Origin of the sequence: Nostoc sp. UIC 10630 (genome assembly GCF_010747425.1) — a bacterium.
Taxonomy (GTDB): domain Bacteria; phylum Cyanobacteriota; class Cyanobacteriia; order Cyanobacteriales; family Nostocaceae; genus Nostoc.
In genome coordinates this window covers 1-57671 of record NZ_JAAGOG010000014.1, presented here as the reverse complement: position 1 = coordinate 57671, position 57671 = coordinate 1, and the positions used below count along the sequence as shown (strand labels likewise).

At 42.5% G+C, this 57671-nt stretch carries 47 protein-coding genes (1 of these 47 running past the window's edge); 20 read left to right on the top strand and 27 right to left on the bottom strand.

Translation table 11 applies throughout. From position 1 onward, the window contains the following. On the top strand, nt 1-546 hold the 3' portion of the coding sequence (locus G1O98_RS06115; protein ID WP_012407592.1) for a response regulator transcription factor. 132 nt of this gene lie to the left of the window's left edge; only the last 546 of its 678 coding nucleotides appear in the window; its start codon lies beyond the left edge, outside the window; the stop codon is at nt 544-546. A 77-nt stretch (nt 547-623) separates the two neighbouring features. Here G1O98_RS06115 and G1O98_RS06110 read toward each other — a convergent pair whose 3' ends face one another. Next, the gene (locus tag G1O98_RS06110) at nt 624-932 is read right to left on the bottom strand and encodes an NIL domain-containing protein (RefSeq protein WP_114085535.1); all 309 of its coding nucleotides are present in this window, start codon (nt 930-932) and stop codon (nt 624-626) included. 522 nt (nt 933-1454) lie between these two features. On the opposite strand from G1O98_RS06110, the gene G1O98_RS06105 reads away from it, so the two are divergent. Together G1O98_RS06105 and G1O98_RS06100 are read left to right on the top strand one after the other, a co-directional pair. Continuing rightward, nucleotides 1455-2594, top strand: a complete 1140-nt coding sequence (locus G1O98_RS06105; protein WP_163927746.1) for a hybrid sensor histidine kinase/response regulator — start codon at nt 1455-1457, stop codon at nt 2592-2594. Between the two features lie 193 nt (nt 2595-2787). Further along, nucleotides 2788-4170, top strand: a complete 1383-nt coding sequence (locus tag G1O98_RS06100; protein ID WP_163927745.1) for an aldehyde dehydrogenase — start codon at nt 2788-2790, stop codon at nt 4168-4170. Nucleotides 4171-4259: 89 nt separating this feature from the next. Here G1O98_RS06100 and G1O98_RS06095 read toward each other — a convergent pair whose 3' ends face one another. From G1O98_RS06095 to G1O98_RS06085, 3 genes are all read right to left on the bottom strand, one after another. Next, nucleotides 4260-4865, bottom strand: coding sequence for a sulfite oxidase-like oxidoreductase (locus tag G1O98_RS06095; RefSeq protein ID WP_163927744.1), 606 nt, complete (start codon nt 4863-4865; stop codon nt 4260-4262). Between the two features lie 275 nt (nt 4866-5140). Then, on the bottom strand, nt 5141-5314 hold the full coding sequence (gene rpmF / locus G1O98_RS06090) for a 50S ribosomal protein L32 (protein WP_012407602.1): 174 nt from the start codon (nt 5312-5314) through the stop codon (nt 5141-5143). A 376-nt stretch (nt 5315-5690) separates the two neighbouring features. Continuing rightward, nucleotides 5691-6173, bottom strand: a complete 483-nt coding sequence (locus G1O98_RS06085) for a hypothetical protein (RefSeq protein WP_114085539.1) — start codon at nt 6171-6173, stop codon at nt 5691-5693. Nucleotides 6174-6373: 200 nt separating this feature from the next. Between G1O98_RS06085 and G1O98_RS06080 the strand changes: the two genes are divergently transcribed. Further along, a complete protein-coding gene (locus tag G1O98_RS06080; RefSeq protein WP_163927743.1) occupies nt 6374-8275 on the top strand; it encodes a caspase family protein in 1902 nt (633 codons plus the stop codon). A 110-nt stretch (nt 8276-8385) separates the two neighbouring features. Here the strand turns inward: G1O98_RS06080 and G1O98_RS06075 are convergent, their stop codons facing one another. From G1O98_RS06075 to G1O98_RS06060, 4 genes are all read right to left on the bottom strand, one after another. Next, complete coding sequence (locus G1O98_RS06075) at nt 8386-8763, bottom strand: Mo-dependent nitrogenase C-terminal domain-containing protein (RefSeq protein WP_163927742.1); 378 nt, start codon at nt 8761-8763, stop codon at nt 8386-8388. 737 nt (nt 8764-9500) lie between these two features. Beyond that, nucleotides 9501-11270, bottom strand: a complete 1770-nt coding sequence (locus G1O98_RS06070) for a ribonuclease J (protein ID WP_163927741.1) — start codon at nt 11268-11270, stop codon at nt 9501-9503. A 280-nt stretch (nt 11271-11550) separates the two neighbouring features. Next, the gene (dapA, locus tag G1O98_RS06065) at nt 11551-12435 is read right to left on the bottom strand and encodes a 4-hydroxy-tetrahydrodipicolinate synthase (protein ID WP_163927740.1); all 885 of its coding nucleotides are present in this window, start codon (nt 12433-12435) and stop codon (nt 11551-11553) included. A gap of 126 nt (nt 12436-12561) precedes the next feature. Further along, nucleotides 12562-13599, bottom strand: coding sequence for an aspartate-semialdehyde dehydrogenase (locus G1O98_RS06060; RefSeq protein ID WP_163927739.1), 1038 nt, complete (start codon nt 13597-13599; stop codon nt 12562-12564). An 897-nt stretch (nt 13600-14496) separates the two neighbouring features. Here G1O98_RS06060 and tig point away from each other — a divergent pair. The 4 genes from tig to G1O98_RS06040 all read left to right on the top strand — a co-directional run bounded on the left by tig (nt 14497) and on the right by G1O98_RS06040 (nt 19388). Continuing rightward, nucleotides 14497-15939: a trigger factor gene (gene tig, locus G1O98_RS06055; protein WP_163927738.1), complete on the top strand. Its 1443-nt coding sequence runs from the start codon at nt 14497-14499 to the stop codon at nt 15937-15939. 375 nt (nt 15940-16314) lie between these two features. Next, nucleotides 16315-17013 carry an ATP-dependent Clp endopeptidase proteolytic subunit ClpP gene (gene clpP / locus G1O98_RS06050; protein ID WP_114085546.1) on the top strand — a complete coding sequence of 233 codons (699 nt, stop codon included), beginning with the start codon at nt 16315-16317 and terminating at the stop codon, nt 17011-17013. Between the two features lie 9 nt (nt 17014-17022). After that, nucleotides 17023-18363, top strand: a complete 1341-nt coding sequence (gene clpX / locus G1O98_RS06045) for an ATP-dependent protease ATP-binding subunit ClpX (protein ID WP_114085547.1) — start codon at nt 17023-17025, stop codon at nt 18361-18363. Nucleotides 18364-18467: 104 nt separating this feature from the next. Continuing rightward, nucleotides 18468-19388 carry an alpha/beta hydrolase gene (locus G1O98_RS06040; protein WP_163927737.1) on the top strand — a complete coding sequence of 307 codons (921 nt, stop codon included), beginning with the start codon at nt 18468-18470 and terminating at the stop codon, nt 19386-19388. Nucleotides 19389-19402: 14 nt separating this feature from the next. Here G1O98_RS06040 and G1O98_RS06035 read toward each other — a convergent pair whose 3' ends face one another. Beyond that, a complete protein-coding gene (locus G1O98_RS06035; protein WP_163927736.1) occupies nt 19403-20599 on the bottom strand; it encodes an FAD-dependent monooxygenase in 1197 nt (398 codons plus the stop codon). A 186-nt stretch (nt 20600-20785) separates the two neighbouring features. Further along, nucleotides 20786-21769 carry a GntR family transcriptional regulator gene (locus G1O98_RS06030; protein ID WP_114085559.1) on the bottom strand — a complete coding sequence of 328 codons (984 nt, stop codon included), beginning with the start codon at nt 21767-21769 and terminating at the stop codon, nt 20786-20788. Nucleotides 21770-22035: 266 nt separating this feature from the next. On the opposite strand from G1O98_RS06030, the gene G1O98_RS06025 reads away from it, so the two are divergent. Together G1O98_RS06025 and G1O98_RS06020 are read left to right on the top strand one after the other, a co-directional pair. After that, nucleotides 22036-22776 carry a dienelactone hydrolase family protein gene (locus G1O98_RS06025; protein ID WP_163927735.1) on the top strand — a complete coding sequence of 247 codons (741 nt, stop codon included), beginning with the start codon at nt 22036-22038 and terminating at the stop codon, nt 22774-22776. A 114-nt stretch (nt 22777-22890) separates the two neighbouring features. After that, nucleotides 22891-23793, top strand: a complete 903-nt coding sequence (locus G1O98_RS06020; RefSeq protein ID WP_163927734.1) for a S1 RNA-binding domain-containing protein — start codon at nt 22891-22893, stop codon at nt 23791-23793. A 418-nt stretch (nt 23794-24211) separates the two neighbouring features. Here G1O98_RS06020 and G1O98_RS06015 read toward each other — a convergent pair whose 3' ends face one another. Together G1O98_RS06015 and G1O98_RS06010 are read right to left on the bottom strand one after the other, a co-directional pair. Then, nucleotides 24212-25138, bottom strand: a complete 927-nt coding sequence (locus G1O98_RS06015) for a GUN4 domain-containing protein (protein ID WP_163927733.1) — start codon at nt 25136-25138, stop codon at nt 24212-24214. 507 nt (nt 25139-25645) lie between these two features. Beyond that, on the bottom strand, nt 25646-25834 hold the full coding sequence (locus tag G1O98_RS06010; protein ID WP_114085552.1) for a hypothetical protein: 189 nt from the start codon (nt 25832-25834) through the stop codon (nt 25646-25648). 265 nt (nt 25835-26099) lie between these two features. Here G1O98_RS06010 and G1O98_RS06005 point away from each other — a divergent pair, with 265 nt between their 5' ends. The 3 genes from G1O98_RS06005 to G1O98_RS05995 all read left to right on the top strand — a co-directional run bounded on the left by G1O98_RS06005 (nt 26100) and on the right by G1O98_RS05995 (nt 28964). Further along, nucleotides 26100-26357 (top strand): hypothetical protein, encoded by a 258-nt coding sequence (locus G1O98_RS06005; RefSeq protein WP_345940527.1) that lies wholly within the window; start codon nt 26100-26102, stop codon nt 26355-26357. Nucleotides 26358-26529: 172 nt separating this feature from the next. Further along, on the top strand, nt 26530-27405 hold the full coding sequence (locus G1O98_RS06000; RefSeq protein WP_163927732.1) for an SDR family oxidoreductase: 876 nt from the start codon (nt 26530-26532) through the stop codon (nt 27403-27405). A gap of 77 nt (nt 27406-27482) precedes the next feature. Beyond that, nucleotides 27483-28964, top strand: coding sequence for an HlyD family efflux transporter periplasmic adaptor subunit (locus G1O98_RS05995; RefSeq protein ID WP_163927731.1), 1482 nt, complete (start codon nt 27483-27485; stop codon nt 28962-28964). Between the two features lie 181 nt (nt 28965-29145). Here the strand turns inward: G1O98_RS05995 and G1O98_RS05990 are convergent, their stop codons facing one another. From G1O98_RS05990 to G1O98_RS05970, 5 genes are all read right to left on the bottom strand, one after another. Continuing rightward, the gene (locus G1O98_RS05990) at nt 29146-30948 is read right to left on the bottom strand and encodes a S8 family peptidase (RefSeq protein WP_243458351.1); all 1803 of its coding nucleotides are present in this window, start codon (nt 30946-30948) and stop codon (nt 29146-29148) included. 297 nt (nt 30949-31245) lie between these two features. Beyond that, nucleotides 31246-34992: a CARDB domain-containing protein gene (locus tag G1O98_RS05985; protein ID WP_243458350.1), complete on the bottom strand. Its 3747-nt coding sequence runs from the start codon at nt 34990-34992 to the stop codon at nt 31246-31248. Between the two features lie 276 nt (nt 34993-35268). Further along, a complete protein-coding gene (locus G1O98_RS05980; protein WP_163927730.1) occupies nt 35269-37971 on the bottom strand; it encodes a type I secretion system permease/ATPase in 2703 nt (900 codons plus the stop codon). Further along, a complete protein-coding gene (locus G1O98_RS05975) occupies nt 37920-38702 on the bottom strand; it encodes a peptidylprolyl isomerase (RefSeq protein WP_163927729.1) in 783 nt (260 codons plus the stop codon). The genes G1O98_RS05980 and G1O98_RS05975 overlap by 52 nt, the downstream gene beginning before the upstream one ends. 414 nt (nt 38703-39116) lie before the next feature. Beyond that, the gene (locus G1O98_RS05970; protein ID WP_163927728.1) at nt 39117-39914 is read right to left on the bottom strand and encodes a TIGR00297 family protein; all 798 of its coding nucleotides are present in this window, start codon (nt 39912-39914) and stop codon (nt 39117-39119) included. 604 nt (nt 39915-40518) lie between these two features. On the opposite strand from G1O98_RS05970, the gene G1O98_RS05965 reads away from it, so the two are divergent. Then, a complete protein-coding gene (locus tag G1O98_RS05965; protein WP_163927727.1) occupies nt 40519-40950 on the top strand; it encodes a VOC family protein in 432 nt (143 codons plus the stop codon). 79 nt (nt 40951-41029) lie between these two features. On the opposite strand, the gene G1O98_RS05960 is transcribed toward G1O98_RS05965, so the two are convergent. Continuing rightward, the gene (locus tag G1O98_RS05960) at nt 41030-41662 is read right to left on the bottom strand and encodes a triacylglycerol lipase (RefSeq protein WP_163927758.1); all 633 of its coding nucleotides are present in this window, start codon (nt 41660-41662) and stop codon (nt 41030-41032) included. A gap of 400 nt (nt 41663-42062) precedes the next feature. On the opposite strand from G1O98_RS05960, the gene G1O98_RS05955 reads away from it, so the two are divergent. Further along, nucleotides 42063-42527, top strand: coding sequence for a hypothetical protein (locus tag G1O98_RS05955; protein WP_163927726.1), 465 nt, complete (start codon nt 42063-42065; stop codon nt 42525-42527). A 30-nt stretch (nt 42528-42557) separates the two neighbouring features. Here the strand turns inward: G1O98_RS05955 and G1O98_RS05950 are convergent, their stop codons facing one another. From G1O98_RS05950 to G1O98_RS05940, 3 genes are all read right to left on the bottom strand, one after another. Beyond that, nucleotides 42558-42686, bottom strand: a complete 129-nt coding sequence (locus G1O98_RS05950) for a hypothetical protein (RefSeq protein WP_163927725.1) — start codon at nt 42684-42686, stop codon at nt 42558-42560. 258 nt (nt 42687-42944) lie between these two features. After that, nucleotides 42945-44336 carry an asparagine--tRNA ligase gene (gene asnS / locus G1O98_RS05945; protein WP_163927724.1) on the bottom strand — a complete coding sequence of 464 codons (1392 nt, stop codon included), beginning with the start codon at nt 44334-44336 and terminating at the stop codon, nt 42945-42947. Nucleotides 44337-44338: 2 nt separating this feature from the next. Further along, nucleotides 44339-44701: a hypothetical protein gene (locus tag G1O98_RS05940; protein WP_163927723.1), complete on the bottom strand. Its 363-nt coding sequence runs from the start codon at nt 44699-44701 to the stop codon at nt 44339-44341. Between the two features lie 44 nt (nt 44702-44745). Between G1O98_RS05940 and G1O98_RS05935 the strand changes: the two genes are divergently transcribed. Further along, nucleotides 44746-45021 carry a DUF6439 family protein gene (locus G1O98_RS05935; protein WP_041565907.1) on the top strand — a complete coding sequence of 92 codons (276 nt, stop codon included), beginning with the start codon at nt 44746-44748 and terminating at the stop codon, nt 45019-45021. Between the two features lie 143 nt (nt 45022-45164). Here G1O98_RS05935 and G1O98_RS05930 read toward each other — a convergent pair whose 3' ends face one another. Then, nucleotides 45165-45614 carry an anti-sigma regulatory factor gene (locus G1O98_RS05930; RefSeq protein ID WP_012407635.1) on the bottom strand — a complete coding sequence of 150 codons (450 nt, stop codon included), beginning with the start codon at nt 45612-45614 and terminating at the stop codon, nt 45165-45167. A gap of 391 nt (nt 45615-46005) precedes the next feature. Then, nucleotides 46006-47412: a 23S rRNA (uracil(1939)-C(5))-methyltransferase RlmD gene (gene rlmD / locus G1O98_RS05925; protein ID WP_163927722.1), complete on the bottom strand. Its 1407-nt coding sequence runs from the start codon at nt 47410-47412 to the stop codon at nt 46006-46008. 258 nt (nt 47413-47670) lie between these two features. On the opposite strand from rlmD, the gene apcD reads away from it, so the two are divergent. Next, nucleotides 47671-48156 carry an allophycocyanin subunit alpha-B gene (gene apcD / locus G1O98_RS05920; RefSeq protein ID WP_012407637.1) on the top strand — a complete coding sequence of 162 codons (486 nt, stop codon included), beginning with the start codon at nt 47671-47673 and terminating at the stop codon, nt 48154-48156. Nucleotides 48157-48696: 540 nt separating this feature from the next. Here the strand turns inward: apcD and G1O98_RS05915 are convergent. Next, a complete protein-coding gene (locus G1O98_RS05915; RefSeq protein WP_163927721.1) occupies nt 48697-50352 on the bottom strand; it encodes a hypothetical protein in 1656 nt (551 codons plus the stop codon). Between the two features lie 518 nt (nt 50353-50870). Here G1O98_RS05915 and purL point away from each other — a divergent pair. The 3 genes from purL to G1O98_RS05900 all read left to right on the top strand — a co-directional run bounded on the left by purL (nt 50871) and on the right by G1O98_RS05900 (nt 55614). Beyond that, the gene (gene purL, locus G1O98_RS05910) at nt 50871-53246 is read left to right on the top strand and encodes a phosphoribosylformylglycinamidine synthase subunit PurL (RefSeq protein WP_163927720.1); all 2376 of its coding nucleotides are present in this window, start codon (nt 50871-50873) and stop codon (nt 53244-53246) included. Between the two features lie 170 nt (nt 53247-53416). After that, on the top strand, nt 53417-54916 hold the full coding sequence (gene purF, locus G1O98_RS05905; RefSeq protein WP_163927719.1) for an amidophosphoribosyltransferase: 1500 nt from the start codon (nt 53417-53419) through the stop codon (nt 54914-54916). A 131-nt stretch (nt 54917-55047) separates the two neighbouring features. Then, nucleotides 55048-55614: a Uma2 family endonuclease gene (locus G1O98_RS05900; RefSeq protein WP_163927718.1), complete on the top strand. Its 567-nt coding sequence runs from the start codon at nt 55048-55050 to the stop codon at nt 55612-55614. Nucleotides 55615-55658: 44 nt separating this feature from the next. Here the strand turns inward: G1O98_RS05900 and G1O98_RS05895 are convergent, their stop codons facing one another. From G1O98_RS05895 to G1O98_RS05885, 3 genes are all read right to left on the bottom strand, one after another. Next, nucleotides 55659-55940: a hypothetical protein gene (locus G1O98_RS05895; RefSeq protein WP_163927717.1), complete on the bottom strand. Its 282-nt coding sequence runs from the start codon at nt 55938-55940 to the stop codon at nt 55659-55661. A gap of 51 nt (nt 55941-55991) precedes the next feature. Beyond that, nucleotides 55992-57038, bottom strand: a complete 1047-nt coding sequence (locus G1O98_RS05890; RefSeq protein WP_163927716.1) for an ABC transporter permease — start codon at nt 57036-57038, stop codon at nt 55992-55994. A gap of 80 nt (nt 57039-57118) precedes the next feature. After that, complete coding sequence (locus G1O98_RS05885; RefSeq protein ID WP_163927715.1) at nt 57119-57637, bottom strand: adenine phosphoribosyltransferase; 519 nt, start codon at nt 57635-57637, stop codon at nt 57119-57121. Between the last annotated feature and the right edge of the window lie 34 nt (nt 57638-57671).

The following is a 57671-nucleotide window of genomic DNA, read 5'->3' as shown; positions in this document are numbered from 1 at the left end:
GAAGTCATCACCGCCGAGAATGGACGTGAAGCTCTGGAAATTTTAGAGCAAGATGTTCCAGACATGATTATCTGCGACGTGATGATGCCGGAAATGGACGGATATACTTTTGTGGAACAAGTCCGGCAAAACGAACGCACCAGTTGGATTCCGGTTCTTTTCCTTTCAGCTAAGGGACAAAGCGCAGACCGAGTTAAGGGTCTGAATAAAGGTGCTGATGTTTATATGGTCAAGCCCTTTGAACCAGAAGAACTCGTAGCCCAAGTTGAATCCTCGCTGAAACAAACTATCCGTTGGAAAGAACACCAAGCAAAAGGAGGCGAAAATGGTTCCCGCATCCAGGTTCCCTTCGATGTGCAATTAACCCCAACAGAACTGAAAGTAGTCCAGTTTGTCGCTAGGGGTTTAGCTAACCGGGAAATTGCTGAAGAACTAAATGTTAGTCAGCGCACGGTTGAAAGCCATGTGTCCAATATGTTGGGCAAAACCAATCTCCATAACCGCACTGAACTAGCGCGGTGGGCGATTGAAAATCAAATGGCCTAAAATCAGTAACGAGTGCTGAGTGCTGAGTGCTGGGTGTTTTTGACTCAGCACTCATAACTCAGGACTGAGAACTCAATTTACCAACCATCTTCTTCAGGGCTGGATTGGTGCAAAACTTCTAAATCCAGTTCATCTAGGTAAGTTAGGGCACTTTCAATCTGAGAAACAGTACCTCGCAGTTCCAGATCGAAGCAGCTATATTGTGGCACGTTTGCGCTTACCTGAGCATCAGCAATAATCACTGTGATCCCATAGTGAGAAACCAGTCGTGAAATGACTGGTTCCTCATGCAAGTCTTTAGGAATACGAACCTGGATGCGAGTTTGGGTGCGTCTATTATCTAAAATATCTGTATTAGATTTTACTTCTTTATTTGGAATTGCCATTCTAGCTTCCTACTCGACTTCTGGGATGAGGGTTTTGATTTGCATGATTTCTTTTAACACTAGCGTCACTTATCCCACGTAGGCAAGCAAGAAAGTATTTACCTTTGCAAACCATTAATCTAGATACAGTAAATGTAACCAATTGCTCATAATTCGGTAATTATGAGGTTAATTGTTATCCTATAGTGGTTTTCGAGCAGATTGAATATAGCATTTTGTAGGGTTACAACAATTGTTGTAACCCTAATTTATTTGTGTATAAAAAATATTATTGCAGGGAGGTGTCCTAAGTATTATATGTTACTTTTTCAGAGTTTTAGGGAACTCTATTACTAGAAATTACGAGCCATAATTCAATTAGCTTGTAGCTATCTGCTAAAAAGGTAAGTAAAGTAGTTTTTAAAACACATTTATATAAATTTCTTAGTAAACAATTTCCTTTGGAGGAAGTTTACTTAAGAGAACTATACCAATAAACCAGTTTCCCTAAAAATTTACTTTTATCCCGTACCTTGCATCTATATGACTTCACAATCTTCTCGTTCTGGCAAAATTCTGGTAGTTGATGACTCTCCTGATAACGTGTTTTTGATCAAAACTATTTTGGAGGAAGAAGGTTACACGATTAGCACAGCAGAAAATGGTATTTCGGCTTTAGCAGAATTGAAAGCTTCTCCTTGTGACTTGGTTCTGCTGGATCTGATGATGCCAGATATGGATGGGTACGAAGTGACTAAGCACATTCGTGGAGAGATGAAATTGTCACAATATATCCCCATCCTGCTGATTACTGCCCACGATGCACCCAACGTTGCTCACGGATTAGACTTGGGTGCTGATGATTTTATCCGCAAACCTGTAACTGTAGATGAATTGCTGGCACGAGTGCGATCGCTCCTACGTTTGAAGCATAGTATGGATGAACGTGATGAAATTGCCCGCCAGCGAGAAGATTTTGTCTCTCGTCTCACCCACGATTTACGCACTCCCTTAGTGGCGGCCGATCGCATGTTGATGCTATTTCAGCAAGGTGCATTGGGAACATTATCACCACAAATGCAGGAAGTAATCACCATTATGGCCCGTAGTAATATCAACCTGCTTACTATGGTCAATACCTTATTGGAAGTTTATCGCTTTGAAGCAGGTCGCAAAAGTTTGGCATTTCAACCAGTTAATTTGGGACGTTTGCTAGAAGAGGTGACTGGAGAATTAGCACCACTAGCTCAAGCTAAAACACTGTCGCTAAATTTGGATTTTACTGAAGAGTCAAATACAGTTATGGGCGATCGCTTAGAATTGCATCGTTTATTTACAAACCTGATCGGCAATGCGATCAAATTTACCGACTCTGGGTCTGTGACTATTCGTTTTACTTCTCAACGCCAGTTAGACAAAAGTAGTCAATCTCAGTTATTTGGAAAATCCAATCCCGTTGAATATATTAGCATTGCGATCGCGGATACTGGCCCAGGTATTCCCACCGAAGAACAGGCGACCATATTTGAACGATTTCGTCAAGGTAGTCACAAGAGTTCTGGTAGTGGCTTAGGACTCTACCTTGCTCGTCGAATTGTCGAGGCACATCAAGGCATTATTTTGCTGAATTCTGAATTGGGGAAAGGTAGTGTATTTATTGTCCTTTTACCCGCTACAACATGAGAAAATTAGCAATTATAATTTATGAATTACGGGGTATTTTATCCTGATATTTCATAAATTATAACTTTGCTAATATTTTCCAAGAATTTCAAGTAGATATTCTAATTAGAAAGTCAAACGCTAAAAAATGACGAATTAAATATGCTGAGATAGCAACGCCACATTAAAACATAGTTTTTTAGGATACTAAACAATGATTACCACTGAATTATCTAAGATTGGGGAGATTATCCAGAATCAGCGAGATTTTTTTGAAACTGGCAAAACTAAAGATGTTACTTTTCGCATTGAAAAACTTAAAAATCTCAAGCAAGCCATAATTGAGCATGAACAAGCAATAGTCGAGGCATTAAAAGCGGATTTACATAAACCAGAATTAGAGGCTTACCTTACAGAAATAGGTGTCATTAAAGAAATCGATTACGCTATAAAACATCTTCAAAAATGGACTAAGCCCAAAAAAGCACCCGTTTCCTTTGATTTTTTTTCCTACTCAGCAAAAATTTATCCAGAACCTTTAGGGGTTGTTTTAATCATTGGCCCTTGGAACTATCCATTTCAGTTAATTATCTCACCGTTAGTAGGTGCGATCGCAGCCGGGAATTGTGCAATTATCAAGCCTTCAGAAATTGCTTCTCATACCTCTGGTGTCATTGCTAAGATTATTGCCAAACATTTCGACCCAGCTTATATTGCAGTCGTAGAAGGAGATGTGGAAGCAAGCCAAAAACTACTTGCAGAAAAGTTCGATCATATCTTTTTTACGGGTGGCACAGCTATCGGCAAAATTATCATGGCAGCAGCAGCCAAATATCTCACACCAGTGACTTTAGAATTGGGTGGTAAAAGTCCTTGTATAGTAGATACTAATATTAATCTTGAACACACTGTCAGACGAATCACTTGGGGAAAATTTATTAATGCTGGACAAACTTGTATCGCCCCTGACTATCTTTTAGTTAATAAAAAAATCAAAAAAGATTTAATAGATGGGCTGAAAAAATGCCTAAAAGAGTTTTATGGTGATAATCCTATAAGTAGTCCTGATTATGCCAGAATTATCAGTCAAAAACACTTTGATAGATTGATAAATTTTCTCAAAGACGGTGAAGTTATCATCGGTGGAGAAAATCAATCTTCAGAGCGTTACATCGCTCCCACAGTGATTGATAATGTCTCTTCGGAAGATTCTGTAATGCAGGAAGAGATTTTTGGGCCAATTTTACCAATTATTGAATATACTGACGTTGCCGAAGCGATCGCATTGATTAACTCTAGACCTAAACCTCTGGCGTTATACTTATTTTCTCAAAACAAAAACCTGCAAAAGCGAGTTTTGCAGGAAACTTCATCTGGTGGGGTTTGCATTAATGACACAGTGATGCAGGTTGGTGTCTCGTCTTTACCATTTGGTGGGGTCGGAGATAGCGGTATTGGCAACTATCACGGCAAAGCTAGTTTTGACACTTTTTCCCATAACAAAAGTGTATTGCAAAACTCTTTCTGGCTCGATTTAAAATGGCGATACGCTCCTTATGAGGGCAAATTGCCACTCATCAAGAAACTTTTGGGTTAACAAAATTAGGAGTTAAGGATAAAAATCCCCAACTCCTAATTATGCCAATTTTAGATTTTGAATTTTGGATTAAAGAAGAAATTTAAAATCTAAAATCCAAAAGCGTTGCTGTAACGCTCCTCAGCCCAAGGTTCACCACGGCGATGGTAGCCATTACGCTCCCAAAAACCAAGTTCTTCACCAGCTAAAAACTCTAAACCATTAATCCACTTAGCACTTTTCCAAGCATAGAGGTGGGGAACAACTAGCCGCATTGGGCCACCGTGTTCAGATGGAAGGTCTTCACCAAAGACTTTAAAGGCAAAGAAGTTTTCTTCTCTGATGAAATCTTCTACAGAAATATTGGTAGTGTAGCCGCCGTAGCAGTGTTCCATAATGTGGGCTACTTTCGGATCTAGCTCAATCAGCTCCATGAAATCTGTAACTTTAATGCCAGTCCATTTGACATCAAGCTTAGACCAGCGCGTTACACAGTGAAAGTCTGCCGTGAATTCGTGTTGAGGTAGCGCCATAAAGTCTGACCAACTAAAGGTAGCAGATTTTGCCAAACCCCAAACTCGAAACTCCCATTCCTCAATGCTGATTTGAGGAGTTGCGCCGTAAGTTAGTACGGGGAAACCTTTAGCTAAGTGTTGACCAGGAGGAACACGTTCCCCTTCTTCTTTCCCTGGTTTGTGAAAAAATTTTCCTAGCATAGTTGGAGAAAAATAAGTTTTCTCAAGGTGTTTACAAGCTTTTTTGCTGAATTGCCAACACTACCAGATGTTTTACTTTTATATGATTTGATTATTACTCATCAGTGATAGGTAATGGGTAATGGATGTTCCCAATTACTCACTACCAATTTTTATCGAGCTAATGAGCTTGTATAGAGTATATATGATTCAAAATGCAATCAGGAAAGCTAATAAAAAGCCTTGATCCAGTAGTAAGAAGATTGGTGCTGTTTATGCTTTGCCTGACTGGGAAATTATGATTCTTCTTCCTCTTCTTCAGCCGTTGGATACACAAATGTAGAACGTCCAGTCAAAATTGACTTACCCAGAGAGAGGGCTTTCTGAGCTTCGACGACGGCTTTGTGCCTCCAGGTAGCTCGACGTTTATCTCGTTTTGATTTGGAAGTTTTCTTCTTAGGAACAGCCATGTCAGCAGATATCGTGATTCTTGACAACCTTCTTATTCTAGGCCATCCACTGACGCGAAGAACAACAGCTAAGTTGAATTGATAAGTTGAGATTGAAGTAGGACACAGAAACAGAGGGAATTATTTAAGTATTCTACTCTTTACGTCTCCGTGTCTAGCTCAACGAATAAGCAGGAAAAAGGGGGCAGGGAGCGGGAATGACCCCTTCTATTCCTACCGTGAAGCGGAGCAGAACATGGTTCTGAGTCCCAACTTATAAGAAGTGGGAACTCAAACCCTACGGGAAGGCGGCGCAACAGTTGGGGTTGAATCTCCATCTGAACTGTCCCCCCTGCTCGCCGCTCCCTGCTCCCTTGCCTCTTTCTTCTTCAATCCTTCATTTTTTGCTTGATACACCGTTAGCTGCTGTAGAGCTATTGTCAAAGAAAAGTAGCGATCGCGCAGTTTTGAAGTAAGTAGCCCAGTTTTGGGCATCGGGACGCGATCGCCATTGGGGACGACTCACATCTAATGCCAGAACTGGGGCGATCGCTCCAAAATTTTGTACGGATACAATGATTGAAACATCTGTCACCAAGATATCTTGGTCGAAGCTCCTTTGGGCGGCTGCTCTAGCGGCCGCTTCCGCCCTCCGTAGAACGGTTTCATAGTTTTCTTCCGGCAGGCGGTCAATAGCTAGATCGACTCTAGCGGTGTAAGCTCGCACAACCTGGGGTGCGATCGCTTCCGTCAAAAACCACGCAGGAACAGTGGATATGAGCAAAATTAATAAAGGAACTATCCGGATTCTTCTGGCAATTTGGCTAATAACTGAAAAGGGAGTGATCGATGATGGTAGGTGAGCAGCAATCTTGCTCATGACCTTCTATCTCCTTAGTGATGATCTGTTATTGAAATTAGGTAAAAGGTATTTTCCGACTGAGTAACGTAATAAAAACTACATTCTAACTTAAGATTCGATGAGAATCACCTAGACTATAAGACATAGGTTAGCTTTGTTTTTTTGGCAAAGCCAACCGCAATTTTAAGACCAGCAAACAATAACTGACAAAGAGCGGGATGGCAAATTACTGGGCGATCGCGATTGGCATCAATCACTATCAGTTATTTCAACCTTTAAGTTGTGCCCAAGCCGATGCTGAGGCACTAGAGGATTTTTTGGTGACAGAGGCAGGCTTTCTCCCCAAACATTGCCTGCTAATGACGGATACTTCGCCGCCAATTGGAGATCGATCAACTTATCCAACTAAAGAGAATATTCTCTTGCTGCTTGAGGATTTGGCAGCCACAAGTTGGCAACCGGAAGACTATCTGTGGTTATTCTTTAGCGGTTATGGAGTCAATTACAAGGGCAAAGATTACTTAATGCCAGCAGAGGGCAACCCCGAACTCGTGCAAGAGACTGGCATCGAATTGCGATCGCTAATGCAAAGTCTCCAATTTGCTGACTTGAATGTATTGCTACTACTCGATATCAACCGTGCTTTTGGCACTCAAGCGGATGCTCCCGTTGGTGAAGAAACAATAGAACTAGCCCAAGAACTACAACTAGCGACAATTCTTTCTTGTCAACCAGAACAATTTTCTCACGAAAGTAGCGAATTAGGTCACGGATTCTTTACAGCAGCTTTATTAGAAGCTTTGCGTTCTGGTAATGGCAGTAACCTGTCAGATTTAGAAAGTTACCTAAGTCTGCTCATGCCAAAATTATGTCACCACCACTGGCGGCCTGTCCAAAACCCTGCAACTATCATCCCATCAAGGGCGCAGATAATCTTGCCAGAATTGGCAATAGAAAATGGCTTTGAAGCAAATCCGGTGATTTATCCTGAAGAATCTTTTGCTGTTGCTCTTGCAGCCCCTCCCCTTGACAATTACCCCAGAACTTCAGCAGAACGGGGCAGATGGGGAGAAGCTACTATGAACTCCTCACAGCAGGTGAAGGCTTATAAGGTTGAGAAGCCTAAAGCTCAACCAGTCCAGGAGTCAGCTACTGGCTTAGTTTCCCAGCCAATGGCGGAAACTTCTTTAGGAGCAAATCCCAAAGGAAGATTTATCCCCAATTCCTCCAAAGGTTACGTCTCTCGATTGCCATCAAATCAGCCAAGTCTCCCTTTTTGGAAACAGTTTATCTTGTGGGGCGGAGGCAGCTTGCTAGTAGCAGGTTTAATTGCTGTAGTTTTTCTTCGCAATCAAGAAACTTTTAGAATTAACCAAATATCAACTGCATCGCCAAATGCTACTGCTAGCGATCGCCAGGTGATTGAGAATTTACCAAGCGATGTCTCCGACGGGCTACGCCTACGCACTTCAGTAGTTAGACTTAACAACCAATCTAGCGCCCAAATCATCTCTAGTTCCGAGTCGAAAAAGCGGAATCAAGCAGTATTAGACTTGGCGAAAATGTCGCTCAGACAAACTCAGGCTAGCGATTTGAGTATGGCGATCGCCACAGCCCGGAAAATTAAACCTGGTAAACCACTGTACGAACAAGCTCAGGAAAATATTAAGATTTGGAGCCGAATGATTTTAGATTTAGCAGAGGGTCGTGCTAAACAAAGACAGTATGCTAGCGCTATTGCCGCCGCTCGATTAATTACCAAAGATGAAGCTCCCTATGCCAAAGCACAAGCAGCAATTAACCTGTGGCGGCTAGAGGGAAAGCAGTATGTGAGTAACAAAACTCTTTTAGATGCAGCTAATGCCTTAATTAAGTCTGGACAGGCATCTACCTACAATCGGGCGATCGAAGTTGCCAAGAAAGTACCAGCAGGTCAACCAGGCTTTGATAGTGCCCAAAAGTCGATCAATAAATGGAGTGAGAAAATTTTAGACCTGTCCAAGCGTCGCGCTGCCGAAGGAGATCGTAGTGCCGCAATTGCAACTGCTACGTTAGTGCCAGAGGAGACAGGCGCTTACGAAGATGCTCAAGATGCCATTCAAAAATGGCAAAAGAAATAGTAAAAAAATAATAAAAAATGGTTAGGAGTTAGGAGTTAGGAGTTATATTATTGATCCCCGACATGTTACTCCTGACTCCTAACTTTTCACTCAGCGGTCATATCTCAGTATTAGCAGTACTGCGATACATCTTCGCCACAGTCGTCGGCTAGATAGCACAACGCTCGGAAACGCAAACCGACCACTTCTTCATATAAGGGGTTGAGCTTGCACATGGGTGGAATGTGAAACAAAGTTTTCCCAAATACTTTGACATCGCGCTCAAAGGGACATTGAGATGGGATTAGTTTGCACAAACGATGAGCTAATTGGCGATCGCGGATTTGAATGTTTTCTACTCGTTGCCGTAGGGGTTGGAGAATATCCCAGTAAGGCTTGGAAGGAGAATGGTTAAGCTGGCTTACTTTATGGTCAGTAGTCTCTGCTTGATTGATTGATACCCAGCTCGCCAGAAAAATCTTTTTCGTGGTATTGTCGAATACCTTCATGGTTAATCCTCTGTGTTATTGAGGTTATTCACCTTTTTGATGAATATATACAACGTGGCAACGAACTTTCCCGGAAAAATCGCGTTCTGACTGCGATATAATGTAATACCTGATTAGCCACTTAAGTCAGAACCTAATTTATTACTACGTCAAGTTAATCGCAAATTTTTGGGGATCGGTAGTGTAATATTACGATCTTGTTCATAACTTGACATAGTTTAGATTTTAGTAAAGACATCCGTCATTGGATAGGTTTTAGTGTAACATTTACAGAACTTAATATAAGGTCTTTCTAAAAGAATTTTTGCTAAGTATAAACATCAGTAATACCCTAGAAGGCATTTTTCCTTTCCGTGTTCCCACTTTCTCACGTAAGTGTGTCTTGTTCATCGCAAGCTGAATACCGTAAAAGTAGTGATTTTTGAGCGATTAGAATCGATTGCATTTCACAAAACTTACGTTGGCAGTGGCAATTTGAGAATCATATAGTCTGACGCATTAAAATCAGATGAACTTGCTTATGGGTGTTTTTGTACTCTACAGCGCAATCCATCCTGGCAGTACGCTGTACGCACGCCTTCAGTGACAGCAACTAACTATAGGCAAGCTCTATACCCATGAGAAAAGAAAGCGCAAAGACGTTCAGAAGAATTCTGTGTCTTTGCGCCAATCTAAGTTTGAGCGGTGAAAGCCACTGCTCAAACTTCTCTCTGTATGAAATTTTTACCTTAAATTCCCTATGATGCTACTTGAGCAGCAGTCCGAGTCCGTCGTCTTCTACCATCGGCAACTTTTACAGGTGGCTCATCAGGGATTTGCATCAATAAAGTCACAGATGGCTGACATTGCAATTCTCGACGGATAGAACGTTGCAATTCTCGTTCTAAAGTTCCTTGCAATCCGCCCCAGTCTATATCTGCTGCTTCACCGCCAGGAGCAAATTCTGTCCAGCGCACAGTGAGGATTTCTTCAATGCGTTGTTTTACCCAGGTTTGTAGCAGCGATCGCTCTACAGTTGTAACTACACCCCGGAGGTGAGTTTCTGGTTTCGCCAACAGTTTACCATTCCAATCAATTGCAGCTGCGATCGTGATAATGCCTTCTGAAGCCATGCGTTGCCGTTCTTGCAGCACTTTGGCGCTTACCATACCCGAACTGGTAGTATCCACTAATTCAATACCAGATGGCACTTTACCAGCAACGCGAATAGCATCTTCAGTCAGTTCGACAATATCACCATTCTGAATAATGATCATGTTTTCTGCGGGAATACCCATACTCTGAGCCGTTTCTGCGTGCTTCACTAGCATCCGATGTTCGCCGTGAAATGGCACAAAGAACTTGGGTCGAGTTAAGGCAATCATCAGCTTTTGCTCTTCCTGACAGCCGTGACCGGAGACGTGAATCCCTTTATCCCGTCCATAGACCACTTTTGCACCCTGAATCATTAATTTATCAATGGTGTTAACTACAGCGATCGTATTTCCGGGAATGGGGTTAGCAGAGAATACTACTGTATCTCCTTGGCGGATTTTAATATGAGGATGTTCTTTATTAGCAATGCGAGTCATTGCTGCCATCGACTCACCCTGAGAACCTGTAGTTAAAATTAGTACTCTTTCATCAGGCAGATTTCGGACTGCGTGTAATGGTTGCAGCAGATTATCTTCACACTTGATGTAACCTAGATTACGGGCATGAGCAATCAAATTCAGCATGGAACGCCCCACAATCGTCACCACGCGATTTTGCTTCTTGGCGATATCCAAAATCATATTGATGCGATGCACGCTAGAAGCAAAGGTTGTGACAAATAATCGCCCAGTGGCTTGACTAAATACTCTCTCCAGGTTTGGATAAACCGAACGTTCTGAAGGTGTAAATCCTGGTATCTCAGCGTTAGTGGAATCACTTAGCAGACAAAGAACGCCTTTTTCACCATGTTCTGCTAATCGTTGCAAATCAAACTTCTCACCATCTACTGGGGTATGGTCAATCTTGAAATCCCCTGTGTGAATGACTACACCAAGGGGAGTATGAATGGCAACAGTGAAACTATCAGCGATGGAGTGGGTGTTACGGATATATTCCACTAAAAAGTTTTTGCCAATCCGCACTACATCACGTGGTAAAACTGTTCTGATTTCGGTGCGATCGCGGACTCCTGCTTCTTCCAATTTACCCTCTAGCATCGCCATTGCTAGCCTAGGCCCATAAATCACGGGGATATCAAACTGCTTGAGATGGAAAGCAATCCCACCGATATGGTCTTCATGACCGTGAGTAACGATCATCCCCTTAATTTTGTGGCGATTTTCCCGCAGATAGGTCGTATCTGGTAAAACAATATTTACTCCATGCATCGCCTCTGTGGGGAAAGCCAATCCTGCATCTAACAGGATGATTTCATCGTCATACTCAAAAAGACAGGTATTTTTCCCAATTTCGTGCAAACCGCCCAAAGGAATAATTTTCAAGGCGGAATTATTAGCTTCGTTTTTAGCCATTTTCTCCTTAGATTGTTACTTGTAGTTAATTAAGTTGATAGTTAACTTTCCATGTATTTAAGACAACATCATCTGTTTCTTAAGTCAGTCTGAAAGCAATCAAGTTTTAATTGAAATTTTCAATTTTTTATTCAATAAAATCGACTGTACACTTAAGGATTCATAGTATATCTATCAGTCCTAGCACAGGTTTTTAAATTGCAACTTATGAACAATTATGGTCATTGTTTATATCTATCTTTAGAAAGCAGCAGACTACCAACGTTTAACTAGATGGTGGCTAGATTAAACTAAGTTCTTTCAGAACCGCTTCTAACTTTTGACTTACTTCTAAATCAGCTTCACATAGCGGTGGACGAGTTGAACCAACCTCCCAACCTTGGAGTTTCAGCGCTTTTTTCACTGGAATGGGATTTGAAGTGAGAAATAAAGCTTTAAACAACGGGAAGAGTTGGAGATGAATGTCGCTTGCTACCTCAATTTTTCCCGCACTAAAAGCTTGGATCATCTGCTGTAGTTGGTTTCCTACCAGATGAGAAGCCACACTTACCACACCCTTTGCCCCGATCGCTAACAAGGGCAAAGTCATGTAATCATCACCAGAATAGATGTGGAATTCTTTTGGTGTCAAGCGACGGATTTCGCTTGCCTGGTCTATGCTACCAGTGGATTCTTTAATCCCGACAATATTGCTAACCTCAGCTAACCGGGCAACTGTTTCTGGCTGAAGGTTTTGTCCGGTACGACCTGGGACATTGTATAACAACAATGGTAAGTCGGGACAGGCTTGTGCTATTGCCTGAAAGTGCGCTTCCAATCCCGCTTGCGGCGGTTTGTTGTAATAAGGAACAACTTGTAAGGAACCATGTACTCCTATCTTAGACGCTTTTTGGGTGGCAGCGATCGCTTCTTTGGTGGAATTTGAACCACAACCTGCGATCACCTTGGCTTTTCCTGCCACGGACTGCAATACCTCGACAAACAACTGGTATTCTTCATCCCAACTCAAGGTAGGGGATTCTCCTGTTGTGCCGCACATCACCAATGTATCTGTACCGTTGTTAGCTAGATGCACTGCCAGTTCTGCCGCTACACCATAATCTACACTACCGTCTGCTTTAAACGGTGTAATCATAGCGGTTAAAACATTACCAAAATCTCCCACCCTGTTTTCACTCCTGATTGCCCATGTTTTTGTATCTTGGTGGTTTCCTATTGTAATAACCTATCTGCAAATTGCTTTCAAGTGTCATTTGTCATTTGTCCTTTGTCACTTACCAATGACCAATGACTAATGACTAATAGCTAATGGTTTGAGTAGATTTTTTTCTACCAGTAACTCGGCGATTTGTATTGCATTCAATGCTGCGCCTTTGCGGATTTGATCGCCGCACAACCATAATTCCAAGCCACAAGGATGAGAAATGTCCTGACGGATTCTTCCCACTAAAACTTCATCTCTACCTGTTGCTTCAATTGGCATCGGAAAATGATTAGTTTCCCAATCTTCTACCAATTTCACTCCAGGGGAGGAATTTAAAATTTCTCTGGCTTCCTCGGCACTAAAGGGAGTCTCAAATTCTAAATTAATGGCTTCTGAATGGGCGCGGAGTACGGGAACTCGTATACAGGTCGCAGTGATTCTGATTTGCTGCGTGCCAAATATTTTTTGGGTTTCGTTGACCATTTTCATCTCTTCCTCACAATAACCCAAATCATTTAATGGTGAGTTGTGGGGAAATAAATTAAATGCCAATGGGTAAGGCAATACCTCAGCTACTGGCGGCTGTCCTTGTAGTATAGCGCTTGTTTGGGCTTTGACTTCTGCCATTGCCCTAGCCCCTGCGCCACTAGCAGATTGGTAGGTTGAAGCCACGATACGTTGCACTGGTTTAACTTTATGCAATGGCCATACTGCCACAGTCATCAAAATCGTTGTGCAGTTGGGGTTAGCAATAATGCCTTGATGATTGGCTGCGGCTTGTGGATTAACTTCTGGCACTATTAAGGGAACTTCTGGGTTCATCCGAAAGGCACTGGAGTTGTCAATTACCACTGCACCCTTTGCCACGGCAACTTCTGCCCAAGCCTTAGATGTGGAACCACCCGCACTAGCTAGTACTATATCGACATTTTCAAAGGCGCGATCGCTCACTGGCTCTACTGGGATATTTTCCCCTTTAAACCGTAGCGATCGCCCAGCACTGCGCTCTGATGCCAATAATTTCAAGTCAGCAATCGGAAAATTACGGCTTTCTAATAATTCCAGCAACTCTGTGCCAACTGCACCAGTAGCTCCCAAAATAGCTAAACGATAGGATTTCGACAAACTTGCTTCCTCCTTTAAAAGACTTATCTGCAATTTTTTGGAACAATTGACAATTTATTTATATTTAAATAGCGAGCGCAGTCTTGAAATTAATTTTGAATAGATTGAGATTTTCTCTAATTTAGTCTATCTTTAATAGATTTAATAAATTTATTTACTTGGGTTATTTAATAAGTTAAATGATGTTGCATTTTATAACAACTCGCCATCCAACTTTCAATTCATTTATCTAAACTATATTATAGTATTGTACAACAAAGCGCCATCTAGCAGAAAAATACATACACATACATATATCTGCACTTAGACATTTGACCTGTAAGGTAAATAAACGTCTTGGCTGTAAAGTGAGTTGCCAGCCCGATGAATGTACTATGATGCAAATGGTATAAAATTCGCAACCTCTAAAATCGAGCTATGCGGCTAGGCAGCCTGTTTAATCCCGTACCAAAATATAGCTAGACTCAATGCTATAACTTTGAAGTAATAAACTACTGGCTGAAAATCAGAATATCACGGTCTTAGTCCACCGAATAATGAATTCTTGACTTTCCAGTGCTAAATTCAGACTAACTGAAAATTACGGACTGGGGAATAGGGATAAAAATCTTCCCAATCCGCAATGATTCAGCACTTATTACAAATATTAGGCAAGAAACCCCAGACGTTCTTAGCCCTGGGAGTGTCAATAATTGTTATGACGGTAAATTGTCAAGTCCTTGGCCATTGGCAGTAAACTGGATCTCTGTGCCAGGACACACAATCCATCCTTGGATGTCATAAAGCTTTGTGACAAACTCCCCCTCCTCCCTAAGAGACATCAAGCCATAAACGCGAAAAATTATTGCGTCTTGTGTGTACTCGGAGATTAAAATACCAGAAAACTAGAGACGAAGCATGAAAGTTACCCAGGAAAAACTTCCCGCCAGCCAAATTGGCCTGGAAATAGAGATTACGCCGGAAATTACCAAGCAAACTTACGAACAGGTCATTAAAAACTTAGCGAGTACTGCCAATATTCCTGGGTTTCGTAAAGGCAAGGTACCTCGGCCGATATTACTACAAAGGCTGGGTACAACTCGTATCAAGGCAGCAGCGCTGGAAGAACTAATTCAAGACGGCATTGAGCAAGCAGTTAAACAAGAAGCTATCCCGGCAATCGGTCAGCCGCAATTGCGCTCCTCCTTTGAGGATTTGATTAATAATTATGAACCTGGAAAACCTCTGACGATTTCGGCCGCTGTCGATGTAGAACCAGAAGTAAATCTTGTGCAGTACACTGATTTGCTTTTCCAAGCCGAAGAAGTCAAGTACGATCCAGAACGAGTGGATAGTACCCTTGAGAAGGAACGTCAAGAATTAGCGACATTAATTCCCGTGGAAGGACGTTCGGCCCAAATCGGTGATATTGCCGTAGTCGATTTTAAAGGCTCATTTGCCAAAGCCGAGGGCGAAGACGAAACAGCCGAACTAGAACCTATTCCGGGAGCCGAAGCAACTGATTTTCAAGTTGAGTTGCAGGAAGATAAGTTTATCCCAGGCTTTATATCGGGAATAGTCGGGATGAATCCTGAAGAAACTAGAGAAATTGCGGCTCAGTTCCCAGATCCCTATGCTAATGAGGATTTAGCTGGAAAAGCAGCAACTTTCACCGTGACGCTCAAAGAACTGAAGGAAAAGGAACTACCAGAAATAAATGACGATTTCGCCCAGGAAATCAGTGATTTTGAAACTTTAGAGGAGTTACGCGCTTCTTTGGTAGAGCGATATCAAAAAGAGGCAGATGACAAAACAAAAACAAATAAGCAGGAAGCCTTGTTAACGGAACTGCTTAAGCACGTAGAAGTTGACTTACCACTAACCTTGGTTGAGCAAGAAGTGGATGCAATGCTAACGCAAACAGCAATGCGCCTGTCTCAGCAGGGATTAGATGTGAGGAAATTGTTTACTCAAGATATTATTCCTCAATTGCGGGAGCGATCGCGTACTGAGGCCATCGAACGCATCAAACGTTCTTTGTCCTTGCGGGAAGTCGGTAAACGCGAATCTATTGAGGTAACACCAGAAGAAATCGCAGCCAGAGTCAAAGAACTTTTGGAACAGTACCCAGAAGAAAAAGAGGTTGATGAAGATAGACTGCGCTCAATCGTGGAAAACGAACTATTAACCGAAAAAACCATCGATTGGCTCTTAGAACATTCCTCAGTTGAACTTGTACCCGAAGGCTCCTTGAGTCCCTCTGAGGAAACGGAAGCCGCAGAATCAGATGCTGATGCTGATGTATCTCAAACAGAGGAAGGAAACAGCGAACCTTCTACAACAGAAGTCACAGAAGGATAATAAAAAATCCCAAAGCCATAAGTTCACCAGTCCTGAGTTAAAGTACTGGTGAAATGGGTAAGGTAAGAGAGATAAGGAAGCGGGGGAGCAGGGAGCAGGGAGCAGGGGGAGAAGAACTATGAATTATTGCCCAACGCCCAATTCCCAACGCCCAATTCCCAATTCCCACTGAGATAAAGTCAAAATAATTTAAAGAATTAATGAATTTTTGGCAAATTGTGACACATGTTATGGACTGAGCTTGATACTGTGTTACACGAGAGGAAGTTATATGAGGCATAATGGTTAACACGTAGCTATAAAAATTCCATTCGTCGAAAAGGCAGCATTTGCTGCTGAAACATCTGTCCTAAATTATCGTCACAGAAAGCCTGTATGTTTGTATCGCAGTCGGGAAACTACCCCATCAGCAACCAAAGTCGAATAAACATTAACTCCCAGTTGAACAGCCCTAGCAACATCGTACCGATGGTGGTAGAACAGTCTGGCATGGGAGAAAGGGCTTTCGACATCTACTCCCGCCTGCTGCGAGAGCGGATTATCTTTTTGGGAACGCCAATAGACGATGCCGTAGCCAACTCAATTGTGGCTCAATTGTTATTCCTAGATTCCGAAGACTCAGAGAAAGACATTCAAATGTATGTTAATTCTCCTGGTGGCTCGGTCTACGCAGGGATGGCAATCTATGATACAATACAGCAAATTCGCCCTGATGTTGTTACCATCTGTTTTGGATTAGCCGCGAGTATGGGGGCATTTTTGTTAACAGCAGGGGCTGCCGGTAAGCGAATGTCTCTGCCTGACTCCCGGATTATGATTCACCAACCACTTGGTGGCGCTCAAGGTCAAGCTATTGACATTGAAATTCAAGCCAGAGAAATTCTTTACGTTAAGGCTAAGTTGAATCAGTTAATGGCTCATCATACTGGTCAACCCTTAGAAAGAATTGAAGCAGATACTGAGCGCGACTTTTTCATGTCGGCAGAAGAGGCGAAAAACTACGGTTTGATTGATCAGGTCATTTCCAGGCAAAATCTTCCCACAGCAGGGGAAAACGTCACCATTCTGAAATAAGAGGCTGGTATGTCTAAGTACGACTCCCATTTAAAATGTTCGTTTTGCGGCAAGTCTCAGGAGCAGGTGCGTAAATTAATCGCAGGGCCGGGAGTCTACATCTGCGATGAATGCGTTGACTTGTGTAATGAAATACTAGACGAAGAGTTACTCGATACCAATGGTGCGGCAGCGCAACCCGCACCAAGAGCAGAACCACCTCAAAAACGGCGTACTCAATCTTCTAGTATTTCGTTTAATCAAATACCCAAGCCAAGAGAGATTAAAAAGTATCTAGACGAACACGTTATTGGTCAAGACGAAGCCAAGAAAGTCCTGTCAGTAGCCGTTTACAATCACTACAAGCGGTTGGCAGTTATTCAGTCTAAAGCCAGTGGCAAAGGTGGGGCGGATGATGCTGTAGAACTGCAAAAGTCCAACATTTTGTTAATAGGCCCAACTGGTTGCGGCAAAACTCTCTTAGCGCAAACCTTAGCGAAAATCCTGGATGTACCTTTTGCCGTCGCCGATGCTACGACGCTGACGGAAGCAGGGTATGTGGGAGAAGATGTGGAAAATATTTTGCTGCGACTGTTGCAAGTGGCAGATTTGGATATAGAGGAAGCGCAACGAGGAATTATCTACATTGATGAAATTGACAAAATTGCTCGCAAGAGTGAGAACCCGTCAATTACCCGCGATGTTTCTGGCGAAGGCGTGCAGCAAGCCTTGTTGAAAATGTTAGAGGGAACGATCGCCAATGTACCACCTCAAGGAGGGCGCAAGCATCCCTATCAAGACTGTATCCAAATTGATACAAGTAATATTTTGTTCGTCTGTGGTGGTGCTTTCGTAGGCTTAGAAAAGGTTGTGGATCAGAGAGTTGGCAAAAAAGCAATAGGCTTTGTGCAACCTGGAGAAGGCCAAACGAAAGAAAAACGGGCAGCAGATACTCTCCGCCATTTAGCACCAGATGATTTAGTAAAATTTGGTATGATTCCCGAATTTATTGGGCGCGTGCCAATGGTAGCAGTAGTAGATCCGCTAGATGAAGAAGCGCTAATGGCGATTCTCACACAGCCACGCAGCGCCTTAGTGAAGCAGTACCAAAAACTGCTGAAGATGGATAATGTCCAGTTAGATTTTAAACCAGATGCTTTACGAGCGATCGCTCAAGAAGCCTACCGCCGTAAAACTGGTGCAAGAGCGCTACGGGGCATTGTCGAAGAACTTATGCTGGATGTAATGTACGAGTTACCGTCCCGTAAGGATGTGACACGTTGTACAGTAACACGGGAGATGGTCGAGAAGCGATCAACTGCGGAACTGATAATCCATCCATCTTCACTACCGAAACCAGAGTCAGCTTAATAGTCATTAGTCATTAGTCATTGGTTATTAGTCAAAAACTAAAGACTAATAACCGTGTAATAAGGGAAAATGACTAATGACAACTGACAAAGGACTAATGACTAATGCCTTATATTAAAGTTCGTGGTGTTGACCATTACTACGAATGGGTGAAAAAACCATCTGGTTCTTTGGTAAAACCGGTGATGGTTTTCATTCATGGTTGGGCTGGTTCAGCTAGGTATTGGCAAAATACCGCTAATGCTTTATCGGAGCAATTTGATTGCTTACTCTACGATATGCGGGGATTTGGCCGTTCTGGTGGGAAGCCAACCATAGCCGAAGCAAGTGAAGCTGTTGCCGAATCTGAGTCCCTCAAAGAAGAATCACAGGCAATCAAAAACTTAACCTATGAATTAGAGGAATATGCTGATGATTTGGCAGCTTTGTTAGATGGGTTGCATCTTCAGCGTGTCTATATCAATGCTCACTCGATGGGCGCTTCTGTTGCGACTTTATTTTTTAACCGCTACCCCCAACGAGTGGAACGAGGAATTTTAACCTGTAGCGGCATTTTTGAGTACGACGAAAAATCTTTTAGTGCCTTTCATAAATTCGGTGGCTATGTAGTGAAATTCCGTCCCAAATGGTTAAGTAAAATTCCATTTGTTGACCGGATGTTTATGGCGAGATTTTTATATAGTTCAATACCACATTCTGAACGCCAAGCTTTTTTACAAGATTTTCTCGAAGCAGATTACGATGCGGCTTTGGGTACAATTTTTACTTCCGTTAGTAAGGCTCAATCTGAAGTGATGCCGCTTGAGTTTGCCAAGTTGACAGTGCCAACTCTGCTCATAGCCGGAGAGTATGACAAAATTATCCCAGCCGAGATGGGGCGTAAAGCAGCTGCACTAAATGACAAAGTTAAGTTTGTGATGATTCCTAACACAGCACATTTCCCAATGTTGGAAGATGCTCCAACTTATATGCAAGTGGTGCAAGAGTTTTTGCAAATTAATATCCCACAACCACAAGCCAAATAACTGATGGCGGTTTTTTAGACAGTTAAGTGTACCTGTGTGATACCTTGACGCATTTTATATTGTCGCTTTAACCAAGACTTTTTAATTATTTTACGGAGAAAGGGAGGAAGTTGACTTAACAGCGATCGCAGCAGTGCATTTTTTCGCAGTAGTTCGCCTTGTTTAGCTTCCTCTAACTGGAGTTGCTGGGCGCGGATAATTTCTGGCTCACGTTCTGCTTGGATGCGCGATAGTGCCATATCAATGTCCTGGTGTTCGGCTTGTTTGTGCAACAACGGCATAAGGTGATTAGCAGCGACAATCACATCACGCAATGCTAGATTAATTCCTTGAGCGCGGACAGGAGACATTGGGTGTGCAGCGTCACCTAGAAGCAATACCCCTGGTGCGTGCCATTGTGGACAATAACCAACCACAACAGAAAGCCGAATGGGGGATTCAATGGTGTCTGCATGATTACGGAAATGCTCTGCTAGCCATGAGGGTGATAGTGAAGCAAAAGTCTCTGCCCAGTTAGCTTGCTTGAAGTCATTGTTTTCGGTTGCGGACATCACCCAAGCTAGATGCAGTTTTCCTGATTCTGCTCCATGAAAGATAGTAAATACGCGATCGCCATTTACAATAGTACGAAATACATTGTCGGCTGCAAACTCAGGACTGGCGGCAAGTTTAAACCAGAGAATATCAATATTTTTGGGCTGGCGTATTAATTCCAATCCTATACGTTGCCGTACAAGAGAATTTCTACCATCTGCCCCAATCACTAGGTCAGCAGCAAATTCTCTCCCATCGCTCAATACTACACCTGCGACACGTTGATTACTCCAACGTAAATCTTTGACTAGAACACCTTGGATAAATTCAAACCCATTATTGGTTTGAGCTTGCGAAATCAGTGCATTAAGTAGCGGTGGTTGTGAAACCAGTGTACAAGGTTGGCTTGCCCCCATTGGTTCATCAACTCGAAACAATTGCTTGTCCCCCAGAATGAATTCCCATGCGTCGAGTTGTCGATGGGGAATATCCTCCAACAACGCGGATAAGCCCATTTGCTCTAGTGCATCTAACCCACTGGGCATTAATCCTTCACCGCGAAAAACACGATGAAAGTCTTTTGCTGCTTCAATTAAGGTTACAGCAATACCACGTTGTGTAAGGAGCAGGGCAAGGGTTACACCTGTTGGGCCTGCGCCTACAATTACAATCTGCACTACCTTAGCCCTCCTGTATTAGTCGTTCTCAAAGATGTTGGTCGAATTATCTTGATATTAATTACGGAATAGGGAACCAACCACAGAGGCAAGGCAGCGCGGTCTTGGGGGTTTCCCCCATGAGCGACTGCCGCGCAGAGGGCACAGAGAAATGAGAGTTTAAGAGATATTTTGGTTAGGTCGTAATTAACTCAAACCCAATTCTCGTTTTAGCAAGTTAATCGAGTTAGTGCCGATATAATTTTCAACCTTAATCAGCTTCGGTGGACGAATAATATCTTCATCAGATGCTTGTACGGCTGCTTGCACTGCTGCAAAACTGGCTTGATCGCTGATGATGACCTCAGCCCGTTTAACCATAGCCTGAAGTTTATAGGCATCTTTTGGTTGCGAAGTCATCACTAGTAGTTCATCTCCCCGCAGACCGTGGAGGATGACTTCTGCTGCTCGTGCAATCCCGGAACTGAGGCTAACTATACCTACACAGTTTTCTTTTGGTAGGGTTTTCAAGAGGCTGAGTTCTTTGCTGTAGTCGTAGATATCCAGAGGAATTACCCGTGCAGCTTTAGGGGCTGCGATCGCTTCCACATTACTGATAAAATACCGACTTGTGACTACTGTCGCAGAGGTAGTTTTATCTAACACTGCTGTTAATTCTTCCATTGCTACCAACTGGACTGGGATTTTTAGCGATCGCTCTAGTTCATAGACCATCAATTCACCAGCACCCATGTCATAGGATGGAACTGCAACCAGTACCCGCGCACTACAACGCAAGCGCCAGTCGATTTCCGCTAAAAATAGCTCTCTGGCTTGATTGAGCGAACATCCTTGAGAGAGCAGATCGTCAAGTGCTTGCTGGACAACTTGATATGCGTCAGGATTTTGTTTGAGAATTGGTGATTGTAGCCGACTACCGCCCTCATGACCTTGGGCACGAACATAAATTCCCGAACCAGCCATACTTTCAACAAATCCGTCTTCCTCCAGTTGACGGTAAACTTTGCTAATGGTATTGCGGTGCAATCCAGTTTGCATTGCCAGCGCCCGTGTGCTTGGCAATTTGTACGCTGGGGGATATTGCCGCGAAGCGATCGCAAAGCGGATTTGATTAAACAGCTGGGTTGATGCGGGAATTTCGCTGTCTGGCTGAATACGGAATTGAATCACCACCAAACCTCCTGAATACTAAGTGCTGAGTGATAAGTGCTGAGTTTTGGGTATTAAGTGTTACTTCTATACATAGCACTCCTTTATTGACCAGCTGTATTTGCTACATATCAAAATATTTGATTTACAAATAAAATTTTTCTGGTAGAAATTTTTAATGCGCTCACTATGGTATCTGGTAATTCTATTGGAAATAACCTCGGCATACTGGCATAGTTATATCAAACAAACACACCGTTAATCACATAACACGGGTAAAAATTATTATGGCAGAGCAAGCAATAATTACCACAACGGTTAATCTTTTGCAAGATAATATTCAAGTGTCAGCATATCTGGCAGAACCAAAAGAACCTGGATCTTACCCAGGAATCGTGGTATTACAAGAGATTTTTGGTGTCAACATTCACATTCGGGATGTTACAGAACGGATTGCCAAACTTGGGTATATAGCGATCGCACCTGCACTTTTTCAACGCACTGCTCCTGGCTTTGAAACCGGATACACGCCTGAAGATATTGAAACGGGCAGAGGCTATGCCATGCAAACTCAAGCATCAGAGTTATTGAGCGATATTCAGTTAGCAATTGACTACCTCAAAAATCTGCCTCAAGTCAAAAAAGATAGTTTTGGTTGTATTGGCTTTTGCTTTGGCGGTCATGTCGCATATCTTGCAGCCACTTTACCAGATATTAAAGCTACAGCTTCCTTTTATGGTGCTGGAATTACCACCCGCACGCCAGGAGGTGGTCCTCCCACTGTTACCCGCACCAGAGAGATTCCAGGCACTCTCTATGCCTTCTTTGGTACGGAAGATGCTAGCATCCCACCCGAACAAGTAGATGAGATTGAAGCAGAGTTAGAAAAATATAAAATTCCTCATCGTGTGTTTCGCTACGATGGAGCTGATCACGGATTTTTCTGTGACCTTCGTGCCAGTTATAATCCTAAAGCTGCTGCTGATGCTTGGGAGCAAGCCAAACAGCTCTTTAGTCAACTGAATTAGTCATTAGTCATTAGTAATGATAAAGGACAACTGACAAATGACAAATGACAAGTGACTAATGACAATCAAAACTCCAGTTGCACCATCTCAAATAACAATTAATCTTCAAAAGTCATGAATTCCGAATCGAAACTTTCTCAAACAGCCAATTCGTCATTTACGATGGACGATTTTGCCAAAGCGCTAGAAAAACACGACTACCAGTTTCAAAAAGGACAGGTTGTACATGGCAAAGTGTTCCAACTTGACCATGATGGAGCTTATGTGGATATTGGTGGCAAGTCGTCAGCTTTTCTACCGCGCGATGAGGCTTCTTTGAGAGCAGTTACCGATTTATCGGAAGTGCTGCCATTGCAAGAGGAAATGCAGTTTTTGATTATCCGAGATCAGGATGCAGAAGGTCAAGTCACCCTTTCTCGAAAGCAGTTGGAAATTCAGCACATCTGGGAACGATTGGCTGAAATGCAGGAAAATGCTCAGACTGTGCAAGTAAAGGTTATGGGCGTTAATAAAGGTGGTGTCACCGTCGATATTCTCTCCTTGCGGGGATTTATTCCGCGATCGCACCTGGCAGAGCGTGATAACTTAGACGCACTCAAAGGTCAAAATCTGACTGTGGGCTTTTTGGAAATTAATAAAAACACCAACAAACTCATCCTTTCTCAGCGATTAGCAACTCGTTCTAGCAACTTCAGCTTATTAGAACTAGGTCAACTGGTGGAAGGTAAAGTTACTGGCATCAAACCTTTTGGTGTGTTTGTCGATTTAAATGGTATGGGGGCTTTGCTTCATATCAAACAGGTAAGCCAAAAATTCATTGACTCATTAGAAAAGGTATTTAAAGTTGGTCAGCCAATTAAAGCTGTAATTATTGACTTGGATGAGGGTAAAGGGCGGGTTGCTCTTTCTACCAGAGTTTTGGAAAACTTCCCTGGCGAAGTTTTAGAGAATATGGATGAGGTGATGGCTTCGGCTGAGGCGCGTGCTAATAGAGCTAATAACAAACCTGCTGAATAGTTTTGAAGTGGAGTGTTTGCACAAAGGGTTTAAATATCCATGTGAAACAATTTTGAATTGTCAATACTCCCCCTGCATCTACAAAGATATAGGGGGATTTTAAATTAGGAAAACTTTTAATTACGAATTGTTTATGACTAAATACGGTTCAGAAATGCGATAAATCGCTGTCTCTACAAGTGTTTTGGTCTTAAATGAAGATTAAAGGTAAGCGGAAAAAGTCACCGGGACAGTTGAGTTTACCTTAGGACAAGCAGAGGGTGTCAGAAAGTACTGGAGTGCAGGAGGTAGCAGAAAAGTTTATTCAAGCTAATTGCTATCAACCGCCAGTGCCAGGTATCGGATCTCTGAAATGTTGATTAACTCGTAGAAAACAACCTTATTACAAATATTTATAAAAGTCTGAAGTGCTTATATGTTAGACTTCACAATTCTTGATGCGAAAAAAGAATATTTCAGTATAGCTTGTTAACCGACTGCCATCGAGAGGCAAGTCCCACCTTAAGGTGAATGGGAGGTTTCCCTCTGATGCTGAAGTGTCGCCTAAAACATCCATATTCTCTGTCGAGTTTCCTTTCACTTTCCACCCTACGCGATCGCCAAATTTTCCCCATGCTTCTTCATCATATTCACCGTCAGCCTTCCCACCACATTCGAGATAAATTTTCTTCTGAACGCTGAAGCCAAAGCGCCCATTGCTATGTTGTATCCAAAGTTGGTCAATGGTGCGTAAGTCAGTACAGGGAAAATTCTTGATGGATTCAGTATCAAACCAGCCTTCCTCTTCCCTGCTAGATGCCTTGAGCATGACAGCTAAAGTTTCCTCATCCGCTTCTTTCCACTTGCCTGCTGCTAGCAAATCTCGCAATCGCGTGTAGTTTACTCCCTTCTCAGAACTGAGATAATCAACTTGAATTACTTGCTGTAGCTTTGGTTTTCGTCCAGTAATACCCCAAATTAAGTTCTCCATAGCCTCAATATCTGTCCGAAAGTCAACCCAGGTATTAACTCTAAGAAAAATTGGGAGTTTAGGCTGCTGTGGTGTATTCCCAAGCAAAACAGGAATCACAGGACAGCCTCTCTCTACAAATTCGTTTAAAAAAGCTCTCATCTCTTGACTTTGCCAGGGGCCAAGTCCACTGCTACCTACAAAAACTGCTGCTGATTTAATGTTTTCTATTTGTTCTTCTAGTAAAGACTGCCATGCTAAACCAGGACGAAGTTCCCACTTATCTAGCCAAGGTTTAATTCCTTGTCTTGTTAATTCATTCGCAATTTCTATAACTTCAGGCTTGTCTTTGCTATTGTGGCAAAGGAAGACATCAAACTGATCTTCGTCACTCATCTATAAGTCTCCTCACATCCACTTCTTTATATCGGCAATAATTGCTAACACATTATACTTACTGCTTTAAATCCTTCTTCAACGATTCTAACTCAGCTAAATACTGCGAGTTTTTGCCTAAAAAATAACTCTAATGTAGGTTGGGTTTCACTCCGTTCAACCCAACCTACAAATCTTCTTAACATAATTACTTAAGTTACGTCGAATTTAATAAGCAAAATGACATTTGACTTACTCAAAAGAAGCTTTTACTTTCTCAAACCCCAGTTTGCTTTCTCATTTCAGTGTTTTCCACAAGCAAAAGCAGCTTTTACTTTCTCAAACCCCAGTTTGCTTTCTCATTTTGGTGTTTTCCGCAAGCAAAAGCAGCTTTTACTTTCTCAAACCCCGGTTTGCTTTCTAATTTCGGTGTTTTCCGCAAGCAAAAGAAGCTTTTACTTTCTCAATATGCTTGATTACTGACTCATTGCAGTAATTCACGCACTCGTGACCACTATTCCTTTGAGATTACTTTTCTCTATCTTTATCTAATGCTTCCTGGATAGCACGACGGCAAAATTCTGGAGGATCATCTTTGGTAGATAGTTCTTCCTTCATAGTTTTTGTGACACGTAAATTAAGACGTTCACTTAAAGGTTCTTCCCTCTCTGATTTAAATGGTTTTAAATTTTCTGAATGACCTTTAGGGTTAGGCATTGACGTAGAAATATAAATATAAGTTGAATCACTGGTAGGCAGCAGATTAAATTTTCTTTTAGTGGTTGTGAAAACTTGCCGGAAGTACAACCACCAATATCCAATTCAAAAAATGGACACTACTATTTTATGTTCACGCGTTCCGAACTTGAAATCAAGACTATTAAAGAATTACGCGATTTGTGTCGAAGATACGGTGTAAAACCTACCGGGAATGCAGGATACAAAACCTCGTAAATCGTAACTCTGGTACATCGTAACTCTGATGGCATTTCCACTTTTAGCGCTCCAACAAATGAAGCTAGGTAAAGGGTTAAAATCTCCTAACTTTAACGCTATCCAGGTAATCAGCTCCGCTATTGAGGAGATGAATTCACCCACAGACGAACAAACAGCACTGATTCGGATAACTTTGGAAGGCAGAAAAATGAGCTATCCTGACCGATATCAGCAAGAGAATCTGCTGAACTTGCACAAGGCTAAGATGTCAATTGAACAAGCTATCGACTTCTTGAGCCAGTAAAACTAATCCCATTACCCCATCCCCTGCATCAACAAAGATGTGGGGGATAATTTTTTGAGATTAAGATAAATAAGGTGTGACCAATTGGCTTAGTTGGCGTGAGGATATCTTGAGCATATATCGAGCATTTTGACAACTATAAACGCTGCAACTATTCAATTTAGGTATTTATATGTTTCTAGTAACTGGAGCAACGGGAGGAATTGGTCGCAGAGTTGTGCGACTGCTACGGCAACGAGAACAGTCTGTGCGGGCATTTGTCCGCCTTACCTCGCGCTACAGCGAGTTAGAACACCGGGGTGCAGAAATCTTTATCGGTGATTTACTGCGGGAAAAAGATATTCAAAAAGCTACTCAGGGTGTCAAGTATATTATCAGCGCTCACGGTTCTGATAGCGATGCCCTATCTTTAGATTACCGCGCCAATATTGAACTGATTGACCAAGCAAAAGCCAATGGCGTAGAGCATTTTGTCTTCATTTCGGTATTGGGAGCCGATCGTGGATATGAAGACGCGCCTGTGTTCAAAGCCAAACGAGCCGTAGAGCGATATTTGTCAGCTAGTGGCTTGAATTACACAATTTTACGCCCATCTGGATTAGCATCTAACTTGCTGCCACTGGTAGAACGATTTCGGGAAATGGGATTGTATCTGCTGATTGGCGATCGCAAAAACCGTAGCTCAATTGTCAGTACCGATGATTTGGCAAGGATAGTAGTGGATTCTGTGACAGTTGCAGGCGCTCGTAACCAGATTTTACCAGTGGGAGGCCCGGAAATTTTATTACGAGAAGATATTCCCCGGATTTTTGGTCGGATTTTCGCCAAAGAGCCAGTAATAATTAATTCACCACTATTTTTTATTGATGGATTACAAGGTGCATTGGGTTTATTTAATCCCCAAGTCCAAAAAGCTTTGGGAACTTATCGCACATTGCTAGCAAATGAATTTTTCTGTACAAAAGATGAAATTGCCAATTTAGAAGCGATTTTTAACTTCCAATTGGAGACATTAGAAAACTTTTTGCGGCGTTATCTAACAGTTTGAATTAAACACAAGTCATTGGTCATTGGTCATTAGTGAATCACCAAGGACAAATAACAAATAACAAAGGATAAGAATATATGGTAAATGCTGCTCAAGCACGTCAGACAAAAGAGCGATTCGCCCAACCAGAGGAACAACTCACTTATGAGTTGGGGAAGGCGGTACAGGAATTGCCACCCCTGTACACGAGATTATTAGCGGGAACAATGAGCGCGATCGTATTTGGAGCGATCGCTTGGGCGTACTTCTCGCAAATAGATGAAGTAGCAACAGCACCAGGAGAATTAATTGCTTCTACACAGGTTAGGCCAGTGACATCCTTGGGTGGGGGGTCAATCGTCGGTGTGAAAGTTCAAGAAGGCGATCGCGTCACCAAAGGTCAAATTCTGATTCAAAAAGACCCTGACTTACAAATAACTGATGTTTCCCGTCTAGCCAAATCAACTAGATTGATTCAAGACGATTTGCAACGTTTGGATGCAGAACGTATTGGAGGCAAAACAACTGGGACAAAACTACAAGATGAACTTTTAAATTCCCGCTTGCAAGACTACCAAGCACGTCAAGCAGGAGCAGAAGCAGAAGCAAATCGCCAAATAGCACTCATCAATCAAGCCAAAGTCCGGTTGACTCGATTGCAAGAGAACTTAGCTAATGCCAAAAGCAGCTTTGCTAATGCCAAAACCAACCTTGCCAACGCAGACAGCATCCGAATTAAAATTGAAAGTAATTTGGCACTTGCACAAGAAAGGGAAAAAAGCTTACGCACCCTAATTACTACTGGTGCTGTACCTCGTGTCGATTACTTGGATGCTCAAGAAAGATTGACTCGTGCAAAGACAGAAATTACCAGATCGCAAGATGAAGTGACTAACGCCCAGAATAGAATAACAGAGGCTCAAGATAAAGTCACATCATTAGAAAAAGATATTGCTGCCCAAGCCCAAGAAATTCGCCAAGCAGAACAAGCTTACAACTCTGCCCGCAGTCAGGCCCAGCGTGTAGCATCAGAACGCCAAAGTGAAATATTGACACAGTTCAACAAACGTAAAGAAGAACTGACAACTGTTCAAGGTCAATTAGAACAGGCGAGGAAGCAGCAAGCTTTAGAAACGATTGAGGCTCCCGTAGCAGGTACGATTTACAGAGTCAAAGCCACCAAGGGGCCAGTCCAATCTGGTGAAGAATTGCTGTCAATTTTGCCAGAAGGGGAAGAAATGCTTCTAGAGGTGAAAGTTCTTAACCGGGATATTGGGTTTATTCGTCAAGGAATGAAAGCAAAAGTGAAAATGGCGACTTTCCCCTTCCAGGAATTTGGGATTGTGGAGGGCGAAGTTATGCAAGTCAGTCCAAATGCAATTATTGATAAAGAATTGGGCTTAGTTTTTCCTACAAGAATTAAGCTAAATAAACATTCAGTTAATGTACGTGGTCAAGAGGTAGAATTTACACCAGGTATGTCTGCTACAGGTGAAATTGTCACTCGTAAAAAGTCAATTCTGACATTTATTACTGAGCCTGTAACGCGGCGGTTCAATGAAGCATTTTCTGTTAGGTAGATTGATAGCCTCTCTTGTTCTTATAGCTATTTCAAAAGCAATGCCTACGCATTCCACAAACCACACCTAAAACGTAAGGGTTTAGCAATGCTAAACCCCTAAATTCATTTGTAACAGACAAGCAGTTTGGCTTATTTTCTAACCGAACAGTATTTGACTGAACTACAAATCGCTATAATTTTTAGGCGATACCTAAGAATTTTTTATACTGTTCTATTTGTTTTTGCATTCCCTCTAGTAGTTTCCAAAAATCAAGATTATTCTCATTTTTATTATCATCATTGCTATCCGTATTCATCCCTATAATAGTCTGACCTATCAGAGAACCGACACTAGAATTATTCAAACTAGCAATAGTCTCTGGTGTGAGATATTTTGCTGTTTCTGTAACAGTCTGACCAATTAGAGAACCGACATCGGAATTATTCAAACTAGCAATAGTCTCTGGTGTGAGATATTTTGCTGTTTCTGTAACAGTCTGACCAATTAAAGAACCGACATCGGAATTATTCAAACTAGCAATAGTCTCTGGTGTAAGATATTTTGCTGTTTCTGTAACAGTCTGACCGATTAGAGAACCGACATCGGAATTATTCAAACTAGCAATAGTCTCTGGTGTGAGATAATTTGCGGTTTGTGCGTCGATATGTAGCAGGTTGTCGCCAGACATCACTTGCTTTGCCAGAGAACTGACATTAGAAATATTTAAACTAGAGGTTGTAATTTGTGAACTATTTGTTGCTGTGTCTGCGTAGCCCGTCGTAGACATCACTTGCTTTGCCAAAGAACTAACATTAGAAATATTTAAACTAGAGTTTGTACTTTGTGTGCTGTTTTCTGATGTTTCTGCCACAATCTGACGTACTTGGGCATCAGTCAGGCTGGGGTTAGCACTAAGCATCAGGGCAACTACACCAGCCACATGGGGAGCAGCCATAGATGTGCCGCTATAAGTGGCATACTGATTATTCGGAACTGATGAATAAACCTTGACTCCTGGAGCTGTGACATAAGAGATTTGATTTGTTCCAGAGCGGTTAGAAAAATCAGCCATATTATTATTTTTGTCTACTGCCCCAACAGCAATTCCCGACTTGGAGGCATAGCGGGCAGGATAGTCTGGTTCTGATTCACCATCATTACCTGCTGCCATGACGACAATCACTCCTTTGCTGCTGGCATAGTTAATGGCTGACTCCAGAGTCCGATTGGAAGATGTGCCTCCTAAACTGAGGTTAATCACATTAGCTCCATTATCCACAGCGTAGCGAATACCTTTAGATATCGAGCTATAGGAACCAGAGCCAGACTCATTCAAAACTTTGACAGGCATAATCTTGGCATTGTATGCAATACCAGTGACACCGTAGTTATTATTTTCTCCTGCGATCGTGCCAGAAACATGAGTACCGTGACCGTTGTCATCTAGCGTGTTGTTGTTTTTATCCGCAAAGTTCCAGCCGTAATTATCATCAATATAGCCATTGCCATCATCATCTATACCGTTACCTGCAATTTCCTTAGTATTCGTCCAGATATTATTTTTTAAATCCTCGTGGTTATAGTCAACCCCAGTATCTATAACAGCGACAACAACGCCTTTACCTGTGTATCCTTGTGCCCAAACTTCTGGTGCTTTAACAAGGTCTGCTCCCCAATTATTACCACCAAGATCGGGAACATCAGCGAAGGTATTCTGATTAGTAGCTTTAGCCACTGCTGCTGCTGCATTAATTAAGCCATAGCCATTGGTAGAGTTATAACTTTGCGTAGTAAAAGTATGAGTAGTAGCGTTACTGCTATTTTCGTAGTTACTATTATTTAGTAACTGCACATGAGAATTAGCTGAGTTGTAGCTACTACGTCCACTTAGATTGAGGCTGATGTCATTCTTAGTATTAAATGTATCTGATGAAGAGATTGAATTAAAATTTAAGCTTTTATTAGTAGAAAATAAATTGTTATTAGTATTATCATTGAGCATAATTGTTTTTTCTCAAAAATAGAAATGCTTTTTAACAGCTAAAATTGCTAGAACTTTTGTTAAAGAAAAGTTCTAACGTGTGAATAAGCCGTATTGTTAATAATTACTATGAAATTTAATAATAAAATGCTAATTCTATTACCAAAAAAGTATTATGAGAATCATGCTTTTTGTTAATAGCTATTTAGAATACACTTAATTATCAAAAAAGCGGCAGAATGAGTGGCATGTGCTGCTCATTCTGCCGCTTATAGAAATTGCATTTTACCTTTGATAAACGACACTTAAGGGATTATTCTATGCCAAGCTATTTGCTGCTGTCGTTGTGACAATCTGACGCACTTGGGCATCAGTTAGACCTTTCTTAGCACTGAGCATCAAAGCTATTACCCCAGCAACGTGAGGAGTCGCCATAGACGTTCCCCTTTGAAAACCATACTTGTTACCCGGAAGTGTTGAATAAATACCAATTCCTAGATCCGCATCACCTTCAAAGTATGCTCCAGGAGCTGTAACATAAGCGAGTGGAGTTGTTCCACTACGGTGAGAGAAGTTGGTAAGTGTGCGATCGTAAAACACTGCTCCAACCGCAAGTCCCCACTGGGTAGCATAGCGGGCGGGATAGTCTGGTTCTGATTTACCATCATTACCTGCTGCCATGACGGTAATTGCTCCTTTGCTGGCAGCATATTGAATAGCTGACTGTATCTCAGTGTTCGCAGAACCACCTAAGCTGAGGTTAATGACATTAGCTCCGTTATTGACTGCATAACGAATACCATTTGCGATCGCACTATTAGTTCCTTGACCATTGCTATTCATAACTTTCATCGGCATAATCTTGGCATTATAGGCAATACCAGTGACACCGAAGTTATTTTTTACGCCAGCAATAGTGCCAGCAACATGAGTACCATGACCGTTATCGTCTAATGGATTATTGTTGTTGCTGACGAAGTTCCAGCCGTTGACATCATCAATGTAACCATTGCCATCATCATCTTTGCCGTTGCCAGCGATTTCCTTGATATTCTTCCAGATATTAGCGCTCAAATCTGAGTGATTGTAATCTACTCCACTATCTATCACAGCGACGATCACACCTTGACCAGTGTATCCCTTTGCCCAAACTTCCGGTGCTTTAATTGCATCGGCTCCCCAATTATCACCACCCAAGTTAGGGACATCAGCAAACGTACTCTGACCTAAAGCTTTCGCTACTGCGGCTGCGGCATTAATTAAGCCATAGCCAGTAGTTGAGTTAAATGCGCCACCATTGACAGGATTTAAGGTAATTGGTGTGGTGATGTAAACGCTGTTGTTACCTTCGTTGCTTTCAATGACATTTCCTCGCCCATCGGCTTTAAATATCAGGTAGTATTTACCAGCACTAATAGTAGGAGCAAGGGTAATAGATGTGGAGCGAGAAGTAACGGCAGAAGGTGTCAGAGTAGAACTACCCTCAATTTCTGTACCTAAGCTGATATCATCATCGTTACCAAATGTTGTATCTCGTGAAAGATAAAAACTTGTCTTACTCCCTCCAGCACTGCCATTACCTTGGTTTTTAAGTTGATAATTAACTAGGAGTGTAGTACCAATAGCAGCACTACTAGCAGATGTAGCATTTTGGATGACCAAATCTGGTGCAGTAATTGCGATCGCTTTGGCAACGATGTTGTTATTTTCATTGCTTTCTCTCAATGACCCAAAACCATCAGCTTGGTATAGGAAATAGTAACTACCGGGAGTGATAGTGCTGGAAAGGTATAGGGATGCAGACTCGGAAATTACAGCAGAGGGAGCAATGTCAGAGATACCGATAATATCCGAACCGACTGAAATGTCCTCACTACTGAGGCTGGTATCTTTAGAAAGATAAAAGCGTGTGGTGTTAACACCAGCTTTACCATTACCTTGATTTTTCACCTGATAGCTTAGTTGGATTGTTGTACCAATGTTGGCGCTAGCGGGAGCCGAAGGATTTTGTATTAATAAGTCTGGTGCCGCAATCGTAATTGCTTTGGCCGTAACGTTGTTGTTTTCATTACTTTCAAAAATCTCGCCATTGCCATCGGCTTGTAATAGCAGGTAGTAATTTCCAAAAGTCATATTACTGCTGAGTATTAAAGAGTAAGACTCTGAACTATATTTACTAGCGCCCAATCCAGAGTATAAGTAGCTTCGGGAATAGCTTAAGTATGTGTCATCGCTGCTCAAGGTCGCATCTTTAGAAAGATAAAACTTCGTTGTACTAGAACCAGCACTGGCAGTACCTTGATTGACTAGTTGATAATTGACAGTGATTAAGCTACCGGGGTTAACAAGACTAGGAGCCGAAATATTTTGTATTACCAGGTCTGGTTTAGGGCCATTAATAGCGATCGCTTTGCTGACAATATTATTAGTTTCGTTACTTTCGCCAACATTGCCATTAGCATCGGCTTTATACAACAAATAATAGTTACCTGCGGCGATCGCATTGTTGATGATCAGCAATGCTGTCTCTGAGCTAGTAGCACCTGCGGCAACAGTGTTAACGGCATCTGAGCCGAGCAACACATCATCATTACTAAAAGCATTATCCTTGGATATATAAAACTTGGTGGTAGTTGCAACAGCACCACCAACACCTTGGTTTTTCACCTGATAGCTCAGTTGAATGGTACTACCAACGGCTGTTGTACTGGGAGCTACAGCGTTTTGTATTATTAAGTCTGCTTGGGTAATAGCGATCGCTTTGCTAGCAAAGTTATTGGTTTCATTGCTCTCAACTGCATTTCCTGCACCATCAGCTTGATAGAGCAAGTAATAATTACCTGTAGCGATCGCATTATTAATGATCAGCGATGCAGTCTCTGAGCTAGTAGCACCTGCGGCAATAGCGTTAACGGCATCGGAGCCTAACAATACATCATCATTACTAAAAGCATTATCCTTGGATAAATAAAACTTGGTGGTAGTTGCAACAGCACCACCAACACCTTGATTTTTCACCTGATAGCTTAGTTGAATAGTGCTACCAACTGATGCTGTACTAGGGGCTGAGGTATTTTGAACTATCAAGTCTGATTTTTGAGTTGGAGTAATGGTGATTACTCCGGCAATACCGTTGTTAGTTTCATTGCTTTCAGCAACATTCCCATCACCATCGGCGATGTATGCTAAGTAATAATTCCCAGCAGTGATGTTACTGCTAAAACTGAGTGTGGTTGACTCGGAACTATAACTACCCGCAGCAATGCCGCTAACGTAGTCATAGCCCAAGTACACATCTTCGTTTCCGATATTTAAATCTTGGGAGAGGTAAAACTTGGTGTTACTAGCAACAGCACTGGCATTGCCTTGGTTTTTGATTTGATAGTTTAGTTGAATGCTACTTCCAGCCGCCGCCGAACTGGGATTTGAGGTATTTTGTACTATCAGGTCTGGTTTAGTAATATTAATTACGTTAGCAACAGCGTTGTTGTTTTCGTTGCTTTCGGCAACATAGTTATAGCCATCGGCTTGATACACCAAATAATAGCTACCTGCGGCGACGCTATTGCCGATGGTGAGTGTGGTTGACTCTGACCGATAGTAACCAGATAAGATGTTATCAACGTAGTCATCACCTAAAAATATATCTTCACTCCCTAAAGAGAGATCCTGAGACAGATAAAACTTGGTATAGCTATAACCAGCACTGGCATTGCCTTGGTTTTCAATTTCATAGCTCAGTTGAATGGTACTGCCAGCTGCGGCAGAACTGGGAGTTGAAACGGTACGTGCTATCAAATCTGGCTGAACAGCAGCAATCGCTTGAGTAGAATTTCCGTTGCTTAGACTACTCTTCTTGGCATAATTGTTTTTACCTCCGAAAGCGTCGATTTCCGTAGAAGTATAACTACTGCGATCGCTCGATCTAAAACTATTTACACCACTCAGACTGAAGCTAGAGTCATTATTCTGATTATCAAAACTATTAGATTTTTTTGATGATAAAAGGCTGGCTTTTATACCAGAATTTTCATTAATAGAGTTAGAGTCTTTGGTAAAAAACATTAGTAGTTTCACCTCGTATATTCAAGTAAATTTGCACCAAGAAAAGTACTCAAATCCTTGATATATAAGGGAATGAGCCGGAAAATATTTCTTTGTAAGACAGGTGCTACAAATACACTTAACTATAAAATTACGTAATTAGCAAGTAAGATTACAGTTTTCTGCATACTTAAGCAATTTAAAAGGCGAATGAAGTATAACTCCATTCGCCAAAGACTATATTTAAGCTGCTTTTCAGGAATCAAATAAGCACAAGTTAACAGCTTGTTAAAGCTACTAAATGTTTGCTTGCTGCCGTTGATATAGTGACCAATACAAACCCTTTTGTTGTAATAACTCTGAGTGAGTACCACGTTCGGCAATCACGCCTTGTTCTAATACCAAAATCAAATCAGCGCGTTTGAGAGGGGCAAAGCGGTGAGCAATCAGAAACACAGTGCGGTTAGCGGAAACTTTTTGCAGGTTTTGTAGTACTTGTTGTTCGGTTTCACTATCCAAAGCACTGGTAGCTTCATCCAAAACTAAAATCGGCGCTTGGGAAAGAAATAACCTTGCAAGGGCAATACGTTGTCTTTGTCCGCCAGATAAAGCTGTACCGCGTTCACCCACATTGGTTTCGTAACCGTAGGGTAATTGACTGATGAAGTCGTGTGCTACTGCTAGTCTTGCCGCCTCTACCACTTGTTCTGCGGTAATGTCGGGAGTACCGAGAGTGATATTTTCCAAAATGGAACCGTTGAATAAAAAGTCTTCTTGGAGAACTACACTAACTTGTTGCCGTAGTGAGGCTAAATCGGCACTTTTTATATCAAAACCATCAATGAGGATGCGTCCTGATTCAATTTGATAGAGGCGTTGCAATAGTTTAGACAAGGTACTTTTACCAGAACCGCTACGTCCGACAATGCCAACAAATTGCCCTGGTTCAGCATTGAAAGAGATTCCCCGCAGAATTGCTTCAAAGTTCGGTCGGTAGCGGAAAAATACTTGCTCGAAGGTGACTTGTCCTTTCAGAGGTGGTAACACTAGACCAGTTCCTAGTTCAGCTTCTGGGGAGACGTTGAGAATATCACCAATGCGATCTACAGAAAGTAGCACTTGTTGGAGGGTTTGCCATAACTGTACTAAACGCAAAAGTGGACCCGTGACTCTGCCAGATAGCATTTGAAAGGCAACTAGTTGTCCAATTGTGAGCTTTTGTTCAATGACTAATTTGGCTCCAAACCAGAGAATCAGCATGGTGGAAAAATTGGTGAGGAAGTCACCAATGTTGCTGCTGATATTGGAGGTGGTAGAGGCTTTAAAACCTGTGCGGATGAAGCGAGCAAATAAGCCTTCCCAGCGATCGCGGGCTACTGGTTCTGCTGCATGGGCTTTAACGGAATGAATCCCCGTGATTGTCTCTACTAGAAAGGATTGACTATCGGCACTCCGGTTAAAAGTTTCGTTGAGCCAGTTACGCAGAATTGGTGTTGCAACTATCGTCAAAGTTGCAAACAGTGGCAGTACTGCTAAAGCCACAAAGGTGAGTGGGACGTTGTAGTAAAACATCAATGCTAGGTACACCACAGCAAAGATGCTATCCAGAATCACAGTTAATGCTGTACCTGTGAGAAACTGACGAATTTGTTCGAGTTCCTGGACTCGTGCTACTGTGTCTCCGACGCGCCGCGACTCAAAATAAGCCAAAGGCAGGCGCATCAGATGGCGAAATAGCTGTGCTGATAAACTTAAATCCAGACGACGGGCTGTATGAGTAAAGATGAATAGGCGCAGAATGCCAAGTACGGACTCAAATATGGCTACACAAAGAAGTGCGATCGCCATAACATCAAGAGTCGGCAAACTCCCCTGCACCATCACTTTATCAATAACTACTTGCGTAATTAGTGGTGTTGTTAACCCCAAAAGCTGCAAGGTAAAAGATGCTAATAATACTTCTGTTAGTAATCCCTTATACTTCCAAACTGCTGGGGTAAACCAACTGAGATTAAATGTTTCTTGTTTAGATATCAGTTCTACTTGCCACAATCGTCCATCCCACGATGCCTCAACGATTGATTGCGGTAAGCTTTCACAAATGCGATCGGGATTTAGAGGGTTAGCGATAATTAAGCGATCGCCCTTAACTCCATAAGCTACCACCCAGGATGGACTCTGGGGTGAGTCAGAATTCCACAATAGTAAAACTGGAAATGACAGTTGTCGCAACTCACCCCAACTCACTTGTAACCGCCGCAACACTAACCCTAACTTTTCTCCTGCTTCCACAACCTGTTTTGGGCGTTGTCCTCTGAGTTGACGTTGCACCCATTCCAGTTGCACAGAGTTTTCTAGCTGTTGCGCCACCATTGTTAAACAAGCAGCCGCAGTGTTCCAGCTAGCAACAAATGGATAATTTGAGATGATTAAATTCGCGGCTGGGAGTCGTTTTTGGGGTTGGAGGCTGTGAGGGCTGGAAGTTCCATCTGAGACTGATCTTACTGAAGGAGTGGAAGAGAAGGAAAATGTTTCTCTTTCTCCCTCCATATCCACTGGTAAGACTTGCCAAAATTCCTGAATTTGTGGGTTAGAAAATTCTGTCCACAGGGCTGTATCCCAACACACTACTACTACTTCTTTGCTAGCAGCTACAGCTTTAAAATCCGCAGACAACTTTTGTAAATCACCAAACCAATCCCCCACTTCTAGGGCTGCCAAAGGTTTGCCAACTCCCTCTTCTCGTAAGCGAACTTTTCCAGCCACAATTAAGAATTGGTAACGACCCACATCGTTAGACCAAATTTTTTCTCCCAAACGATACTGACGAGTTTGACACTCATTTTCCAATTGGGATTGTTGTTCGGGAGTCAGCCAGCATAGCGGCGGCTGATTCCAAGGCAAAGAAGCTAGCACTTTTAATCGTAAAGATTCATTATCCAGAATTTTTAACTCACTTGTAGCTTGACTGTCAGTTTTTGAATTTTCTCTGCTAGCCATTTCTCAAATAACTCATTTTGTAGTGCTTGCTTGAGTTGAGTATCTTCTAAAGACGCTGGCAGAAATTGTTCTACTCGAAACAAACCATAAGGTCCTTCTCCTTGGGGAGAGTCTTTGCCAACGATTTCTATTGGTCCTATTAATTGTCCAGGACTTGCCACATCAATAGCTGCCCGTAATATATCCGGCATACTTCCTCGGCTGACTATTCCCATCATGCCGTTCACAATTCGGTCATCTGAAAGTGAATACTCTTTAGCTAGTTGCTCAAAACTACCTCCTTCTTCAATTTGGGTTTGTAGTTCGTCTGCCAATTCTCGATTATTAACAACTATCCGAGAAAGTACCACCCGATCCAAAAAGATTTTGCGTTCAATAAAATATTCTTGGATTTTTGGTTCCGTGACTACAGCTTTCAGCTTTTCTAACTTGTAACCAAAAGTAACTGATGTGTGAAATGCGGCGTAATCTGTGTTATTGGTTTTTAACCATTCTTGAAAACTTTGGGGGTCAGTCAGTTGATTTTTCAGTCTAAAGTCAATAATGGACTGTTCGGTTATTGCTGTACCAATTTCAATATCGTCTCGTGTTCGGATTTCTTGCTCAATTACGTGCTGGCGGAGAATATCCCCAATGAACTGCCCCAATTTTCCAGAGGCTTGCAGGTATTTTACAGCTTCCTCAATAGAAATTATTTGGTCATTAATTGTCAAAAATGATAAAGATTCCATGAATTAATTATGTGAAAATGGTTAAACACTTATAGGACTTTTAAATTAAATCATATAGAGATCATCTGGTCGTTGATGAATAACAATGATAAAGATTCCATGAACTAATTACATCTAAACAGTCAAAAAATTATATAGCTACTCAATACAATAATTTTTTCCATGATTATGTTTACAGTCTAGCGGGGACAAAACAGGATTGAAAATTTCAGAGGTAGTGCAGTAGTAAAGCAGATTGCTTATTTCCTACCACTGTCCCTCATGAGTATTGGGTATTGAGTGCTGTTAGCAGTAGCGGGGCGTTTAGACCTTTCTTAGTGCTGAGTGGAGAATCTCACTTCTTTATTCAGAACTCGCACAAGAGGAACCGTTTCGTTTTACCTAATGCCCAATTCCCAATTCCCAATGCTCGATCTACTTAATGATATTTATCCATGTCCAGGAAAGTAGCACAGCCGCGATCGCACCGATTAATGTATTAAAAATATTTACTACCTCATTGGTCAGCCAGGTATACTTAGATTGCAATGTTGCCCCAATCACACTTTCTAAGTTAGTGGCAATAAATGCTGCCAGTACACACCAAGCGACTCCTAATAGATCGATTAAACCAACTCCCCAACCAACAAATGCGATCGCTACAGAAGCCACAATACCAGCTAAAGTCCCCTCCAAGCTGACCGCTCCTTCTGTACCGCGAGTCACCGGTTTGAGTGTGGTAATTAGAAAGGTGCTTTTACCATACGCTTTACCAACTTCACTTGCAGTAGTGTCAGCCAGTTTGGTACTGAAACTTGCTACATAACCTAGTAATAATAGAGACTGGAGATTGGGAACTAAAGATTGGGAACTAGGTACAAGAAATCCCGAATTTATTATCCCTACTCCCAAGGCACACAGCGCCCCGGTCAAAGCTGAACCCCAGACATTCTCCGGGCCCCTTGCCCCAGAACGCTTTTCGGCAATTCCTTCAGCCTCTTTCTGCGCCATACCGATGCGGGTAACACCAGAACCAACCAGAAAATAGAACATTACTACTGTATATCCTTGCCAGCCTAGAGTTACCCAAATTAGGATGGCCAGAAACCACGCATGAAATGATCCAGCAGGCGTAAGTAGCTTTTTCGGGGCAATCCAAGCTAAACCCAATAGAATTGTGTTTAATACTACTGCCACCAACCAGGGATTAACAGAATCAATTAAGGATGACATCAGCAATTAATCATGAGTAATTTTGTCTTAACATGAACAGAATAACGAATTTGTCATGCTTAGTGCTTAGTTCCTGAAACCTCTCCAGTTAAAGTAATATGTTTGTATTGTTAACTAAATTGCATCCCATCACCCTCAAAGCTGAGTGTAAAACTACAAACAACGTTTTACATATAGACTGCAATATTTATTAAAGGAGGTCGATTAAACAAAATGCAAAAATTTTGTTTAGTTGAGTGGACTCTTCTAGTAACTGATCCAAAGCACTTTATTATGGTGCATTAAGTTTTCAACACACCATCTATCATAAAGTTGTCAGCTTGGAAATCTCCGTTACTGAGTGTCGGCCCAGGCAAACATAAATTAGTATACCTGCACAAGATAAAGGAGTCACCTAAAGAATTAAGTGTAAATTATGTAAATATAGGGCGAAGTCTTTAGCCACAAGTTGCAGTGACTGAATGGTACTCAGTTCCTAGTTTTAGTTATAAAGATCAAGGATATAAATTATTGTCAGCTAAAACTGTGTTCAAGTTGACGACAATCAAAACTTAACAGAATAAATTATAGATAGCATCAACTACTAATATCTTTTCCAAAAGCTATGAGCCAAACTTTATTCCATCTTGCTTTCCCTGTGAGTGACATTGCCCAAACAAAAGCATATTACGTGGATGGATTGGGCTGTATTCCTGGTCGTGAAAACCATCATGCGCTGATTCTAAATCTCTATGGTCATCAACTAGTAGCTCACGTAACAAAAGAACCCTTAATACCACAACACAGTATATATCCCAGACACTTTGGACTAATTTTTACCCAAGAACGTGACTGGCAAGACTTACTAGAAAGGGCACAACAACAACAGCTACTTTTTCGCGAAGAAACCAAAAATCGCTTTGTCGGTTCTCTTCTTGAACATCGCACTTTCTTTTTAGAAGATCCTTTTTATAACCTTATGGAATTCAAGTACTATCGTCACCCAGAAGCGATTTTTGGGAGTTACGAACATACGCAAATTGGGGATAGAACTTAAGTAATTCGTAATTCGTAATTCGTAATTCGTAATTCGTAATTAAAGATGAATAGATTCAGGGTGGTAAGTATCTTGGCTACTAATTGGATGCTTTTTTCAGGAAGGGCAGCTTAATAGGCTTTGTTAAAGCTGCTTTTACTGCTGCTAAACTCCTTGGATCTGTTAGCATCCAAGGGTGTAGGGCAACTGGTACTATTACTTCGCTTCCTACGGGCATTTGTGAACTATTCGCTGGGACAATCATCAAATCATAAGGTGTCCAGATCGAAGTAAAATCTAATTGCTCCAATATTACAGCATCAGAATTTAAATCCTTGAGAAAAATGCTGTCGGGGCGCATTTGCACGCAACCAGGACGCTGGGAACCATAAGCAACCACAGTTCCATTATGGGGTGAAGAGATCGTAATAAATCTCTGAATACGGTTAATTCCTCCCAGTCGCTGGATATAGTAACGGCTGACAATCCCTCCCATGCTGAAGCCTACTAAATCTAGCCCTTGTTCTGGTGCAAAGGTGGCTGTAACATAATCGGTTAGCTGCCCTGCCAATTCATCAAGACCCACATCACCATTATTAGGAAACAGATCAAGAGAATATACAGGCCACCCCTGCAATCCTAAGTAACCTGCCATTTTATGAAAAACTGCCCCCGTATCGTCAATGCCGTGTACCAATAACACAGGATTGCGCTGCTGATTTTCAGTATTCATCTCTAAAATCTGGCTGAATGAAGTCTGTACAAAATGTAACTGAGTGCCGTTGCTATCTGCCAACAATCTATGACACTCCTCCCACTGGTTAAAAGTAAACTGCTTGCTTTTTTCCAATCAATAATTTTCAAACGAAGAAGTGTTAATTTTTATAAAGCTTGCTTTCAGAATCTTGCTCTTAGTTACAGTAAAATTTAATAATTAGTTCTCGGTGTATGAAGGTCGCAAGTGCTTGCATAAAGAACATTTGCCCTATAGTTTTACTACAATGTTGATTAAGCACAAATCTATAAGGGTTGTCACCAGAACGAGTTGACACCAAAGCAGAAAATGTTACATTTTTTCGTAATTTTTAACAATTACGGTCGAGTTCCAAATATACAAGGCAGGAGTAATTGTAATGGATTTTATCAAAAAGTTAATTTCAGGGATTCTCGGTTTCGTGACTGGGATTCTTGGTTTCGTGACTGGGTTGTTACCTGGTAAAAAACAAAGCAATGGTTACTTTTTAGAACTGGACGAAGCAACCAGTCAACCGAAACCAGCACCATCAAACGGTAAAAAGGCTGCGGCACCAGCAGTATCTCCGGCTGCAAAGAGTCCTGAACCTCAAACTGCTAAAGCAACCACAACTGCGACAAAGACCAAAGTAGAAGCATCTCAGAATGGTAAAGCTGTCAAAGCTGAACCCGCTAAAGCAGCCGCCACCGTTAGCCCAAAAACACCTGCTGAAACCACCTTTGCACCTAAATATCTTGCTCCTTCGACTACTAGCTCTAATGGTCGTCGCCGTCCAGGTGCGAATATGAGTGCTTACCTAGACATGGCACGTCAGGTTAAAACGCCTAACACGTCTAACAATTGATAGAGAGGCGAAATTGCCCGTCTCTACAAGTTAAATGTAAATCCGCAAAGTTAATATAACTTTGCCAGTTGTAGATGGAGGAACTCTCCAAACTAGGAGCGATCGCTTAATTTTCTCCACTACAACTTCACCTTTTACAGTAGAGGCTTTTTCATCCAATAACTACTCTCCCTAAAATTCTGGTCTTTTGCCGGATTTTACCAATTGTTTGGTCTTGTAGGTTGATGATAAATGTTTTTAACTGGATTTTTGTTGAGCCCCAAAATTTAAAAACCTGGCGATTATAAATCAATACGGTTCTAAGTGCTACTTGTACAAAATCGTGGGTTTTGAGACGCGATAAATCCACGTCTCTACAAGTATTTTGGTTTTATCGGAACTGTATTGGATTATAAATGGCCAGGCTTACAATTTAAACTAAAATTCAGCACTTTGTGGTGTACGCGGAAAAGGAATCACATCGCGGATATTTCCCATACCCGTCATAAATTGCACGAGTCGTTCAAAACCCAGGCCGAAACCAGCGTGGGGAACAGTTCCATAACGACGTAAATCAAGATACCACCACAAATCTTCTGGCTTTAATCCTTGCGCTAACACGCGGCGTTCTAAAACCTCTAGGCGTTCTTCACGTTGGGAGCCACCGACAATCTCGCCAATTTTGGGTGCGAGAATATCCATTGCGCGGACGGTTTTTTCATCGTCGTTCAAGCGCATATAAAAAGCTTTGATTTGCGCTGGATAATCTGTAACAATTACTGGCTTTTTAAACTGTTGTTCAGCTAGGTAGCGTTCGTGTTCTGATTGTAAATCTAAACCCCAACTCACAGGATATTCAAATTTAACATCAGCTTTTTCTAAAACTTTGATGGCTTCTGTATAAGTTAAGCGTTCAAACTGATTATTAATAATATTTTCGGCTGTCGCCAACACAGATTTATCAATGCGTTCATTGAAAAATTCCATATCTTCTGGGCAGGTTTCTAACACATATTTAAAAATGTGTTTGAGAAACGCCTCAGCCAAATCCATATCGCCTTCTAAGTCACAAAAAGCCATTTCTGGCTCAACCATCCAAAATTCTGCTAGGTGGCGCGAGGTGTTGGAATTTTCTGCACGGAAGGTAGGGCCAAAGGTGTAGACGTTACTAAACGCCATTGCCATGACTTCCGCTTCCAACTGGCCGCTAACTGTTAAATATGTGGGTTTCGCAAAAAAGTCTTGGCTGTAATCTACTGCTTGGTTTTCTGTGCGGGGAATATTCTTTAAATCTAAACTGGTAACGCTAAACAGTTCACCTGCGCCTTCACAATCGCTAGCGGTGATGATAGGGGTGTGTACCCATAAAAAGCCTCTTTCTTGGAAAAATTGGTGAATTGCTGCCGAACAAGCATTTCTGACGCGGAAAACTGCACCAAAAGAATTAGTCCGCGATCGCAAATGTCCAATGGTTCGCAGAAACTCAAAGGAATGACGTTTCTTTTGCAGGGGATATGTATCGGGATCAGCTTCGCCGTAAACTTTCACAGACTCGGCTTTTAACTCAATCCGTTGTCCTTTACCAAGGGAAGCCACCAGTACCCCTGTAGCCTCAACAGCAGCACCCGTATTCAATTTTTTCAATATAGCTTCGTAATCCAGCAAATCCTGATTAATGACGACTTGCAAATTAGCTAGTGATGAGCCGTCATTGACTTCAATAAAAGCAAACCCTTTGGACTCGCGCTTCGTCCGCACCCAGCCTTGCACTTGGAGGGACTCATCAGGTTGGCCACTTCGCAATATTTCTGCAATCCGTCGATTTACCATATTTACCCAGCATAAGACTTTAATATCCAGCCTATGATAACGCCCATTCCACCAAAGCGGACGACTTGCCAGAAAGGTTTTTTCAGGCTACGCCAAGAAAATAACTGGCTTTCTAAGTTCACTTCTAGCCTTTCCAACTGCTGTTGAATGTGCCGTAACTCTGCTTTGATTTCTGGTGTCTGAGATTTATTGTGCTTTAGTTGATCGCGGCGCTGTTGCCATTGTGCCTGTTGTTGGCGATCGCGTTGCACTTGATCGTAACGCTCTTTTAAGGATAGGAGCGATCGCTCTACTTCCTCTAGTTCTTGTTCAAAATCTGGTTCTTGATTTTCTGCTGACGACTGTGATTGTTTTGGCGGCTTCATTTACAAGTAGTAAAGTAGAAGTAAATGCAAATGTGCCAATAGTTATGTCCCAATCTACCCAGCTGCCGAAAACCAGTCAACTGAATGAACTTAGTACTCTGGAACTAGCTCAAGCTCTCATGGAAAGACTGAGTATTTCCCCTAACGATTGGCATCGCCTCAAGTCTAACCGCAATTCCCGCGCTAATGAACAAGTGGCAGCAGCAATTGTGTATCTTTTAAAGAATCAGCCACAAGAAGCTCAAGCTAGATTAGAACAGGCAATTGGTTGGTTAGATCGCTCCATCTCGGCCCCTCCCTGTCCAACTCACGGCAAGTAGAGAATGGGGAATGGGGAATGAAAATTAATCAACTAATAACTTTCCCCATTCCCAACTCACAATTCCCTACTCCCTCATGGGAAATAAAGAATAGGGAATAGTTAGTAAAAAACAATCAATTAATAACTTTTCCCACTCCCCTTTTATCGTCGCAGAGATAGTCCCCGGCGAGTTTCCATTTGTTTACAAAGCCTTAATTCTGTGCCTTTGCGGTTCCACTCAACCTGATCAAAAATTTGGTGGAGAAGACATAAACCACGACCACTTTCTGATTCATCTGGTGGTAAATAGTCTGTTGGCTCTTCTTCAATAGTAGATGAAGGAGTAAAGCCACTACCCTGGTCTGATATTATCCACCAATATTGATTATCAATTAAGGAAAAACGGACTACAACTGTTTTACTTGGGTCAAGATTATTGCCATGTTTAGCTGCATTTACTAGGGCTTCTTGAAGCCCTAGCCGCAGTTCTGCTTGTAATTTGGCTGGAATTTCTGCCAACAGTAAATCTAAGATTGGACAAAGGTAGAGGGTTGAGGCAAAACTAATAGTGCCCCAATAACGTGCAACTGGACGGAGTGAAATTGTAATCACAAGAGAAACCCCATAGCTTTCAGTTAGCTAGACATCAGTTTGCTATTACAGGCACCCTGATAAAACTTGAGGTGGTCATGCTGCCTTCAAACTTGCGTCTTTAAAACTAAATTTTGAAAATGCTAGGGAGCATTAGCCCTATAGTATGAGTTGAGATTGTTTGGATATATAACGGCTGCAATAGTTTTGATAATGATGTTAGCAACTTAAAAAGATGCTAGTAATTTGACCGAGTATTGGGATACTCTAGTTAATTGCCGATTTGTCATTTACACAATCCAATTCATATTTATAAGAACCTATGCAACTTGAATTTATTTAAACGAAAAGTAATTTTTATTTTCAGCTTAATTCAATTTTAGCATCTTTAGTATGCACTAGACTAAAATTTTCAAATTTCAGTTTTTGTAAAGGAATTACTATCCTTGTGCAAATGTGATAGCACAAGAAATGCGGCAGCTTCAACATGAGCAGTTTGAGGAAAAAAATCAGCAGGTTGTACCCGTGTGATGGTATATTGCCCATCTTCACAAAGCAATTTCAAGTCACGGGCGAGGGTAGATACCTTACAGCTGACGTAAACTATCCGAGATGGTTTCAGTTGCCGTAAAGTGTCGATGACAGCGCGATCGCACCCCTTACGTGGCGGATCGAGTATTACTACTTCTGGTATTGTGCCCATTTTAGGAAGTAATTTCTCTACTGCCCCGACTTGGAAGGTCACATTATCAATTCCGTTGCGGTGGGCATTCAAAATAGCTTGTTCTACTGCTGCTGGTTGCACTTCTAATCCTGTAGCAATCCGTACTTTTTTGGCGAGGGGTAAAGTTAAAGTGCCAATACCACAGTAGGCATCAACCAGCAACTCATGCCCTTGAAGATTGAGTTCTGATTGAATTATCTGCAATAGTGCCTCTGCTGTTTCTGTATACACTTGGAAAAATGTATCTGGGCGTACTTGAAATTCCAGTCCAGCAAAGTTTTCACGCAGGTGGGGGACTCCAGCGATGCAACGAGTTTCTAATCCAAATATAGCATTTGTGCGATCGCCATTGCGATTGAGTGACACTCCCACTAACTGCGGATAACGCTTTAACCATTCCTGGGCTTGGGTTTCAATTCCTGATAAATTCCAGTCTTTTACCACCAAAGTCAACAACATTTCTCCAGTGTGTCGGCCAATGCGTAAACCCAGATGGCGAATTTTTCCCTGATGGCGCTGTTCGTCATAAATTTGCCAACCTTGTCGTTGAATATCTTGCTTAACTTCGGCAAGTAAGGGATTTAATCGCGCATCTTGGACTGGACATTGATTTAAGTTAATTAATTGGTGACTACCTTTTTGGTAGTAACCAGCTTGTACCTGTCCTGTTGCCGATGTACCCAAAGGATATGTAGATTTATTACGGTAGCCTAAAGCAGAAGGGGCGGCGAGTACCGGATTTACCGGTGGTTGGACAAAACCGCCAATGCGTTCTAAAGCTTGGATAACTTGATTTTGCTTGGCTACTAGCTGGTAGTCATAATTAATATGCTGCCACTGGCAACCACCGCATTTGTCCGCCACAATACAATTGGGTCTTATACGGTGGGAGGATGGCTCTAATAGCTCGTGGAGCTTCCCGTGGGCGTATTTTGGTTTAACATGAACCAAGCGGATAATGGCGCGATCGCCCGGTACAGTATCTGGGACAAACACTACACGCTCATCAGCGCGTCCCACCCCATCACCTGTATCACTCAGGTTAGTGATCGTCACTTCAATTAATTCACCCTGTTGCCAAATTATTTTAGTCATTAGTCATTTGTCATTAGTCATTTGTCATTTGTTATTGGGCATGGGGCATTGGGCCAAACAGTTCCGTTAGCGGTAGCGGGGCGTTTAGCCCGTGAAGAGTTAGGAGTTACGAATTCTCCCCCTGCTTCCCCACTCCCCACATCCCACTCCCCATTCCCCAAAAGTTTCAATTCAATACATAAGTAGCTCCTATCTCTTCACTTGTGTACCTCCGACTCGCTAAACTAACAGATAATATTTCAGGTGATTTCAATCATCATGACTGTAATTAGCCAAGTTATTCTCAAAGCCGACGACGAACTGCGTTATCCCAGCAGTGGCGAACTTAAAAATATCAAAGACTTTTTGCAAACCGGCGTACAACGGACGCGGATTGCGGCTACCTTAGCCGAAAACGAAAAAAAGATAGTTCAAGAAGCAACCAAACAACTTTGGCAGAAGCGTCCTGACTTTATCTCCCCCGGAGGTAATGCTTACGGAGAGCGCCAACGCTCTCTATGTATCCGTGACTTTGGCTGGTACTTACGTCTAATTACTTATGGTGTGCTTGCTGGCGACAAAGAGCCGATTGAAAAAATCGGTTTGATTGGTGTGCGGGAAATGTACAATTCATTGGGCGTTCCCGTGCCTGGAATGGTAGAAGCGATCAATTCCCTCAAAACAGCTTCTCTTGGCTTATTGAGTGCGGAAGACGCTGCTGAAGCAGCACCCTACTTTGATTACATCATTCAAGCGATGTCTTAATACAAAGTGTGTGTTGGTTCTAGGAGTATACTTCCGGTCTAGTAGAGTGAGTGCAAGACATTAGCACTCGATAGGGATAAGATACCGAATTTGATCATACCCTCCCCACAATTGGTAGTGGCTGTGGCAAAATATCTGTCAAGTTACCAACCAGTTGTGGGGAAATTTATTTAAGTAATAGTTATGGGGCATTTCTCAAAGGATGAAGGATATACAGACATAAAAAACCGACAGTCCTTGGTTAAGGCTGTCGGCAATTAAGTGTGTTCCCTATTAATGACTCGGCTAGAGTTCAGTTGTCATTAATTATGCCTAGTTAGCGATCGCAGAGAGACGATCATAATCATAGATATGTGTGATTCTCGTCACTTGATTGTTACAGCTAAACTGCATACACCCGAATAATCTCTGAGTCTTAGTAAATCTATGCAAATTTGGAACTAAGAATATATACGCTAGTAGATAATTTGTCAGCTTAAAAGCAAATAACACCGATTAGACACTTACAAGGTAAAACACCAGACGGAGGAATTCCCAAACCTATGCCCCGTTTGCTAAACTGCTGTAGCAGAAAGAGCTATCTGCAAAGATAAATTTCTCAAAGCCCGTCGTAGACAAGATAATGGAGTTTCCATTGCTGTTGAAAGTGATAGTGGCATTAAGGGTATTGCCCGAAATAACCCCAGATACAAAGAGTTCAGAGCGATTGAAAGCGCTGAGATCGAGGGTGTCAAAACCATCTCCGCCATCAACAGTTGCAGCACCAAATCCTTTCAAGTAGTCATTCCCAGCGCCTAGAGCAATGTTGATTCCGCCACCGATGGTGACTTTCTGTTGAACTCCATCTAGGATGCTGGTAGCGATAATTTGGTCGTTGCCGTTGCCAGTCTTGATGATTCCTTCTCCATAAATACCATAGGCAGTACCACCAATTGTTGCTGTCGCCTGTCCGGTAAGCTTGTCAGAACCATTGCCAGTATCAATTATTCCATCATTGACGATGCCATAGGCGGTGGAGTTTGTTCCAGAACTGTTGCCATCACCAGTAATCTTGTCATTGCCCCACTCTGTAGTGATGGTGCCGTCTTTAGTGTTTTGAATGCCAGTTCCAGTACCTACATCGCCGATCCCAGCAGGAGCGATACCGCCTTTGCCGCCAATGCCGGTACCGATAATTGTGTCCTCTCCGTTTTCGGTATCCAGTTTGCCAGTATTGGCAATCCCAATTCCAGTACCGCCTTTGCCACCGGCGCTCTCAGTAAGGCCATCTATGCTAGCCCCACCATTACCACCAGTACCAGTACCAGTGATAGTGTCTTTTTCGTTACCTGCATTCAGACTACCACTATTAGCGATGCCTGTTCCAGTACCGCCCTCACCGAAGAAAAACTTGTCGCCACCCATACCGCCAGTACCGATACCAGCGATCATGTCTTTTCCGTTCCCTCCATTCAGACTACCAGTGTTAACGATGCCGGTTGCAGTACCGCCGTCGCCAGTATTAGGAAAGCCCTCTGCCCCGATACCGCCGATAGCTGTACCGACGATCGTGTCTTCTCCGTCTCCGCTATTCAGACTACCACTGTTAGCAATACCGATTCCAATACCGCCGTCGCCAGAGGAGGGACCGCCAGTGCCGCCGATATCACCAGCACCTGTACCAACGATCATGTCGTTTCCGTTCCCTGTATTTAGACTGCCACTGTTAGCAATACCGGTTCCAGTACCGCCATTAGCGCCGCCTAAGCCATTGCCACCGGAGAAGCCGCCGAAGCCACCGTTGCCGCCAGTACCAGTGCCGCTGATCGTGTCATTTCTGTTCCCTGCATTAATCTTGCTACTATTGCTCATGCCAGTCCCAGTTCCGCCGTTGCCTTTACCGGTGCTGGTATCGGTGTTGCCGTTGCCGCCGTTGCCACCATTACCGATGCCTGCGATCGCGTCTTTTCCATTTCCTGTATTCAGACTGCCACGGTTAGCGATGCCATTGGCATTCCCACCCTCAATGGAGCCGCCGATGTCGCCGATGCGACCAGTACCTGTGCCCCGAACGGTGTCATTCCCTGAGCGCGTACAAATGAAACCTCCAGTTAAAATATCAATACCTATTGCTGGAGATGCATTTAACTGTTCTCCCATCAGAGTGTCAGAACCGGGGGTGCCGATGAAATTGGGTGGAACGGTAAGTTTAGGCATGATCAAAATCCTCGCTATTAAATTTTAGTGCGGTCAATTTACTAATTGGAATGAGTAGTTTCTCAAAAAATAAATTCCCAGAATCCTTTCTTCAAAAGCCACTTAGTTCAGTTATTGAGTTCGCTGTTGTATGAGTCACTTCAAGCGAATGAAATGCCAGCCAACGAGATAATTGAGATTACAGGGCATTAAAACTTGCGATCGCATCGCATCCTATTTTTTCTGCATTCAACTAGTGGCGCATCTGACAGGCTGATAGCCATTTCTATAATCTGGCAATGACCTATGTATATTACAAGGGGATAAATTTTATTACTTCACTCTTACCAGTATATTTACCAGTGATTTAGCGTTAAATACAATCTATCTTTAGGTGTACAAAAATATGGATCTTTAAGTAAATTTATTTATTTTTTTAAATCTTGAGCGTCATATAGTTATAAACTATGCTAATAAATGCACCTACAGGGCAAGTAAATCGATAGAATAATGCTCTGTACAATTGGTGCATAATTTCCATGACCGCCACATCTCCTGCTTTTTTTTCCCCTCAAGAAATCGCTGCTGAAGGTCTTAAACCAGAAGAATACGCAGAAATTGTCCGTCGGTTAGGCCGTCATCCCAACAAAGCTGAACTGGGAATGTTCGGGGTAATGTGGTCAGAGCATTGCTGTTACAAAAATTCTCGGCCTCTACTCAAACAATTTCCTACTGAGGGGCCCCGCATCCTCGTAGGGCCTGGTGAAAATGCTGGTGTTGTAGATTTGGGTGACGGACTCCAACTAGCTTTTAAGATTGAATCTCACAACCACCCATCAGCTGTAGAACCATTTCAAGGTGCAGCAACGGGAGTAGGCGGTATTCTTAGAGATATTTTTACAATGGGTGCGCGTCCTATTGCTCTATTAAATTCCCTGCGTTTCGGTTCTCTAGAAGATACCAAAACTCAAAGGTTGTTTCAAGGTGTAGTGGCTGGGATTTCACACTATGGTAATTGTGTAGGAGTACCCACAGTTGGCGGCGAAGTTTACTTTGACCCAGCTTATTCTGGTAATCCCCTAGTGAATGTTATGGCACTAGGATTAATGGAAACCCAGGAAATCGTTAAATCTGGGGCATCTGGCTTAGGAAACCCCGTGCTGTATGTTGGTTCTACCACTGGGCGCGATGGTATGGGAGGCGCAAGTTTTGCCAGTGCAGAATTGAGCGATCAGTCAATAGACGATCGCCCTGCTGTGCAAGTAGGCGATCCATTTTTGGAAAAGTCGTTAATTGAAGCTTGTCTAGAAGCGTTTAAAACGGGTGCAGTTGTCGCCGCCCAAGATATGGGAGCAGCTGGAATCACCTGTTCTACCTCGGAGATGGCGGCAAAAGGTGGAGTAGGAATTGAACTAGATTTAGATAAAATTCCTGCAAGAGAAACGGGGATGGTTCCTTATGAATATTTGCTTTCGGAATCTCAAGAAAGAATGCTATTTGTTGCCCATAAAGGGCGTGAGCAAGAATTAATCGACATTTTCCATCGTTGGGGACTTCAAGCCGTTGTCGCTGGTACTGTCATCGCTGAACCCATTGTGCGGATTCTCTTTCAGGGTGGAGTAGCAGCAGAAATTCCCGCCGAGGCTTTGGCGGAAAATACCCCACTATATAACCGTGAATTGCTGGCAGAACCGCCAGAATATGCTCGTCAAGCTTGGGAATGGACTCCTGATTCTTTACCTGCTTGCACAACTGCTGGCATAGAACTCCAAGGAGGTGTGCAAAGTTGGAATGATATTCTGTTAACTTTGCTCGATACACCCACGATCGCATCTAAAAACTGGGTATATCGTCAATATGACCATCAAGTACAAAATAATACAGTCATACTCCCCGGTGGCGCTGATGCAGCTGTTATCCGGTTGCGCCCTCTTGAAGAAATTCCCAATCTCAAATCTAAAATCCCAAATCTCAAATTAGGGGTGGCTGCAACAGTAGATTGCAATCCTCGTTATGTTTATCTTGACCCCTACGAGGGAGCTAAGGCAGTGGTGGCAGAAGCTGCACGTAATCTTAGCTGTGTGGGTGCAGAACCTCTGGCGGTGACGGATAACCTAAATTTTGGCTCTCCAGAAAAACCGATTGGTTATTGGCAATTAGCAGAAGCTTGTCGCGGTTTGGCAGAAGGTTGTCGAGAATTGGCGACACCAGTCACAGGCGGAAATGTCTCTTTATACAATGAAACCCTAGATTCTCAAGGCATCCCACAACCTATTTATCCCACTCCTGTAGTGGGGATGGTAGGGTTGATTCCCGATATCACCAAAATTTGTGGACAAGGTTGGCAAGCATCAGGTGATGTGATTTATCTTCTCGGATTGCCTCTGGCATCCAAAATCAGTTTGGGAGCATCCGAGTATTTAGCTACTATCCACAATACTGTTGCCGGAAAACCGCCACAGGTAGATTTTGACTTGGAACGCCGCGTCCAAAAAGTTTGTCGGGAAGGAATCCGTAATGGTTGGATACGTTCAGCCCATGATTCTGCTGAAGGGGGAGTGGCGATCGCACTTGCCGAATGTTGTATTGCTGGAAACCTTGGTGCCGAAATCAATTTAGAAATAGCAACAACGCAGTTAAACCGTGTCGATGAGGTACTGTTTGCCGAAGGTGGTGCCAGAATTTTAGTCTCTATAGCATCAGAACAACAAGAAATTTGGGAATCATACTTACAGGAACATCTGGGTCAAGAATGGCAAAAACTCGGTATAGTCGATAATTCTCACATCGGTTTGGGGGTTTTCACCACTGATAACCAAACCTTAATCAAAGTTACGATCGAAGATATGAACGATCGCTATTTCCATGCGATCGCTAGGCGTATCGCCAACCAAACCACTATTTCTGAGTCCTGAGTATTTAGACTTCACTCAGAAATCAGCACTAATCACTCAGAACTATTAGCGTCTCTGAGCATAATTACGGTACTGTTTTAATAGATGGTTAAAGATTTATTAAGAAATCAACAACTATCTATAGACATAATCCCAGTGACTTGACCCCCCCCACCAGGAGCAAAGCTAGCATGATCTCTATTCATTCTGTCACTTCGGATGAATACCCCGACCCTACCAACAACCCAATCAATAGTCATGAAAATCAGCCTGACAAGCCAGAAGAAGCTTGTGGTGTTTTTGGCATCTACGCACCAGGAGAAAACGTTGCTAAACTGACCTACTTTGGATTGTACGCCCTCCAGCATCGGGGTCAAGAATCAGCTGGGATTGCCACCTTTGAAGGTACAAAAGTCCATCTCCACAAAGATATGGGCTTGGTATCTCAAGTTTTTAATGAAACCATCTTGGATCAATTGCCTGGTAGCCTTGCTGTTGGTCACACTCGCTATTCCACCACAGGTTCTAGCCGCAAAGTTAATGCCCAACCCGCAGTCCTGGAAACTCGCTTAGGTTCATTAGCTCTTGCACACAATGGTAATTTAGTCAATACAGTGCAACTACGTCAAGAGTTGCTTGAGAAAAAATACAACTTAGTCACTACAACAGACTCAGAAATGATTGCTTTTGCGATCGCAGAAGCAATCAATGCTGGTGCAGATTGGCTAGAGGGTTCAATTCAAGCATTTCACCGTTGTGAAGGAGCCTTTAGTTTAGTTATTGGCACTCCTAACGGTGTTATGGGTGTCCGTGACACTAATGGTATTCGTCCCCTAGTAATTGGGACTTTAGCAGGTAATCCAGTTCGTTACGTTTTAGCATCCGAGACTTGTGGTTTAGACATCATTGGAGCCGAATACCTGCGAGATGTAGAACCAGGCGAATTAGTTTGGATTACTGAAGAAGGTTTAGCTTCCTATCATTGGAGTCAACAGCCCCAAAGGAAATTGTGTATCTTCGAGATGATTTACTTTGCCCGTCCTGATAGCATTATGCACAACGAGAGTTTGTACAGCTATCGGATGCGCCTAGGACATCAACTAGCTAAAGAATCTTGTGTCGATGCCGATATTGTCTTTGGTGTTCCTGATTCTGGTATCCCTGCTGCGATCGGATTTTCCCAAGCTTCTGGTGTAGCCTACGCCGAAGGACTGATTAAAAATCGCTATGTTGGACGAACCTTTATTCAGCCAACACAAACCATGCGCGAGTCAGGTATCCGCATGAAACTTAACCCGCTTAAAGATGTGCTGGCGGGTAAACGAGTAATTATTGTTGATGACTCCATTGTTCGTGGTACTACCAGCCGTAAACTAGTCAAAACCTTGCGTGAAGCGGGTGCAGTGGAAGTACACATGCGAATCTCTTCCCCACCAGTAACTCACCCCTGCTTCTATGGCATTGATACCGATTCTCAGGATCAGCTAATTGCTGCTACCAAGTCAGTAGCGGAAATTGCCAAGCAACTGGAAGTAGACAGCCTCGCCTATCTCAGTTGGGAAGGAATGCTAGAAGCGACACGAGAAGACACCAATAGTTTCTGCTCTGCCTGCTTTACTGGAGATTATCCCGTGGCGATTCCTGAGCAAGTGAAGCGTTCTAAGTTGAGTTTAGAAAAGGTAGTGGTGTAGGAATAGAAGAAGGGAATAGGGTACAGTTACAGGGTACAGGTTATTCCCTATCACCTGTCACCTGTCGCCTCTGCCCTAATCTCAATGCCCGCTCAAGATAAAATAGGTAAATCCCCTAACAAATATGGTTTATGAACCAGCCAATATCTGAGAGAGTGCGCTGGACTACCGCCGATTTAGAGTTGTTTCCAGATAACGGAAACCGCTATGAAATTATTGACGGAGAATTGTTTGTTACCATAGCGCCTCACTGGAATCATCAAAAAGTCTGTGTCAGAATTATTACTCCATTGGATACCTGGTCACAAGCTACTTTGTTGGGACAAGTCGTACCTGCTCCAGGCATAATTTTTGGCGATAATGATAATGTGATTCCTGATGTTGTGTGGGCTAGCAATGAGATATTGCCCCTGCTTTTAGACGAGGCGGGGCATTTGACTGGTGCGCCAGAACTGGTAGTAGAGGTGCTATCTGCTGGTATTGAGAATGAAAAGCGAGATAGGGAACTTAAACTAAAGCTTTACTCAGCAAGAGGTGTTAGAGAATATTGGATTGTAGATTGGCGTAAGCAGCAGGTGGAAGTTTATCGACGCGAACAAGCGAGTTTAAAGTTAGTTGCTACGTTGTTCAATGGTGATGAGTTGAACTCACCAATATTGCCTAATTTTACTTGCGCGATCGCCTCCTTATTTACTTAACATAAGTTCGCATAATTGCCGTAATTGCTTACTATTAGCAATTTTTAGCTGTGCTGCAAAAACTCAACCTTTGGCAATAACGGGTCAGTCACAATACCCACACCGCTAAAACCCCAACGTTTGAGCAAGTTTCCCAACTGTGTACGCGGAATAGATTCCACAGAGAAGCGATTGGCTAGTTCTGCTGCGTGGGTGTTGAGATAGCTAAGGGCATCAAAGTTTTCCTGAAACAGCAATAAATAACCTGATGTTTCGGTGTCAGGACGAGCTATGAGATAATTACCGTCAGTTTTTGAGCGCACCAAGTAATAGACTTCGGACAGCATGGAGATGGGGATGGGGAGAGTAGGATTTAACCAATGACAAATGACAAATGACTAATTGAGATTTTCTAGGCGAATGCGTGGATCGGCAGCTTTTAACATCAAATCGGCGATTAAATTACCAGCAATCAGCAAGACTGCGCCCATTACCAAGCTTGCCATTAATAAATATAAATCTTGAGCTTGTAAAGCCTGTAAAGTCAACCTCCCTAAACCGGGCCAGTTGAAGAAAAATTCGGCAATGAAAGCACCATTTAATAAACCAGCTAATTCAAAACCCAATAAGGTAATCAAAGGATTTACAGCGTTACGAAGTGCATGAACGTAGATAACACGGTTTTCTGGCAGACCTTTGGCACGAGCCGTTTGGATATAATCTTGACGCAGCACATCCAATAATTCGCCGCGAGTGATGCGTTGTAAACCAGCAAAACTAGTAATTGAGAGGGCAATCGTAGGTAAAATCATGTGCCAGCCGACATCTAAGATTTTGCCAAACCACGTTAATTCTGAGTGATTGATGCTAGTCATACTACCCACTGGGAATAAGGGCGAGGTGATTTGGGCTAAAACCAGCAGTGCCAAGGCCGTGATGAAACTGGGAAAGCCTTGTCCGGCATAGCTAATCACCTGTAAAAGCCGATCTGATAGCTTATTTTGGTTAACAGCAGCAAAAATCCCTAGAGGGATGGCGATCGCCCATGTGACAATTAAAGATGCGATCGCTAATAGCAAAGTAGCTGGTACTCTTTCCCACAACAGCGATGCCACTGAACGTTGATAAATAAAACTCGTGCCAAAATCTCCTTTTGTCAAGATTCGCCATAGCCATAGCCAAAATTGCTCTGGCCAAGACTTATCAAGACCAAACTGCCGCTTAATTTCCTCAATTCTTTCTGGAGATATCTTCGGGTTTTGCCGCAGCGTATCTACATAATCCCCTGGAGCGAGTTGAATAATGAAAAACGACAATGCTGATGCCAAAAACAGAGTTAGTAGTGCCTGCAATACCCGCTTTGCTACATAAATAAAAGTTTCGCTCGTGATTAGCCTGACTAGCCAATCCCTACCTGTCTCCAAGGAAATTCTCGTAGATGTCATTTGTCCTTTGTCCTTTGTCCTTTGTTATTTGTTATTTGCCCTTTGCTAATGACCAATGACTAATGACCAATGACAAATAACTAATATTCAATTAGAGAGATAATCGGCACGTCCGGCAAATATTTACGCCCTTCTAAATCCCGTAGCTCGATAATAAACCCAAATCCTACTAATTCGCAGCCAATCTTCTGCACTAACTTTGCTGTTGCAGTCGCAGTTCCACCCGTGGCAATCAAATCGTCCACAATCAAAACTCGACTACTTTCATGTAAAGCATCTTGATGCAGTTCCAGACAGTCAGTACCATACTCTAGGTCATATTCAATTGAGTGAACTGCGGCTGGTAACTTACCTCTTTTGCGGATGGGAATAAAACCAGCCCCTAATTGATAAGCCAGAGGTGAGCCAAAAATAAATCCTCTTGACTCTATACCAATTACATAATCTGGTTTTATTTCAGCTTCGTTGCATTTTTGTGTTAAAAAGTCAATAGTATAGCGTAATCCCTCTGGATCGCGCAGTAATGTAGTAATATCCCGAAATAAAATTCCGGGTTTGGGAAAATCTGGAATGTCACGAACGAGAGACTTCAAATCCATAAAAAGGGGAATGGGGAATGGGGAATGGGGAATG

Coding starts and splice junctions, on each gene's coding strand:
- G1O98_RS06110 (WP_114085535.1), bottom strand. CDS start 932: ATGGCAATTCCAAATAAAGAAGTAAAATCTAATACAGATATTTTAGAT.
- G1O98_RS06105 (WP_163927746.1), top strand. CDS start 1,455: ATGACTTCACAATCTTCTCGTTCTGGCAAAATTCTGGTAGTTGATGAC.
- G1O98_RS06100 (WP_163927745.1), top strand. CDS start 2,788: ATGATTACCACTGAATTATCTAAGATTGGGGAGATTATCCAGAATCAG.
- G1O98_RS06095 (WP_163927744.1), bottom strand. CDS start 4,865: ATGCTAGGAAAATTTTTTCACAAACCAGGGAAAGAAGAAGGGGAACGT.
- rpmF (WP_012407602.1), bottom strand. CDS start 5,314: ATGGCTGTTCCTAAGAAGAAAACTTCCAAATCAAAACGAGATAAACGT.
- G1O98_RS06085 (WP_114085539.1), bottom strand. CDS start 6,173: ATGAGCAAGATTGCTGCTCACCTACCATCATCGATCACTCCCTTTTCA.
- G1O98_RS06080 (WP_163927743.1), top strand. CDS start 6,374: ATGGCAAATTACTGGGCGATCGCGATTGGCATCAATCACTATCAGTTA.
- G1O98_RS06075 (WP_163927742.1), bottom strand. CDS start 8,763: ATGAAGGTATTCGACAATACCACGAAAAAGATTTTTCTGGCGAGCTGG.
- G1O98_RS06070 (WP_163927741.1), bottom strand. CDS start 11,270: ATGGCTAAAAACGAAGCTAATAATTCCGCCTTGAAAATTATTCCTTTG.
- tig (WP_163927738.1), top strand. CDS start 14,497: ATGAAAGTTACCCAGGAAAAACTTCCCGCCAGCCAAATTGGCCTGGAA.
- clpP (WP_114085546.1), top strand. CDS start 16,315: ATGTTTGTATCGCAGTCGGGAAACTACCCCATCAGCAACCAAAGTCGA.
- clpX (WP_114085547.1), top strand. CDS start 17,023: ATGTCTAAGTACGACTCCCATTTAAAATGTTCGTTTTGCGGCAAGTCT.
- G1O98_RS06040 (WP_163927737.1), top strand. CDS start 18,468: ATGCCTTATATTAAAGTTCGTGGTGTTGACCATTACTACGAATGGGTG.
- G1O98_RS06025 (WP_163927735.1), top strand. CDS start 22,036: ATGGCAGAGCAAGCAATAATTACCACAACGGTTAATCTTTTGCAAGAT.
- G1O98_RS06020 (WP_163927734.1), top strand. CDS start 22,891: ATGAATTCCGAATCGAAACTTTCTCAAACAGCCAATTCGTCATTTACG.
- G1O98_RS06015 (WP_163927733.1), bottom strand. CDS start 25,138: ATGAGTGACGAAGATCAGTTTGATGTCTTCCTTTGCCACAATAGCAAA.
- G1O98_RS06010 (WP_114085552.1), bottom strand. CDS start 25,834: ATGCCTAACCCTAAAGGTCATTCAGAAAATTTAAAACCATTTAAATCA.
- G1O98_RS06005 (WP_345940527.1), top strand. CDS start 26,100: ATGGCATTTCCACTTTTAGCGCTCCAACAAATGAAGCTAGGTAAAGGG.
- G1O98_RS06000 (WP_163927732.1), top strand. CDS start 26,530: ATGTTTCTAGTAACTGGAGCAACGGGAGGAATTGGTCGCAGAGTTGTG.
- G1O98_RS05995 (WP_163927731.1), top strand. CDS start 27,483: ATGGTAAATGCTGCTCAAGCACGTCAGACAAAAGAGCGATTCGCCCAA.
- G1O98_RS05990 (WP_243458351.1), bottom strand. CDS start 30,948: ATGCTCAATGATAATACTAATAACAATTTATTTTCTACTAATAAAAGC.
- G1O98_RS05985 (WP_243458350.1), bottom strand. CDS start 34,992: ATGTTTTTTACCAAAGACTCTAACTCTATTAATGAAAATTCTGGTATA.
- G1O98_RS05980 (WP_163927730.1), bottom strand. CDS start 37,971: ATGGCTAGCAGAGAAAATTCAAAAACTGACAGTCAAGCTACAAGTGAG.
- G1O98_RS05975 (WP_163927729.1), bottom strand. CDS start 38,702: ATGGAATCTTTATCATTTTTGACAATTAATGACCAAATAATTTCTATT.
- G1O98_RS05970 (WP_163927728.1), bottom strand. CDS start 39,914: ATGTCATCCTTAATTGATTCTGTTAATCCCTGGTTGGTGGCAGTAGTA.
- G1O98_RS05965 (WP_163927727.1), top strand. CDS start 40,519: ATGAGCCAAACTTTATTCCATCTTGCTTTCCCTGTGAGTGACATTGCC.
- G1O98_RS05960 (WP_163927758.1), bottom strand. CDS start 41,662: ATGAATACTGAAAATCAGCAGCGCAATCCTGTGTTATTGGTACACGGC.
- G1O98_RS05955 (WP_163927726.1), top strand. CDS start 42,063: ATGGATTTTATCAAAAAGTTAATTTCAGGGATTCTCGGTTTCGTGACT.
- asnS (WP_163927724.1), bottom strand. CDS start 44,336: ATGGTAAATCGACGGATTGCAGAAATATTGCGAAGTGGCCAACCTGAT.
- G1O98_RS05940 (WP_163927723.1), bottom strand. CDS start 44,701: ATGAAGCCGCCAAAACAATCACAGTCGTCAGCAGAAAATCAAGAACCA.
- G1O98_RS05935 (WP_041565907.1), top strand. CDS start 44,746: ATGTCCCAATCTACCCAGCTGCCGAAAACCAGTCAACTGAATGAACTT.
- rlmD (WP_163927722.1), bottom strand. CDS start 47,412: ATGACTAAAATAATTTGGCAACAGGGTGAATTAATTGAAGTGACGATC.
- apcD (WP_012407637.1), top strand. CDS start 47,671: ATGACTGTAATTAGCCAAGTTATTCTCAAAGCCGACGACGAACTGCGT.
- G1O98_RS05915 (WP_163927721.1), bottom strand. CDS start 50,352: ATGCCTAAACTTACCGTTCCACCCAATTTCATCGGCACCCCCGGTTCT.
- purL (WP_163927720.1), top strand. CDS start 50,871: ATGACCGCCACATCTCCTGCTTTTTTTTCCCCTCAAGAAATCGCTGCT.
- purF (WP_163927719.1), top strand. CDS start 53,417: ATGATCTCTATTCATTCTGTCACTTCGGATGAATACCCCGACCCTACC.
- G1O98_RS05900 (WP_163927718.1), top strand. CDS start 55,048: ATGAACCAGCCAATATCTGAGAGAGTGCGCTGGACTACCGCCGATTTA.
- G1O98_RS05895 (WP_163927717.1), bottom strand. CDS start 55,940: ATGCTGTCCGAAGTCTATTACTTGGTGCGCTCAAAAACTGACGGTAAT.
- G1O98_RS05890 (WP_163927716.1), bottom strand. CDS start 57,038: ATGACATCTACGAGAATTTCCTTGGAGACAGGTAGGGATTGGCTAGTC.
- G1O98_RS05885 (WP_163927715.1), bottom strand. CDS start 57,637: ATGGATTTGAAGTCTCTCGTTCGTGACATTCCAGATTTTCCCAAACCC.